This is a genomic window from Vibrio sp. 779(2023), from assembly GCF_033344285.1.
GTDB classification, from domain to species: Bacteria; Pseudomonadota; Gammaproteobacteria; order Enterobacterales; family Vibrionaceae; genus Vibrio; species Vibrio alginolyticus.
The window spans coordinates 57,672-115,342 of sequence record NZ_JAWPOM010000006.1 but is presented as its reverse complement, the minus strand read 5'-3'; the positions used below and the strand labels follow the sequence as shown (position 1 = coordinate 115,342).

Here is a 57,671-nt window from a genome sequence, read left to right as displayed (position 1 = left end):
GATTTTGGAACACGCCTACATAGTTCAGTGGAGCACCGCTCATGGTTAAGCGCGCACCTTCAAGGTCGACCGCACGCTTCGACTTCTCGACAAAAATCAGGCCACCAAATACTGCGCCTGCTTGATATGCTTTTGCTGCGTCATCTGGATGCGTTAAGCCACACACTTTATTTTCGCCTAACGTCACTTTACGTACAGCAAGTTCTAGGTTGTCTTCCGCCATCAGTGAACTACCAATCAAGAAGCCGTCTGCGTATTCCGCTAAATCACGAACTTGTTGATGCGTATAAATGCCAGATTCTGAGATTACTGTTGCGTTAGGAGCCAGTTCGCGAATGGTCGGTGCCAGTTCTTTAGTACGATTCAAATCAGTACTTAGGTCGCGAAGGTTACGGTTATTAATGCCGATAACGCGTGCGCCAAGCTTAACGGCACGATGAAGCTCTTCTTCGTTGCTGACTTCGGTCAAGATACCCATGTTCAGGCTGTGCGCTGCTTCCTCTAGCGCTTTGTACTCTTCGTCATTCAGGACAGAAAGCATCAGTAGCACGGCATCAGCACTGTAATGACGCGCTAGGTAAACTTGGTAGGTATCTACCATGAAGTCTTTGCACAGAACCGGTTGTTTGACTTGGCCACGCACTTGAGGAAGAAAGTCAAAGTTACCTTGGAAGTACTTCTCGTCTGTTAGGACTGAAATCGCATCAGCATGGTTGTTGTAAACCGATGCAATGTAATCCAAGTCGAAGTGATCACGAATCAAACCTTTAGAAGGAGATGCCTTCTTACATTCGGTGATGAAGGCCGTCTTTTCGCCACTCAGAGCATCGTAGAAGCTGCGGTCCGATGGCAGTAAATCAGACTGAAATGTGCTTAGCGGCTGAGACACCTTACGGTCTGCTACCCACTGATATTTGTCGCGGACAATTTTCGCCAGTACTTCTGCCATTTCTGCTTCTTTCTTAGAAACGTGTTCAGACAGGTTGTCAGCTTGCTGAGTGTTGAAGTCAGTCATCTTCTGCAATTCCTTAAGCGTGTGCGGCAAGTTGTTGTACCAATTGGTACGCCTTGCCTGAATTCATTGCCGCAATCGCTTGTTGCGTGTTGGCTTTTAAATCTTCGTGGCCGAATAGACGCATTAGCAGAGCAACGTTCACCGCCACTGCGCCCAATTGTGCGTCTGTACCTTTACCCGTCAGAATATTGGTAATGATCGCTTTGTTTTCTTCAGGATCGCCACCTTTGATTGCTTCTAGTGGGTGCGCTTCTAGACCGAAGTCTGCAGGCGTTAATTTGTATTCTGTGATCTTACCGTCTTTGATTTCGGCAACGGTTGTTTCACCGTGAATTGCTACTTCGTCCAAACCACTGCCGTGTACTACAGCGGCGCGCTTCATACCCATTTGTAGCATGGTTTCTGCGATAGGACGAACCAGTTCTTCACTGTAAACGCCCATCAATTCGATGTTAGGACGAGCAGGGTTAATCAGTGGGCCAAGAATGTTAAAGATAGTGCGTGTTTTCATGGTTTGACGCACTGGCATCGCATGGCGCACACCACCGTGGTATTGAGGTGCAAATAGGAAAGCAACACCAATATCGTCTACCGCTTTGCGCGTATCTTCTGCGCTCATAGCTAGGTTGATACCAAATGAATCAAGAAGATCAGAAGAACCAGATTTGCTTGAAACGCTGCGGTTACCGTGTTTCGCTACTTTTAGACCACATGCTGCAGCAACAAACGCCGCAGTGGTTGAAATGTTGATGGTGTTGTGACCGTCACCACCAGTACCTACGATATCTGCGAAATCGTAATCTGGGCGAGGGAATGGGTTTGCATTTGCCAGCAGTGCTTTCGCCGCGCCTGCAATTTCGTCTGGCGTTTCGCCTTTGAGTTTTAGTGCAGTCAGTGCTGATGCCATCAAAATTGGGTCTAGTTCACCACGGATAATGATGTCGAATAGCTGTTGGCTCTCTTCCTGAGTAAGCGATTCTTGCTCGTACAGTTTGGTAATAATAGGGTTGATGATTGCTTCCATATTTCCTCTCCTAAATTTCTTATGTGCCAAGTGTTTTTTAAGCAGTGAGTGGGGTCGCTGAAGTTTGTTCTTCAAGTGCCCATTCAATGGCATTGGCCAACAGTGTTGCTCCGTAGGTCGTCATAATAGATTCCGGGTGGAACTGGAACCCGCAAACTTTATCTTCTTCATGTACAACAGACATTACCAAGTCATCCACTTCTGCTGTGATGGTTAGGCTCTCAGGAACCTTGGTCGCAACCAGCGAGTGGTAACGTGCAATTGCAAGTGGTGATGGTAGGTTTTGGTAAATCGCATGGTTTTGGTGCTCCATCATAGAGACCTTACCGTGAATGATTTCGCCTGCGCCAGCAACAGTACCGCCGTACGCTTCAACAATCGCTTGGTGACCAAGACAAATGCCGATCATCGGCACTTTGCCTTTCATACGTTGGATAAGCTCTGGCATTGAGCCTGCCTCTGAAGGTGCACCAGGACCTGGTGATAGCAGAACCACTGGGTTTTCAAGCTTATTTACCGCTTGTTCAATGGTTTCTGCTGGGATGTTGTTTCGGTAAATCTTGACCGAGTGACCTAACGAGCGGAACTGATCCACAAGGTTGTAGGTGAACGAGTCAAAGTTATCGATAAAAATGATATTAGCCATCTCTGAACCCTATTCCTTATTGTGACTTATGCGCTGCTTGGATAGCAGAGATTACCGCTTGTGCTTTGCCGCGCGTTTCGTCTGCTTCCGCTTGCGGATCAGAGTCGAACACCACGCCAGCACCAGCTTGAACTTGAGCAATGCCGTTCTCAACGTACGCTGAGCGGATCACGATACAGGTGTCGAGTGTGCCTTCACCAGTGAGGTAGCCAACAGCGCCGCCGTAGCTACCGCGTCGTGCGCCTTCTACATCGCGAATCAACTGCATGGCACGAATCTTAGGTGCACCGGTGAGCGTACCCATGTTCATACATGCTTGGTATGCGTGCAGCGCGTCTAGGTCTTCACGCAGTTGACCAACCACACGAGACACCAAGTGCATTACGTGGCTGTAGCGGTCGACTTTTAGAAGGTCTGCTACGTGGCGAGTACCAGCTTGAGCAATACGAGCGACGTCGTTACGTGCCAAGTCAACCAACATCATGTGTTCTGCGTTTTCTTTCATGTCGGTGCGCAGTTCAAGTTCGATGCGGCTATCTAGGTCGAAATCAATCTCGCCGTTAGGGCGCTTACCGCGGCGACGAGTGCCTGCGATTGGGTAGATTTCAATTTGGTTAGTGTCGGTTTCGTACTTAAGCGCGCTTTCTGGTGATGCGCCAAACAGAGTGAACAGCTCATCTTGCATGTAGAACATGTAAGGGCTTGGGTTACTTTGTTTCAATTCTTTATAAGCAGCCAGTGGAGAAGGACAAGGTAGAGTGAATCTACGAGACGGTACAACTTGGAATACATCGCCTTTCACTACGAACTCTTTTAAGTCGCGAACGGTTTGGCAGAAGTCTGCATCAGACACGCTAGGTTCTACCGTTACATCTGTTATTTGCTCTGCACTCGGCAACAGTTTTGGCGCTGCACATTGGGCGCTAATTTCTGCAATACGAGTCTCTAACGCTGTTTTCTCTGAACCATCAACAAACAACGTCGCTTGAAGCTGGCAAGATTCCGTTTGATGGTCGACAACAAGTAGTGTTTCCGCGACGTAGAAAACGTAATCTGGACACTGATTTGTTGCTTCGGCATTACCAAGCGGCTCAAAGTTTGCGACTAAGTCGTAGGCAAACAGACCACCAAGGAAAATTGCGTGTTTGTCTTGCTGTGAAATATCAAAACTATGCTGAACCAAACGCAGCGCATCGAAAGAAGAGGCTTCACGTAGGCGAGAGTCTTCATCTAACGTGTCGCATGGCTGGTTAAACTGCAAAGTTAGCGTTTCGCCATCGAACTTGCTCTCAACGTCACCACGGATGTTCTGGTTTAGGTGAGACAGTAGGTTTTTACCGTTATTGGTCAAGGCGTGCATGCTAACGGTATGGCCGAAGCAAACAATGCGAACCGCTGAATCTACGATCAGCAGGGATTTTAAATTTTGCTTTGAATCGATCTCAGCAGATTCCAGCAATAGGCTGTCAGTTTTGTTCTCACATAGTGTGTGGAACAAGCGAGTCGGGTCTTGAGTATAAGGGACGGAAGCCGTTAGCACTTCAAGCTGTCCAAGTTTCTTAATTTCAATGGCCTTGTTCACAAGACCTCCTTGTAGCTGTTTAAATCTTCCTGCCGTACATAGTCGCATAAAGCAAACGTTCTCCCAATCTAGAGTTGGCTATATTCGATTAATGTTTAGGCAGTTGAATGTGAAATGAGCAACAAAACAAAAAAGCCCGCTTAAGTAGCGGGCTTTACAACGTTTGGTTCTATAAACTAGAAGTATACGTTTGCCCACCAAGAACTAGTCCAAGTGCGCCACCAAGCAAGATCTGATGAGTTTGCCTTATTAAGACAAACCGCAACTTTCGCTTTTTGGTTTTGGTTAAATTCTTGTAACATGGTGAACCTTAAATTACGTACTTTGTATTTATGTACTAGTTAACTAGTGCGAGAGTAAAAAGTCAACCCCAAAACGGCATTAAAACGATAAAAATATGAGAATTGATTTACATAGTCACACCACTGCATCGGACGGTCGGTTAGAGCCTAAAGATTTAGTGGAAAGGGCGCTGAGTTTTGATATCGAGGTTTTGGCGATCACTGATCACGATACGGTTGACGGTTTGGCGTTAGCTAAGCAATACGTTCAAGATAATAATTTGCCGATAAAAATCATCAATGGCATTGAGATATCGACCGTCTGGCAAAACAAAGACATTCATATTGTCGGCCTGAATATCGATCCGGAAAATGAACAATTATCTGCCCTCATAGAACAGCAGAAGCAGCATCGCATAACACGATCTGAGTTAATTGCAGAGCGACTACAAAAAGCAACTCGAGTAGGTGTGCTTGAAGAGGTAAGGCAAATCGCCGGTGATGCTCCAGTGACAAGAGCGCATTTCGCGAAATGGTTGGTAGATAATGGTTATGCAAAAACCATGCAAATGGTGTTTAAAAAATACCTAACGCGTAATAACCCAGGTTATGTACCACCGAATTGGTGTTCGATGAAGGATGCGGTTGATGCTATCCATGCGGCTGGTGGAATGGCGGTATTAGCGCATCCTGGTAGATATAAGTTGACAGCGAAGTGGATTAAGCGTCTTCTAGCAGCGTTTGTCGAAGCGGGTGGTGATGCGATGGAAGTTGCACAGCCACAGCAAGCGCAACAAGAAAGGCGCAACTTGGCTGATTATGCTATACAATACAAACTATTAGCCTCTCAAGGCAGTGATTTTCACTACCCATCACCTTGGATGGAGCTAGGAAGGAACCTATGGTTGCCTGCTGGCGTCGAACCAGTTTGGAAAGATTGGGGAATAGATCCTTCGTTGAATAATACTCAGTAATACGAAGTCGAGAACCCATAAAAATATAGAGCCGAGAGGCTCGATAATGAGGAATTACAATGAGCCAGTTTTTTTACGTTCACCCAGAAAACCCACAGGCTCGCTTGATTAATCAAGCAGTAGCAATCATTCGTAACGGCGGCGTTGTGGTTTACCCTACTGATTCAGGGTACGCACTTGGCTGTCAGTTGGAGAACAAACAGGCACTGGAACGAATCTGTCAGATTCGTCGTCTGGATGATAAGCATAACTTTACTTTACTGTGTCGTGATTTGTCGGAGCTTTCTCTCTATGCGCGAGTGGATAACTCTGCATTCCGACTGCTGAAAAATAACACACCAGGTCCTTACACCTTCATCTTCAAAGGCACAAAAGAGGTGCCGCGTCGTTTGATGAATGCAAAACGTAAGACCATCGGTATCCGTGTTCCAGACAATCAAATTGCCTTGGACTTGTTGGAAGCATTAGGTGAGCCGATGATGTCTACGTCGTTGATTCTACCTGGCTGTGACGTAACAGAATCTGATCCAGAGGATATTCGCGATAAACTAGAACATGCGGTTGATGTGATTCTTAATGGCGGTTACCTAGGTGAACAACCTACGACTGTAATTGACTTTAGCGAAGGTGAACCTGTTGTGGTTCGTTTGGGATCTGGTGACCCTGCACCATTCGAATAGTAGACGCACACCACCGTCAAACAAAATAGGAGGCATCGCGCCTCCTATTTTTGTTATCATATCGAATATCTCATTGAACTTAACTGATTGAGGTTAAGCGAAATCGAAAATGTCGATACCATTTTGTTCTGCATAGTTGATGTATGCAGAGCTCACACCGTTTAGTGTCACTTCAACATTGTATTCATCACTTGAGAATACTGCCCAGCCACATTCATTGTAAGATAAAGTCAGATCATCCGCTGAATCCAAGAACGTATCTCGAATGCCATCGTTATCAGTGTCTCGGCCCATATCAAAGACAAGTTTGTCATGGAAAATATTAAAATCGACAATGTCGGCTTTAACATCAATATCGTTGGAAGACACTGGCTGATCAGGTACACCAATAGCCAGGCGGTTTGTAAGCACGAAGGTGTCGTCTCCACAGCCACCGCTCAGTACTGATTCACCATCACCAACAACGAGCGTGTCGTTACCCCAGCCACCACTCAAGTAGTTGTTGCCTGAATAATCAAAAATTGTGTCGTCGCCGCAGCCACCAAAGAGTTTGTCGTTTCCTAATCCGCCGGATAGGAAATCGTTTCCAAAGCCGCCAGAAACAAAGTCGTTACCTCGGCCACCAAGCAAGGTATCATCTCCCCAGCCACCGAAGACAATATCATTACCTCCGTATCCTACAAACTTATCATCACCACAGAAGCCGAAGAAAATATCGGTTGTTTCAGAGCCTTTTGTGCCTGTCATATCGTCATCTTGAGATGTCCCAAAAATCCAATTTAGGTCGAGATTTAGCATAGACATTGTTCTATTCCTTTTTGTCTGATTTATGCCAATCGCCGAGAGTGCAGAGCGAACCTAGAGAGTCAGAGTACACGATAGCATTAGTGTTATTTTTGATGTGAACTAATGACTTAAAGACAATTTTTGTCTTGTTACCCACGACCTTGCTTTGCTATGAGCGCTCATTGTCTGCGGTGATTGGTATTACTTAGCAGCAAACAGGGACGGCTTATTTTTCGTTGCTTTCTAGCAATACGAACAGTAAACACACCCCAAGTGGTTATTGTTGTAACCCTGACAATTTTATCAGGTACCGCGTGGTTAAAGTGGTTCAGGAAGACCGATATTAGTGGGATTCTCGTTGAGCAATGCCTGCTTTAAGTAGTAAAAAAGTTGCAGAATAGGACTAATATTTCGGTCATTTTTGAAGTGAATTTTGGTGTGGAGAATGGCGCCGATTTAGCTTACATTAACTAAGAAAGTTACGTATAATGTCCGACCGAAAAATCCCACTGAAATGGGTAAATAGCAAAATACAGACCAATCCTGGTCTAGACGTCTGTGAAGACGACACATAGGTAGATAAATGAGCGAAAAGTTACAAAAAGTATTAGCACGTGCTGGTCACGGTTCTCGTCGTGAGATTGAATCGTTAATTAAATCTGGTCGCGTTAGCGTGAACGGTGTAGTCGCTAAGCTTGGTGAAAGACTTGAAGACGAGAGCAGCGTAGTTCGTATCGATGGTCACATTGTCTCTGCAAAGATTCAAGAAGAAGTGATTTGTCGTGTACTTGCGTACTACAAACCTGAGGGTGAACTGTGTACTCGTCACGATCCAGAAGGTCGTCGTACTGTTTTTGATCGTCTGCCAAAAATTCGTGGCTCTCGTTGGATTTCAGTTGGTCGTCTGGATGCGAACACTTCTGGTCTTCTACTTTTCACAACGGATGGTGAACTGGCGAACCGCTTAATGCACCCAAGCCGCCAAGTTGAACGTGAATACCTAGTACGTGTGTTCGGTGAAGTAACTGAACAGAAAGTTCGTAATCTAGTAAAAGGTGTTGAACTGGAAGACGGTTTAGCTCGCTTTGAAGATGTTGTTTACGCAGGTGGTGAAGGCATGAACCACACGTTTTACGTTGTTATCAACGAAGGTCGTAACCGCGAAGTTCGTCGACTATGGGAATCGCAAGAGTGTACCGTTAGCCGTCTGAAACGTGTTCGTTACGGCGACATCTTCTTAGACAAGAAACTGCCTCGTGGCGGTTGGATGGAGCTTGACCTGAAAGAAGTAAACTACTTGCGTGAGCTTGTAGAGCTTCGTCCAGAGAAAGAAACCATGCTTGATCTGAACAAAGACAACACGTCACGCAAACGTGAGCGTGCACGCAGCCAAAAAATTCGTCGCGCAGTTAAGCGCCATGAAGAGCGTGTTAACACGCCAAAAGGCCGCAGCAACAACCCTTCTCGTCGTAAGCCGAAGAAGACTGCTGGTGACCAAGGCGCACGCAACAAGCATCGTTAATCGATAGCAAAACATCAGAAAGGCTTGCCAATTCGGCAAGCCTTTTTCTTATCTGTTACATAACAAAAGGGTCTAAAGCCTATATAGAGCGGGGTGCTTTGTATAAACAAATATCTCAGCTAGACGAAAACAACAGATAAAAAAATACCAGCACTAGGCTGGTATCTTTGTTCATGATGAAGAAACGTTAATCGCGTTTCCAAAGCATATGGCAGAACTTATGTTCAGGGTCTCGGCTGATTAGCATACGAGCAAATACGTCATCAAGAACGTCATTTTCCTCATTTACTAGGCCGATACGAACCTCTGCATACACTTCTTTGTCGATCTCGAAGCCAACATGTTCAACCCAGTCATCACTGGTTTCAACAAGTTCTGCGGCACCACGATCTTCAAATTGCGCAGTAAACAGAATCACGTCAGCAGGCTCTAGGTTATCTGGAGCCATCTCAAGGAAAATGTCGTACGCTGCGTCGATGACGTCGTCGTAAGAAATCAAATCAGACATGCTTATGCTCGGCTCATGTATTTACGTTCAGCTGTGTTAATGATAACTCGGTCACCAGTTGCAATGTACTCAGGAACCTGGATGACAAGACCTGAAGCGAAGCGTGCTGGTTTAGTACGAGCAGATGCAGAAGCACCTTTGATTGAAGGGTCAGTTTCTTCAATCACTAGCTCAACAGAAGATGGTAGTTCAATACCCACTGCAGCACCGTTAACAAGGATAATGTGGATACCTTGTGTATCTTCGTTGATGAACAGCATGTCGTCTTCAACTTCATTGTGCTTGAATGTGTATTGTGAGTAGTCTTCGTTATCCATGAAGATGTGCTCATCGCCGTCAGCGTATGAGTACACAACTGCACGTTTGTTCATTTCTACCGTTTCAACAACGTCATCAGACTTGTAACGCTCATCTACACGTGCGCCCGTGTTTAGATCTGTACAACGCATTTTGTAGATTTTAGCGCCGCCACGACCGCCTGGAGTCGTTACTTCGATGTCTTTAACTAGAAGAGTTTTACCATTAGACTCGATTGCGAAGCCTTTTTTGATTTCACTTGCCTTTGGCATTGTATATTCCTATTCATACTTATTAAGCAAAACTCGGTGATTATAGCGCTAAGTTAGCCGCCTAGCATTAAAATTCATTGCAGAAATTTGTTGTTACTCCCATGACTAAACACCTGAATGGACTTGATTCAGTGAGTCGGCTAAGAGAACATATAGTCCAACTTCTTGAACCATCTGAGAACACGTTTTAAGTCATGTCTCTGCCTGTTATCGATCCTAAACAACCATTTCAACCAGAGTTTGCGCCTTTAATTAGGGAAGTCATCGCTTGTCTCAAAGGTGGACTGGGGCAAAACTTACACAGCGTTTATGTATACGGTAGTGTTGCTCGTAAAACAGCGATCGTTGGGAGGTCGAACTTAGACCTGGTTGTCGTTACTCAATCATCCTTTGAGCACAATCGCGCGACTTTGCTCAACACAATTAAGTGGCGTGCGCAGCAGAGTTACCCTCACGTGAATGGTGTATCGGTCCGTACAGCCTTAGTGAGCGAAGTAGCTAATTTAGACAGTATTTTCACTTGGGGTTTTATGCTTAAGCATTGCTGTGTCTGTGTTTATGGTGATGATCTAGCAGACTGTTTTGGTGATTACGTCCCAAGTTGGGAAATTGCTAAGCACTGGAATATGGATGTGGAAGATTGGATTACGGTGTATCGCAAAAAAATCGTACAAGCGAAGACGATAGAAGAGCAGGTGGCCGCCCAGCGAGTGATTGCTAAAAAGTTACTAAGAGCGTCATACTCTTTGGTGATGTATCGAGATAAACGTTGGTTTGATGACCCTATACAATGTGGCAAGGTATTCTTAACTTATCATCCTGAAAAGCAGCTTGAGATCGAGCGGCTAGAAATTTTACTTTCTGGCCGGGGTATTCCCAAGCGTTCTGTTATCGGGCTAATTGATGCGTTTGGTGATTGGTTAGTCAAACAGTACCAGAAAACAGAGTTTCGTATCGGCTAAAACAACCCCATTTGTGGCGCTGAAAGCCTGTCAAAATCCGTCCCAATGAAAGGGAGAATCGCATCTGCAACGGGTTTGAGTTGTTTATCAATGTAATGTTGATAATCAATCGGGCTATTGAGGTACTCATAAGGTTCAGGACCGTTCACGGTAATAATGTATTCAATTCGTCCTTTGTTTTGATACTGTAATGGGCGGCCAAGCTTGGCATTTATCTCATCCGCTAAACGAGCTGCACGCACTTGTGGCGGGACGTTCTTCTGATACTCATGCAGTTTTCTGCGCAGTCGCTTTTGATACACCAACTGTTCATCAAATTCACCGTTGTTAGTTTTCTCAACCATCTCTCGGACATAGTCGCTTGGATCTTCACCATGGAAAATCATGCTATAGAGTGTATTTTGAAATTTCTGTGCTAACGAGGTCCAGTCAGTACGGGCACTTTCTAACCCTTTAAATACAATCCTTTCTTGCTCTCCTTCACCGATTAAACCCGCATAGCGCTTTTTCGAGCCAGTTTCTGCGCCACGAATCGTTGGCATAAGGAATCTGCGATAATGGGTTTCATACTCGATTTCCAACATAGATGTTAGGTTGTACTCAGAACGCAGGTGTTCTTTCCACCAAGAGTTGATGTAATCAACTAATTGATTTCCAACAGCGTCAGCTTCTACTTGACTGTATGGTCGATTCAACGACACGAATGTGGAATCCGTATCGCCGTAAATCACTTGATATCCTTGCTCCTCAATCAGCACCTTAGTTTGCTTCATGATTTCATGTCCGCGCATGGTAATACTAGAAGCTAACCGAGTATCAAAGAAACGACATCCCGATGAGCCCAGTACGCCATAAAAGGAGTTCATGATGATTTTGATTGCCTGAGAAAAAGCTTTTTCATTGTTCTTCTTTGCAACATCACGTGCTGCCCAAAGCTTTTCAATCATTTCTGGTAAAAAGTGTTTCGTACGATGGAACTGCCCACCGCGAAAGCCAGGAACAGCCTCATTATCTTCTTTTCCAATATCGAGTAATAGCCCCTCAACCAAACCCATAGGATCAATCAAGAAAGAGCGAATAATCGATGGATATAGACTCTTAAAATCCAATACTAAAACAGAATCATATAGGTTAGGGATGGAATCCATCACGTAACCTCCGGGGCTGGCAATCCAATTTTCAGGGTGTAGGTTCGGAGCAACGTAGCCTGCTCGGTGTATCTGAGGCATGTATAGGTTTGTGAATGCTGCAACCGAACCGCCGACACGATCCAGTTCGACACCAGTGAGACGAGAGCGCTCTATTGCAAAGTCAAGCAGGTGAGTGTGATTGAAAATCTTATTCACTAACACGCAGTCTTGTAAATTATATTTAGCCAGCGATGGTTTGTCGGAGCGGTACATACGATTGATCTCATCCATGCGGTCATGCACGTTGTGGATTTCTTTACCTTCCCCCAAGAGTTCTTGAGATACAGACTCTAATGACCAAGACCGAAAGTGGTAAGTCGCCGTTTTTAGCGTATCGATACCATCCATCACAACTCGCCCGGGAATGGAGATAAACCCTTGTTGGCTTTGAGATGAACTTCTAAAAAAGCTGGCTTGGTCTGCTCTGCCAAGCATTAGCTTCATGTTGTGCCATTCTGCTCGTTTGTGTAGCAGACGAAAGTCAAAATCAATGACATTCCAACCGACAATGACATCGGGGTCGAATTTTTTAAACCAATCGATGAGTGCTTCTAGAAGCGCCTTTTCATCCTGGACCCATTGTATCGGTGTCTCCGAAGGTTCTGGTTCTCCGATCATGATAACGCGGGAATCCATGACGCTGTCTAATCCGATTGAGTAAAGAATGCCTTTCTCAGAGCATTCTAGATCTAACGAGACAACGTTTAACTTCGGCTCATATTGCCCCGCACGGCATTTTGCGCTCTGGACGCGTTGGTAGCCATTGGTGTGAGTCACATTGCCTGTAAACTCGATACTGCCTTTGATAAAACGCTCCATTAGGTAGCGATCGGCGAGGCGAATATCACTTTCATACGTAGTGATATCTTTTTGAGCGAATGTGTCTTTGAGTGCGAGAGCGTCTCTGGTTACATTGGTATAGCAGGCAGCAAGAGGCGTATGTTCAAACGTTTTGAGATCCAAAAGGCGGATGTCGACGAATATGTTTTTTTCTCGTGCGAGTGTCTTTGCTTGCTCTGAGTGTTTCTGAGCGATGAAAAATACTGGCTTCTCACCATTAATAAGTAACTGAGTAGGACCTGCTTCTGTCGAAAGCCACAGCTCGATTTGAGTTTGACCTTTGATGTCTCGTGCCTGTCGAGTTAGCAGGAAGCCTTGTTGAATATTCAAATGTGAGAAACCTTAGAAAACTTGAAGAACGTTAGTTTAACACTAAGAACTGTGAAAATAACCAGTAAAGAAAGCGTCTCAAATTTTTGCTGGAATTAGTGATTACAAGTTAGTCTTTGGTGCAAGAGGGACAGTGTCATTTTAAGTTATAGCGTGTTTCTCTGGGCAATATGAAACCTAGTTACTTGATTTATTGTACTTAATGTTGTTAATTGTCTTTTCTTAGATTTCGGTTCTGCTCATCACGCTCTAAAATAATAGAGTGGTTTATGAATAAGTTCTTGCTAAAGTTTGCGTTTCAGCACATATTCATAGAAAGCAATTTTTTGTCGATTACGTTAGTATATAGGCAGTCATACTGATATCCACATTTAACAAATAATGGTTATGTGGGTGCAGAACCAATACAAAGTGTGGAGATACAAGTTTGATAAATGTTTTCCTTGTAGATGATCACGAGCTGGTTCGCACAGGGATACGACGTATTATTGAAGACGTCCGTGGAATGAACGTAGCAGGAGAAGCTGACAGCGGTGAAGATGCAGTAAAATGGTGTCGCAGTAATCATGCTGACGTCGTTTTAATGGACATGAACATGCCAGGAATTGGCGGCTTGGAAGCCACTAAAAAAATTCTTCGCGTGAATCCTGATGTGAAAATCATCGTACTTACCGTTCATACAGAAAACCCGTTTCCAACCAAGGTGATGCAGGCAGGTGCGTCTGGTTATTTAACCAAAGGTGCTGGCCCTGACGAAATGGTGAATGCGATTCGTGTAGTTAATAGTGGTCAGCGTTACATCTCACCAGAGATTGCGCAGCAGATGGCATTGAGTCAATTTTCTCCAGCCTCTGAGAACCCTTTTAAAGACTTATCCGAACGTGAATTGCAGATCATGCTTATGATCACCAAAGGCCAAAAGGTAACGGATATTTCTGAGCAACTTAATTTAAGTCCAAAGACAGTCAACAGCTATCGCTACCGACTCTTTAGTAAATTGGACATTAATGGTGACGTTGAGTTAACGCACTTAGCGATTCGCCACGGAATGCTGGACACCGAGACCCTTTAGCGTGAATCCTCCTTTCGATTCGGCTTCCTTTCTCAAGACAGTAACTCATCAGCCCGGCGTTTACAGAATGTACAACGCCGAAGCTGTTGTAATCTACGTAGGTAAAGCCAAAGACCTTAAAAAGCGCCTTTCAAGCTACTTTCGGAAAAAAGTAGACAGTGAGAAAACTCGCGCGCTTGTCAGTAATATCGCCAAAATAGACGTCACGGTGACTCACACTGAGACAGAAGCGCTGATCTTAGAGCATAACTACATCAAGCAGTATTTGCCGAAATACAATGTGTTGCTGCGAGATGATAAGTCTTACCCTTATATCTTTATTAGCGGTCATAAGCACCCACGGCTTTCTATCCACCGTGGCGCCAAGAAGCGCAAAGGTGAATATTTTGGCCCCTACCCAGATTCTGGTGCAGTAAGAGAAACATTGCATTTGCTGCAAAAGATATTTCCTGTGCGCCAGTGTGAAGACACTGTCTATTCCAACCGAACGCGCCCATGTTTGATGTACCAAATTGGTCGTTGTGCAGGACCATGCGTTAATACCATCATTTCTGATGAAGAATATGCAGAGTTGGTTGGCTTTGTGCGCATGTTTTTGCAAGGCAAAGATCAGCAAGTACTCAAACAACTGATCGAGAAAATGGAAGTTGCCAGTCAGCAATTGCGCTTTGAAGATGCCGCTAAATTTCGCGATCAAATCCAAGCGATTAGGCGTGTTCAAGAGCAGCAGTACGTCTCAGAAGACAGCATGGATGATATGGATGTACTCGGGTTTGCTCAGGAGAATGGTATCGCGTGTATCCATATCCTGATGATACGCCAAGGCAAAGTGCTTGGTAGCCGTAGCCATTTTCCGAAAATCCCACAAAATACAAGCCAGCAGGAAGTGTTCGATAGTTTTCTGACTCAATACTATTTGAGCCATAACGAAGCACGTACAATTCCTTCTCGTATTATTTTGAATCAAGAGTTGGCAGAAGATATTGCGCCAATACAGAAAGCGTTAAGTGAAGTGGCAGGCCGTAAGGTTCATTTTCATACGTCGCCAACTGGCTCTCGAGCAAGGTATCTCAAGCTTTCGAACACGAATGCACTAACGGCGATTACCACCAAAATCAATCACAAAATGACGATTAATCAACGTTTTCATGCGCTTCGCGAAACATTGAATTTGGAGTCTATAGCTCGAATGGAATGTTTTGATATCTCTCATACGATGGGGGAAAGCACGATTGCGTCATGTGTTGTGTTCAACAACGAAGGCCCCGTAAAGCAAGAGTATCGTCGCTACAACATTACTGGGATTACCGGTGGTGATGATTACGCAGCAATGGGACAAGCGTTGGAGCGCCGTTATTCGAAGCAATTGGACGTAGAGAAAATTCCCGACATCATCTTTATCGATGGCGGTAAAGGTCAGTTAAATCGTGCGCATGACATCATTTCGCAGTACTGGGGGGATTGGCCAAAGCGTCCTATCATGATTGGTATTGCAAAAGGCGTTACTCGCAAACCAGGTTTAGAAACGCTGATTACAGTCGATGGGGAGGAGTTTCATTTACCAAGCGATGCTCCTGCGCTGCACCTTATCCAACATATTCGTGATGAAAGCCATAACCATGCTATAGCGGGGCACCGTGCTAAGCGAGGTAAAACCAGACGTACGAGTGCACTCGAAGGGATTGAGGGAATCGGCCCTAAACGACGTCAGGCGTTACTCAAGTACATGGGTGGGTTACAAGAACTTAAACGTGCAAGTGTCGAAGAAATCGCCAAAGTACCGGGAATAAGTCACTCTTTAGCAGAAATTATTTTCCAAGCATTGAAACAATAAGGAAAATCGCGCAACATTAAGCCGCAATGTGTAAGAGAATAATAAAATGCGTTTGAATATCCCGAACATTCTGTCTCTTCTTAGACTGTTCCTAATCCCTGTTTTTGTGGTTGTCTTTTATCTACCTTATTCATGGGCACCGTTTGCAGCAGCAATGGTGTTTTGGGTAGCGGGTTTTACTGACTGGCTTGACGGCATGTTGGCCCGTAAACTTGGCCAAACTTCTCGTTTTGGCGCGTTTATTGATCCTGTCGCTGATAAAGTGCTAGTGGCAACGGCATTGATTCTAATCACGGAACATTATCATTCAATTTGGGTGACCATTCCTGCGGTAACGATGATTGCGCGAGAAATCATTATCTCAGCATTGCGAGAATGGATGGCTGAAATCGGTAAGCGAGCGAGTGTTGCGGTATCTTGGGTTGGCAAAGTAAAAACTGTTTCGCAAATGTTCGCCTTATGGGTGTTGATATGGCGTTACGATGAATGGATGGTTTGGCTAGGCTTTGCGGCCTTGTATGTGGCAACTTTCTTGACATATTGGTCAATGATTCAATATTTAGCTGCTGCGAAAGACGATCTGTTGAATGAAGAGCACCATTAAATTCTGATGTTAGAAAGCAGGCTTAGTAGCCTGCTTTTTTGTATCTAAGGCAATCTACAGCATTTTTTGCTTCTCTCGCTTTTCAATGCTTGTTAACGGCCATGCTTGCAATTTGTATCTGGGGCTTTTGCTTCGATAGAGTTCCATTTGTGATCTAAGTCTTGTTTTTGTCCTTGGAGAGTCTTAGAGAGGCGAGTCTTCTGATTATTAATACTTCAATGCACGCAACGCACGGCCAGCAGTGTAAGGCGTAGCCAAAGTTTTATGATAAACAAGTGTATTTAAGCGATTTTTAGTATTAAAACTAAGCAATCTATCGTCTTTCGCACAAATTCTAGTCAAACGATTTAAAAAAATAAAAATAGTGTTGACTCGATCGCTCGAATCCGTAGAATGCATCCCGTACCCAAGAGAGCACGGCTCGAAAGGGTGGTGAAAAAGCTTAGCTTTATTCACAAATGAGGCGCCTTGGCAGAGTGGCTATGCAGCGGATTGCAAATCCGTGGACCTCGGTTCGACTCCGGGAGGCGCCTCCATTATTCTTTTGAGAGCGAATGGCTTTCGAGAAAAAATGCGACACTAGCTCAGTTGGTAGAGCGCAACCTTGCCAAGGTTGAGGTCACGAGTTCGAACCTCGTGTGTCGCTCCAAATTTTATTGATATGGCATTTAGCGGTATCAGATGGTGTTTTACTTTTCTGTAAAGGCATCACAAAGAATATTTGTGTGCCCTGGTGGTGGAATTGGTAGACACAAGGGATTTAAAATCCCTCGACGTTCGCGTTGTGCCGGTTCAAGTCCGGCCCGGGGCACCATCTCATATTAAATGCGACACTAGCTCAGTTGGTAGAGCGCAACCTTGCCAAGGTTGAGGTCACGAGTTCGAACCTCGTGTGTCGCTCCAGATTTAAGGCCTAACATGAAAATGTTAGGCCTTTTTCGTATTTTTTGAAAATCTCAAACTTCTTTTCTGTCACAGACTTCGTTAAGTAACGAACCCTTTGTCTCATTGACTCAAGTGATTGTTAATTCTGCCATTGCAAAACATCTTAGCTATTCCTACTAGTCTATGTTTAAACCATCACTTGTGGGGAATAACCACTCTTACTCCAGGCAAAGCTGTGACGAGAATGCTATCTTTTTAAATGTTCCGGATATAGAAAGGAATGTTTTACGATTAAGCAGCACAACCTTAAACCTCTGTTAGATGAGGTGATGATATCTCAAGAATATTTGTTTAAATAACAGCTGTTTGAGAGAAGCAGAAAAGCTTAGCTCATGAATATGAACATGCGAGTTTCGATGGGGTATGTTTTGTTGTGATTTACATCACTGTTACTAATATGAAAAATCGTTGCCAGAAGATTTTATTTTGTGATAAATTCGCGCGCAATCTCGGAGCGTAATTAACAACGTTTGATCTCTGGGGGATACGCGTAGTGACCATTCAAGCTGATTGTGACACTGCGTAGGGTAGGTATCGGCAAAGCCTTTTGTCGATAGACGGGATACTAATGCTGTAAACGCGGCATATTAATGGGAAACCCAACATTGAAACCTTTGAATAAACACACACTAATCAGCTTCATACTGCCGAAATGTCCTGTTTTACAAAACGGGTGCATTACAGAACCTTGATTAATCCCTTTTACATATAAAGTCGCGAGTATCGTGGCGGATGATCTGTATTTGTCATTTATGCACTGACAAATGCGGAGGGGTATTCACACCTCCTGTAATTTCATTCTAATGATTATTAATACAGGATATAGAATTATTATAATTCAAGGGATTATGTAGTATGAGCACTGCCTTTGAAGTCGATAGCAATATCGCAAACATTTTTTCGTCTCAGGTTCCTATCGTTGAGGGAACGTATGACTTAACGCCAGATCAAGTATTGATTGATCAGGCTGAGCATGAATCTGAAGTACGTTCTTATCCACGTCGTTTGCCGATCGCAATTAAACAAGCCTTTGGGTGCTTGGTTGAAGATACGCGTGGACAGATCTTTCTAGACTGCCTTGCGGGGGCTGGCACTCTAGCTTTGGGGTATAACCATCCTGAAATAAACCAAGCTCTGAAAGAGCAATTAGATTCAGGACTGCCATATCAGACGCTAGATATTGCAACATCAGCAAAAACGACGTTTATTCAATCTGTTAAGTCTTTTCTTCCTCAAGAGTTAAGCGAGAACAGCGTTATCCAATTTTGTGGCCCGTCTGGAGCTGATGCGGTTGAAGCTGCTATCAAGCTCGCGAAACAGACTACCGGTCGCAACACTATGTTTGCCTTCCGTGGCGCATACCATGGTATGACTAATGGTACGATGGGGATGATGGGTAACTTAGGCACCAAAGCTCGTCGAACTGGTTTGATGTCGGATGTGCACTTTATGCCTTTCCCATACAACCTGCGTTGTCCTTTTGGGCTTGGCGGTGATGAAGGTGCAAAAGCAAGTATTCGCTATATCGATCGTCTTTTAAACGATGATGAGTCAGGCATTATGAAGCCTGCCGCGATTATCGTGGAGCCAGTGCAAGGTGAGGGTGGTGTTGTTCCTGCGCCAGCATTCTGGCTACGAGAGTTACGTCGTATTTGTGATGAACACGGTATCTTACTGATCTTCGATGAGATCCAGTGTGGTGTTGGTAAAACTGGCTACAATTTCGCGTTCGAAGAGTCGGGCATTGTTCCAGATATTCTGTGTTTATCAAAAGCAATTGGTGGTGGCTTACCAATGTCGCTATTGGTTATCAACAAGCAACATGATACATGGAAGCCGGGCGAGCACACAGGTACATTTCGTGGTAACCAGCTAGCTATGGTCTCTGGTGCGAAAGCATTAGAAATTATCCAGCGTGATAATCTTGTTGAGCATGCCAATATTGCGGGTCAGTACTTGCGCTACGGCCTTGAAAGTATTCAAAAGCGTGTGAACTGTATCGCAGAGGTTCGTGGCAAAGGTTTGATGCTAGGCGTGGAGATTAAAAATCCAGACGGTGAGCTCAATAAATTTGGTGAACCTCAAGCGGATAGTGAACTCACACTTTCTATTCAACGTGCAGCACTTGAGCGTGGCTTGATCGTTGAGAAAGGTGGACGCGAAGGCGCAGTAATTCGTTTCCTTCCTCCTCTTATCATCTCGTTTGAACAAATCGACTTTGCTTTACGTGTATTTGAAGACGCGATTTTAGCCGCAGGCGGTAGTCACATCGAAACTCAGCCACAAGATGAATGGAAGAAGCATTTCATCCACACTGGAGAGATGGGCAGCAATGAATTTGCTTCGGTGATGAATCACACCACTACGGTAATGAAGTCAGTGTTTGAACAAGTGACTGCACCGTATTCAGGTATGGATCCAAAAGCATTGGAAGCAGCGATTCACGACGTTGATCTTGATAATGGAAATGCGCCTCTTAAAACCGTTATCGACGATGCTGCTGAGCTGGTCGCGAAAAACGCAATTTTTACTCAACATCCAGATTGTATTGCTCACCTACATACTCCACCGTTGATGCCAGCGATTGCGGCAGAGGCAATGATTGCGGCTTTGAACCAGTCGATGGACTCATGGGATCAAGCTTCATCAGCGACTTATGTTGAACAGAAAGTTGTGAACTGGCTATGCGATAAATATGAGTTAGGTGAAAAAGCGGACGGTATCTTCACGAGCGGCGGTACGCAAAGTAACCAAATGGGTTTGATGCTTGCGCGAGATTGGATTGCTGACAAACTCAGTGCACACTCAATTCAAAAGCTTGGCCTTCCTGAATACGCAGACAAGCTACGTATTGTATGTTCGAAAAAATCCCACTTCACGGTTCAAAAATCAGCCTCTTGGATGGGATTGGGTGAAAAAGCGGTCATGACCGTCGATGCTAATGCCGATGGAACGATGGATGTCACTAAATTAGACGAAGTTCTCAATCAGGCCAAAGCAGAAGGTTTGATCCCATTTGCCATTGTTGGTACAGCGGGTACAACGGACCACGGTGCTATTGATGACTTAGACTTTATCGCCGATATCGCAGCGAAACATGACATGTGGATGCACGTTGACGGTGCATACGGTGGAGCTCTGATTCTAAGTAGCCAAAAAACATGTCTGAAAGGTTGTGAGCGTGCACATTCCATCAGCGTAGACTTCCATAAGCTGTTTTACCAAACCATCAGTTGTGGTGCGCTATTGGTAAATGACAAGTCTAACTTTAAATTCCTGCTTCACCATGCAGACTACTTGAACCGCGAACACGACGAACTACCGAACTTGGTGGATAAGTCTATTGCGACAACTAAGCGTTTTGATGCGCTCAAAGTGTTTATGACGATGCAAAGCGTAGGGCCAAAAGCCCTAGGCGATATGTATGATCATTTGCTTGAACAGACGCTTGAAGTGGCGGACATGATTCGAGATAACAAACACTTTGAGTTGTTGGCTGAACCATCACTATCTACGGTTCTGTTCCGCGCGACACATGAATCAGCGGATCTTGATGAACTGAACAAAACGTTGCGCTTAGAAGCGTTAACACGCGGTATCGCGGTATTGGGTGAAACCATTGTCGACGATAAAACTGCATTGAAATTTACGATTTTGAACCCGTGTCTGACGACGGCGGACTTTGAATCTTTGCTCTCAAAAATCAATACGCTAGCGGCAGAGCTAGTTTAACAAAGGTAACGGAAAACTATGGCAATTCTACAGATTGGTGCAGGCGGCGTTGGCTGGGTAGTTGCACATAAAGCAGCACAAAACAACGACGTTCTGGGTGATATCACAATCGCATCACGTACCGTAGGTAAGTGTGAGAAAATCATCGAATCGATTCAGAAGAAAAACAATCTGAAAGATTCAACTAAGAAATTAGAAGCGCGAGCGGTAAACGCGGACGACGTAGATTCTTTAGTTGCTTTAATTAAAGAAGTACAACCTGACTTAGTGATCAACGCAGGTCCTCCTTGGGTGAACATGTCTATTATGGAAGCATGTTACCAAGCTAAAGTGTCATACCTTGATACATCTGTTGCGGTTGATTTGTGCTCTGAAGGCCAACAAGTACCTCAAGCTTACGATTGGCAGTGGGGTTACCGTGAGAAGTTTGAAGAAGCGGGCATTACAGGTATTCTTGGTGCTGGTTTCGATCCGGGCGTAGTATCGGTGTTTGCCGCATACGCAGTGAAGCATCTGTTCGATGAAATCGATACTATCGACGTAATGGATGTAAACGCAGGCGACCACGGTAAGAAGTTCGCAACTAACTTTGATCCAGAAACGAACATGCTTGAGATTCAAGGCGATTCGTTCTACTGGGAAAGCGGCGAGTGGAAACAAGTACCTTGTCACTCACGTATGCTTGAGTTTGAATTCCCGAATTGTGGTTCACACAAAGTGTACTCAATGGCGCATGACGAAGTTCGATCTATGCAAGAGTTCATCCCGGCGAAACGCATCGAATTCTGGATGGGCTTTGGTGACCGTTACCTAAACTACTTCAATGTGATGCGCGACATCGGCCTACTCAGCCCAGATCCACTAACGCTTCACGACGGTACGGTTGTTCAACCTTTGCACGTGCTAAAAGCACTACTACCAGATCCAACATCACTCGCGCCAGGCTACACTGGCCTAACGTGTATCGGTACTTGGGTTCAAGGTAAGAAAGATGGTAAAGAGCGCAGTGTATTTATTTACAACAACGCTGATCACGAAGTCGCATACGAAGATGTTGAACACCAAGCTATCTCATACACCACTGGCGTACCAGCGATCACTGCGGCTTTGCAGTTCTTCCGTGGCAAATGGGCAGACAAAGGCGTGTTCAACATGGAGCAGCTAGATCCAGACCCATTCCTAGAAACCATGCCATCTATTGGTCTAGATTGGCATGTTCAAGAACTGGAGCCAGGACAACCTGTTATCCATAAATTGAAGTAAGAATTTAGCGACTCTTATTTGTACGTTTAAGCCGATGCACTTGCGTCGGCTTTGTTCGATTTTATAGTGTCTTTGCTAAGGCGAAGGGACGTAAGGTATCAAAATGCAACAAAACGAACTAAAAACGCCATACTTCATGATCAATGAAGACAAGCTGATTGAGAACCTAGAGAAAGCAAAACAGCTAAAAGACATCTCTGGTGTGAAGCTTGTATTAGCACTGAAGTGCTTCTCAACATGGGGTGTATTCGACATCATCAAGCCTTACCTAGACGGAACAACAAGTTCTGGCCCGTTTGAAGTGAAGCTTGGCTACGAAACGTTCGGTGGTGAGACACACGCATACAGTGTGGGTTACAGCGAAGATGACGTTCGCGATGTGGCGGACATCTGTGACAAGATGATCTTTAACTCTCAGTCACAGCTAGCGGCTTATCGTCATATTGTCGAAGGTAAAGCATCGATTGGCTTGCGCCTAAACCCAGGTGTGAGCTATGCAGGGCAAGACTTAGCAAACCCAGCGCGTCAATTCTCTCGTCTTGGGGTTCAGGCTGATCACATCAAACCGGAAATTTTTGATGGTATTGATGGCGTAATGTTCCACATGAACTGTGAGAACAAAGACGTGGATGCGTTTATCGGCTTACTCGATGCTATTTCAGATCAGTTTGGCGAGTACCTAGATAAGCTGGACTGGGTGAGCATGGGCGGCGGGGTATTCTTCACATGGCCGGGTTATGACATCGAAAAGCTTGGCCTAGCGCTGAAAGCGTTTGCTGAAAAACACGGCGTGCAAATGTACCTAGAACCGGGCGAAGCGATCATTACCAAGACGACTGACCTAGTGGTCACTGTGGTTGATATCGTTGAGAACGTAAAGAAAACCGCGATTGTGGATTCAGCAACAGAAGCACACCGTCTTGATACGTTGATTTACGACGAGCCTGCATCGATTCTAGAAGCGTCTGAAAATGGTGAACATGAGTATGTGATCGGCTCGTGTTCATGCCTTGCGGGTGACCAGTTCTGCGTGGCGAACTTTGAACAGCCGCTAGAAATTGGACAACGTCTGCATATTCTTGATAGTGCGGGTTACACCATGGTGAAATTGAACTGGTTTAACGGTCTACGTATGCCGTCGGTCTACTGTGAACGCTCGAATGGTGACATTCAAAAACTGAATGAATTTGACTACTCTGATTTCAAACGTTCACTATCTCAGTGGTCAGTGAAATAAGACGTATCGCGCCATAAGCACCAAAAGAGCAGCTTAATCGCTGCTCTTTTTATTGGGGAAACGATAACAGTACGTGATTAACTCTCCACAATCACACGAGTGTCTTCACTCAGAGATTCTAACTCATTGGCTATGTCTTCAATTTCTAGCTCGCTAGGCAGTTTTATCGCCATTTTAGCGCTGAATAAGCTAGAGCTTACCCCTCCGCCTCCAGCAATGAATACACGCTGACAATCCATATCTAAAATTGAGATACCTTGATTATCGAGAACGTGAGTAATTTCATTCACAATACCCGCTCTATCGTTGGCATCTAAACGAAGTTGGAAGATAGTGTCTTCACGATATGAATGAGGCTCAGAGTCGACGAACCTAACAACAAGAGTCTGACAAGAAGAGAACGCCTGTTTAACGATGTCGGCATTTTCTCTTGGAAGCTCTACTTTGATGACACCTGCAACTTGGTCTTCGATAAAGTTTACTTTGCTGATCAGCCATTTCCCGCCGTTTTCGTGTGTGATTGCAGCGAGCTCTTTAATCGTGGCGGGTGACGCTTGTCCGACAAAATTAACAATAAATACGGTGTTCATAATGTCCCCTCCTGGAATCAAGGTTTGGACGCAGTACGAATAAACGTGCTACTTAAGTTATTGGAATAAATCCTTTTATTTAGTGTAGGTGCTAAGGACGGGTAATGTTTGATGAAAGTCAATTTTTAACACTAATTCGTGATGGAAATAATTAAAACAATGTTCAGAGCACAAAAAAGCAGCCATCGTAAGGCTGCTTTTTACCGAGTATCAACTTAGGATTAGAAGGTTACTTTTAACTCGACACCATAAAATTGACTGTCGTAGTTTGCGCCTGCGTCCATGGCGAATTTTGCAATATCTTGGTTTCCAAACCAAGGTGATGAATTGAATTGTAGTTCTGCACTACCGCCCCATGCATCAGTTACCCAATAATGAATATGTCCAACAGGGTTTAAGAAGAAGAGCGAAACATCACCTGCGGTTTCAGAGCCCATAACTTCGCCACCGTTGGCAATAATGTTTTGCTCAGCCGTTAACATCATTTCACCAACAACAGCACCAAAGAACGGTGTGATAAAAATATCCTGCCAAGATGGTACTTCTGCGAACGCCTCTACGCCATACTCCCAAAAGAACGTCGACATAGTTGCGGAGTACAAAAACGACTGAAATTCATTATAGCCAGCGTGACGTGCTGCCGTGTAGTAAACGCCGCCAAAATATGGGTGCATGATGTAGTTGAGGACATGTTCATCGCGATCCCAAACGGGGCCGTCAGAGACATTATCTTTCCACTTTTGCCCCAACTTACTCATGTCCCGGTCTTCTTCGTCCCATTTGGTGATACTTTCTGGAAGAAAAGTCATCATGCCTACGGTCGCGATACTGAGACCTAGAATGGTGTAGGTTTGACCCATCAGATAATCCCAGTCTTTATCTTGAGGGATGATGAGATGTTTAGGCTGAAGCCCTGCGTCAAGGTTTAGCGAATCATCATTATTCTGTTCATACATAACACCGCGATTTTGAGCCTCGAAGGTGTACAGAGTCGTCGTTTCGCAGTAACCTGACAAACAATCAGGTGTGTAAGAAAACTCTGTATGACGGCTTAGGTCATAGTGACTTGCGTGCGCAAGCGCTGACGAAGCCAAGCAAAGGCCTGTTAGAGTCGTCTTGAACATGGATGATTTTGACACAAAGGTCTCCGAGTTAATGGTGTATGTTCGGGCTCGTAATTATCCCTCAAAACATCAATCATTTAAACACTTGACCCTTATTTAGTCCCAACAAACCTCGGCGATATTTGTCCAAATAAAAAGAAAAATAAGCGCTATAACGAAAATAGGATTGTGCTTACGTTCAGGAGTCAGTTGTGAAAATAGCAATGCTTAGTACTGGTGAGGAAGTCCTCCACGGTGATATTGTTGATACTAATGCGGCATGGTTGTCTAGCCTGTTTTATCAACATGGATTTGGCTTAACAAAGCGCTCAACGGTTGGTGATAGCCTATCGAGTTTGGTTGAAGAGTTTTTAATGCTCAGCTTTAACAACGATGTGGTTATTGTTAATGGTGGTTTAGGCCCTACAACGGATGACATGAGTGCTGCCGCCGCCGCGAGAGCCGCCGATTGTAAACTGGTGCTATTCAAAGAGTGGTTGCAGCATCTAGAAAGTTTGTATGCTCGACGTGGCATCCCTATGCCGGACAGTAATTTAAAGCAAGCAATGCTGCCAGAAACGGCAGAGATATTGGACAACCCGATAGGCACTGCTTGCGGTTTCAAAATGCTGATTAATGATGCCATTTTTTATTTCACACCGGGTGTACCAAGTGAATTTAAGCTCATGGCAGAGACGCAAATTCTTCCCGATCTGAGAAGAGTGTTTCCCGATGTTCAAGGTTCATGTTGTAGTCGAATCTACACGTTTGGTCTATCTGAATCCGGTATTTCAGATAAGCTAGATCAGCTAAAACTTCCTCAAGGCTATGAGCTAGGGTATCGCTCTTACTTGCCTTTTATTGAAGTGAAACTTTTTGGTCCTTCAGATCAGATTGAACAGCGTTTGAAACTAGTACAGATAATTAATAAACACCTTGAGAGTAATACCGTTAGTATTGACTTACCTATGGTTGAAAATGTCGGCCAGTTGTTGGTCGATAAAGGACTAACGGTGTCGACCTCCGAAAAAAGTAGCGGAGGATACTTAACGTACTGGCTAAACGGCGATGAAAACGCTGAAAAGCAACTAGGGCATGGTTGGATACTACCGAGCCTGACTCAAGCGATGGCCAACAGCGGAGATCCATTAGCAGAGACGTTTGCTCTGGCTGGCGCTACGCGAGATAAGTGTGGGACGGATTTATCACTCGTTACTGGCCATATTGAAGAGGGTGTTTTTTCCGTCGCTTTATCGACACCGTCAGGCGAGTGGGGAGCATTATATAAACTCTCGAAAAAGTATCAGCGCAATGATCAAGTTAAAGTGATCAGCACGGCAGCACTAGACTTGTTGCGTCGCTACCTAGAACGTAAACCGATGTTTGTGCATTATGCATTTTTAGAGAAAGTTAAAGAGATGCACCTCCCGAGCAGTGCTTTATAACCAAAGCTCTATACAGTAGTCTGAGAGACAAAACACAGAGACAAAAAAGCCAAGGTGATTACCTTGGCTTTTGCATTTTATACCGTCGAGTCAACGTTATGCGCGCTGCTTTTCTTTCATCGCGTAGTTAACGCCGCTAAGTGACAAATCTGATTTTGCTTTACAGATACAAGGTAATATTTCATCACTTTGTGTGTAAGCCATGGCAAAACCAACATACTCCACTTCACCAGACTCCAATTTGCAGCGACAGGCGCCGCAGTGCCCATCACGGCAGTTGTATTCTGGTAATAGGCCAGCTTGCTCCATTGTTTCCAAAATCGTATTGGAAGGGTTGGATTCAATGCTGATCAGTTTGTTGATTTTGAGTGTTGCCATTACAGCTCGAATCCTTCGAAGTCATCTGCGCGAACTTCATTGTCAATTTGACCCACAAGGTAAGAAGAGATTTCTGCTTCTTGAGGCGCAACTTGAACGTTATCTGAAGACAACCAAGCGTTAATCCATGGAATTGGGTTAGTTGTTGCTTCTGGATACGCTGCTGGTAGACCTACCGCTTGCATACGAATATTTGTGATGTATTCAACGTATTGGCTTAGGATGTCTTTGTTTAGACCGATCATAGAGCCATCTTTGAATAGATACTCTGCCCACTCTTTTTCTTGCTCAGCCGCTTCTTTGAATAGGTCAAAACAGTCCTGTTTTGCCTCTTCTGCGATTTGCATGAAAGTGAAGTCATCTTGACCGTTACGTAGCAGGTTGATCATGTGCTGCGTGCCATTTAAGTGAAGTGCTTCGTCACGAGCGATCAGCTTGATGATTTTCGCGTTACCTTCCATTAGTTCGCGTTCTGCGAAAGCGAAAGAACATGCGAAACTTACGTAAAAACGAATAGCTTCTAATGCGTTAACAGACATCAGACAGATGTACAGCTTCTTCTTAAGATCGTACAGACTAACCTTAACCGTTTCACCGTTAAGGACATGCTCACCTTCACCATAGCGATGGTAATCATTCGTCGCTTGAATCAAATCGTCGTAGTAGTGCGCGATGTCTTTTGCACGCTTCAGAATGTGCTCGTTCTCAACGATATCATCAAACACTACAGCAGGGTCGTTCACGATGTTACGAATAATGTGTGTGTAAGAACGAGAGTGAATCGTTTCAGAGAAAGACCAAGTCTCAATCCAAGTCTCTAGTTCTGGTAGAGACACAAGCGGCAGCAGTGCCACGTTAGGGCTGCGGCCTTGGATAGAGTCAAGAAGCGTTTGGTACTTCAAGTTAGAGATGAAGATGTGCTTCTCGTGATCTGGCAGTTTGTTGTAATCGATACGGTCGCTAGATACGTCTACTTCTTCTGGACGCCAGAAGAAAGAAAGTTGTTTCTCGATAAGTTTTTCGAAAATCTCAAACTTTTGTTGGTCGTAACGTGCAACGTTTACTGATTGACCTAGGAACATTGGTTCCTTCAATTGGTCATTCTTTTTTTGGTTAAAAGTACTGTAAGCCATAATGCCTCAATTCCTTTTAAACCTCCCCGTAAGGGGGAGGTTATCGATAGTCTGTCTTTACGGGTTCGCTAGGTACGGGAAGATTAAATCTTACAACCGCCGCCAGCACAATCGTCATCTTGTGGTTGAACAGCGTCTTTCTGTTCATCTTTCGCGCCATCACGAGTGTTGTGGTAGTAAAGCGTTTTCACACCAAACTTATACGCTGTTAGCAGGTCTTGAAGTAGTTTCTTCATTGGAACCTTGCCAGTCTCGTAACGTGACGGGTCGTAGTTAGTATTAGCAGAGATAGCTTGGTCAACAAACTTCTGCATAATACCCACAAGGTGTAGATAACCGTCGTTCGAACCGATATTCCAAAGCAGTTCATAGCTGTCTTTAAGTTCTGTGAACTCTGGTACAACTTGCTTCAGGATACCGTCTTTCGAAGCTTTTACTGAAACGTAACCACGTGGTGGCTCAATACCGTTAGTTGCGTTTGAAATCTGAGAAGAAGTCTCAGAAGGCATTAGTGCAGTCAGTGTTGAGTTACGTAGGCCGTGCTCCATAATTTCTTTACGTAGGCTGTCCCAGTCGTAGTGCAGCGCTTCGTCACAAATTAGATCGATATCTTTCTTATACGTATCAATCGGCAGTAAGCCTTTCGCGTAGTTCGTCTCGTCGAATGAAGGACACTTACCTTGCTCTTTCGCCAGTGCTACAGATGCTTTCAATAGGTAGTACTGCATTGCTTCGAACGTACGGTGAGTTAGGCCGTTCGCGCTACCGTCAGAGTATTTCACGCCATTCTTCGCTAAGTAGTAAGCAAAGTTAATCACACCAACACCTAGCGTACGACGGTTCATAGTCGATTTGTATGCCGCTGGTAGAGGGTAATCTTGGTAATCAAGCAGTGCATCTAACGCACGAACAACAAGATCGGATAGCTCTTCGAAATCATCTAGAGACTTGATAGCACCTAAGTTGAATGCAGAAAGCGTACACAGTGCGATCTCGCCTGAGTCATCTTCAACGTTAGTTAATGGTTTCGTTGGCAGTGCGATTTCTAAACATAGGTTCGACTGACGAACTGGAGCGACTTCAGAATCAAATGGGCTGTGAGTATTACAATGGTCCACGTTCTGGATGTAGATACGACCCGTTGATGCACGCTCTTGCATTAGCAGAGTGAACATTTCAATCGCTTTAACCGTTTCTTTCTTGATTGAAGGATCGTTCTCGTACTTCACGTATAGACGCTCAAACTCTTCTTGGTTTTCGAAGAATGCGTCGTACAGACCAGGTACATCAGATGGTGAGAATAGCGTAATATTGCCGCCTTCAACTAAACGTTGGTACATCAGTTTGTTTAACTGAACACCGTAGTCCATGTGACGAACACGGTTTTCTTCAACACCACGGTTGTTCTTAAGTACCATTAGTGAGCGTGCTTCACCGTGCCACATTGGGTAGAACACAGTAGCTGCGCCACCACGTACACCACCTTGTGAACAACATTTTACTGCTGTTTGGAAGTACTTGTAGAACGGAATACAACCAGTGTGGAATGCTTCACCACCGCGAATCTCTGAGCCTAATGCACGGATACGACCTGCGTTGATACCAATACCAGCGCGCTGAGATACATAACGAACAATTGAGCTTGCTGTTGCGTTAATAGAATCAAGACTATCGCCACACTCGATCAGAACACATGAGCTGAACTGGCGAGTAGGGGTACGCACGCCAGACATAATTGGCGTAGGTAGAGAAATCTTAAATGTCGATGTCGCATCGTAGAAACGTTTGATGTAATCAAGACGCGTCGCTTTTGGATATTTCGCAAATAAGCACGCTGCTACAAGGATGTATAAGAACTGAGCACTTTCGTAAATTTGGCCCGTAACACGGTTCTGTACGAAGTACTTACCCTCTAGCTGCTTAACTGCCGCGTATGAGAAGTTTAGGTCGCGTTTATGGTCGAGGTACGCATCAAGTTCGTCGAGTTCTGCTTTTGTGTAGTCTTCTAGAATATGTTGATCGTACTTACCCATATCGACGAGGCGAGACACGTGATCATAAAGCGTTGGTGGCTCGTATTGGCCATACGCTTTTTTACGCAGATGGAATACCGCTAGGCGAGCAGCTAGGTATTGGTAATCCGGAGTCTCTTCAGAGATCAGGTCTGCCGCAGACTTGATGATTGTCTCGTGAATATCTGTCGTTGTGATGCCGTCGTAAAACTGGATGTGAGCGCGAAGTTCTACTTGAGAAACCGAAACATTATCTAGACCTTCTGCAGCCCAAGTGATAACGCGGTGGATTTTATCCAGATCGATACTTTCTTTACGGCCATCACGCTTGGTGACGGTAAGTTGTTGGTTCATTCTGCTTTATTTCCCTAAGAAAACTGATAAAAGCCGTATTTTTGTTTGTTTATGTGCAATATGAGTAAAGCTTGCGGCGGCTTTGTGATCAAAGTCTATCTATATATTGTCGCTTAAACACAACATATAGGGGTTCATTTGTTTGCGGGTTACAAGATAGTGCTATTACACTGATTTATCAAGGTACAGGTTTGGGATGACTTGTGGATAACTGACAAAATGAAAAAAATCAGTAAGTGAACACTAACCGATGAGAAAAGGGCAGACTTGAATGGTTAAAAGTACGGTTTCGAGATCGGTTTAGAAATAACCGCATGCAAAAATATTTTCCTTGATCTTTGGCCGTTTTTATCTACGAAAAATGGCTTGGTCAAAATGGAATCTAGAGCACGAATTTTAGCCATAAAAAGACAAAAAAAGCGGCAACTTTGTGCTACCGCTTCCGATTCATTTTCTTTAAAAAATGTCAATCACAAAACTCATTTTTTAACTTAATAGCGTTCAGTATTTTTTAGTATGAACGATGTAGTTTACATCTACATTACGACCGAGTTTGTAGCTATCATTTAGAGGGTTGTAATGAAGCCCAGTAATGCCCATTTCCGTCAGGTCAGTTTGGTCTATCATCTTCATCATTTCGGCTGGCTTGATAAACTTATCGTGCTCATGAGTGCCTTCAGGAACAATCTTAAGAAGCTTCTCAGCACCGACAATAGCAAATAAGTACGACTTAATGTTTCGGTTCAAAGTTGAGAAAAACACGTGACCACCGGGTTTGACTAGCGCAGCACAAGAGCGGATAACGGAGAGAGGATCTGGAACGTGTTCAAGCATCTCCATACAAGTCACGACATCGTAAGTTCCTGCGTTTTCTATAGCGTGGTCTTCTATTGTGCTCTGAATGTAGGTCAGTTGAGTGCCTGTTTCTAATGCATGTAGTCGCGCGACTTCTAATGGTTCTTTACCCATATCAAGCCCCGTCACAATAGCGCCTTCTTTTGCCATGCTTTCAGCAAGAATGCCACCACCACAGCCGACATCAAGTGTTCGCTTGCCAAACAAGCCATTTGCTTTTTCAAGTACATAGTTCAAACGAAGTGGGTTAATTTGATGAAGCGGCTTAAACTCGCCTTCTAAATCCCACCATCGAGAAGCCATGTCCTCGAATTTCTTAATTTCACTTGGGTCGACGTTTTGTGCTTTAGTCATAATTGGTTTTATTGCATTCAATCTGAGTCCTTTAGAGGGCGCCAGTATACTCCAACGTTTTACACCCAAACAACCTCGATGTGCTTAGTTAAGGGACAATGACAGAGTTCACTGGCGCGGCAATCGAGACAGGTGCCTGTAATTTGTAAAGCGCTAACTATTGTTTTTGGTTCATCCTTGAACTGGTGCCAGTGATAATAACTCTAAAACCTGCATTTTCGCGTTGTGTGGTTAAAGGAATTTACCTCGCTTTTCCGCGTAAAGGGTCCGATTTTGCTCAATATTGACCGAAATGTAACCACTAATCAGAAAGATATGGGATGAGTGTGCAAATTCTCGACATTTGATTCATAACCAAGCTCACAACCTGATAAAAGGAGAGGGAAAGTGATGCCGAAGTGATGAATTGTGTGTTATATTTTTGCACCTTACACGTATCGTAATTACGATCAGATAATAGAGGGATAATGGCTCTATGAGCGATTTAGCTAAAGAGATCACGCCCGTAAACATTGAAGATGAGCTTAGAGGTTCATACCTAGACTATGCGATGTCAGTCATCGTGGGTCGTGCTCTTCCAGATGTGCGTGATGGCCTAAAACCAGTACACCGCCGCGTTTTATTCGCGATGAACGTACTAGGCAACGATTGGAACAAACCATATAAAAAATCAGCCCGTGTTGTCGGCGACGTAATCGGTAAATATCACCCACATGGTGATATTGCTGTGTACGACACAATCGTACGTATGGCTCAGCCGTTCTCGCTTCGTTACATGCTGGTCGATGGTCAAGGTAACTTTGGCTCGATCGATGGCGACTCTGCTGCGGCAATGCGTTACACCGAAGTTCGAATGGCAAAAATTGCCCATGAACTATTGGCTGACCTAGACAAAGAAACCGTAGACTACGTACCAAACTACGACGGTACTGAGCAGATCCCAGCGGTTCTTCCAACTAAAATTCCAAACCTATTGGTTAACGGTGCTTCTGGTATCGCAGTAGGTATGGCAACCAACATCCCGCCTCATAACCTTGGCGAAGTGATTGATGGCTGTCTTGCATACATCAATAATGAAGAAATCACTATTGATGAACTAATGGATTACATTCCTGGTCCTGATTTCCCAACGGCGGCGCTTATCAGCGGTCGTAAAGGCATTGTAGACGCGTACAAAACAGGTCGTGGCAAAATCTACATGCGTTCGAAAGCGGACATCGAAGTGGAGAAGAATGGTAAAGAGACCATTATCGTCACTGAAATTCCTTACCAGGTGAACAAAGCTCGCTTGATCGAAAAGATCGCTGAGCTAGTTAAAGATAAGAAAGTAGAAGGCATCAGTGCACTGCGCGACGAGTCAGATAAAGACGGTATGCGCATTGTTATTGAGTGTAAGCGCGATGCTGTGGGCGAAGTAGTTCTAAACAACCTTTACGCTCAGACTCAGCTGCAAACCACTTTCGGTATCAACATGGTGGCCCTAAACAATGGCCAGCCACAGCTATTCAACCTAAAAGATATGCTGAAGTGCTTCGTTGATCACCGTCGTGAAGTTGTGACACGTCGTACTATCTTCGAACTGCGTAAAGCGCGTGAACGTGCTCATATCCTTGAAGGTTTAGCTCTAGCGCTTGCTAACATTGATGAAATCATTGAGCTTATCCGTAAGGCACCTACACCGGCTGAAGCAAAAGCGGGTCTTATCGCTCGTGGTTGGGATTTAGGCAACGTTTCAGCAATGCTAGAGCGTGCTGGTACAGATGCTGCGCGCCCTGAATGGCTAGAGCCTGAATATGGTATTCGTGATGGTCAGTACTTCCTGACTGAGCAACAAGCACAAGCTATCCTAGATCTACGTTTACATAAACTAACAGGTCTAGAACACGAGAAGATTCTTGGCGAATACAAAACACTTCTAGAAGAAATCGCTGAACTCATGCATATCCTTGCGAGCACTGAGCGTTTGATGGAAGTGATCCGTGAAGAACTTGAAGCGGTTCGTGACGGCTTTGGTGACGCTCGTCGTACAGAAATCACAGCTGCGAGCCATGATATTGACATGGAAGAGCTGATCGCACGTGAAGACGTTGTGGTTACTCTATCTCACGGTGGTTACGTTAAGTACCAAGTACTGAGCGACTACGAGTCACAGCGCCGTGGTGGTAAAGGTAAGAGTGCGACTAAGATGAAAGATGAAGACCATATCGAGCGTCTTCTAGTGGCGAATACCCACGATAACATCTTGTGTTTCTCTACTCGTGGTAAGACATACCGCCTGAAAGTTTACCAATTGCCTCTAGCGAGCCGTACTGCGCGTGGTAAGCCAATTGTGAACATCCTTCCATTAGAAGAAGGTGAGCGCATTACCGCGATTCTACGTGTTGATGAATTCTCTGAAGACAAATTCATCTTCATGGCAACAGGTGACGGTACGGTTAAGAAAACGCCGTTGAACCAGTTTGCAAACGTACGTTCAAACGGCCTAATCGCTGTGAACCTACGTGAAGACGATTCGTTAATCGGTGTGGATATCACTAACGGCGAAAACGAAATCATGCTGTTCTCTAAAGCGGGGAAAGTGGTTCGCTTTAAAGAAGCAGAAGAGATTCCAGTACTTGATGAAAATGGTAAACCAGTTCTTGATGAGAATGGTCAGCCAGAGATCAAGTTTAAAGGTGTTCGTCCTATGGGTCGTACCGCCTCTGGTGTTCGTGGTATGAAACTGGCTGAAAATGACCAAGTTGTATCACTTATTGTTCCTTCGCACGAAGGCGACATCCTAACGGTTACAGAAAACGGTTATGGTAAACGTACAGCACTTAGCGAGTACCCGACAAAAGGTCGTGGCACTCAAGGTGTAGTTTCTATCAAAGTTTCTGAGCGAAATGGCCCGGTAGTTGGTGCTATCCAGGTTGTTGAAGGTGATGAAATGATGATGATCACCGACGCTGGCACGTTAGTACGTACTCGTGTGGGTGAAGTTAGCCAGGTTGGTCGTAACACACAAGGTGTAACGCTTATCCGTACTGCGGAAGATGAATCAGTTGTTGGTTTGCAACGTATTGAAGAAGTTGATGATGAAGAGCTGCCTACTGATGAAGATGCAGAAGCGTTAGAGTCAACAGGCGAAAATACGCAGCAAGACGCTTCAGAAGCTCCAGCTGCTGATGATGCAGAGGAAGGTAACGAAGAGTAATCTTACATCGTTATCCTGATATGAAAAGCCGAGCCTTAGTTGCTCGGCTTTTTTGTATCTGTATCAACGCATTTAAAGTAAGAAATGCGTACACTGACGTTATCTTTGTTTATGGGACGTGTTATGTCTGTTTGGTTTTTCGCTGCCATCACTCTAATGGGGTTGTTTATCGTACTCTTATCACTGAGTGCATCAAAAGTTAAACCTGCTCAATGGTTTGGTTTTTGCCTGTTAGTACTTGTCGTGACGAGTGCCAGTTTCTTATTGCTGCATCAAACTCCGCCTAAACCAATACAAGCGGAAATGTCACGAATGATGACTGCTCGTGACATCATGAAAGAGATTCAAGACCAGTTGCGTGAAGACCCGAACAACGCTGAATTGTGGTTCCAACTCGGGCAGGGCTACCTGCTAGAGGGGGAATTTGATGGCGCGCTGATTTGTTTTGATTACGCGATCCAACTGACTGAGCCAGTCAGTGCCACGCAACTTGCCGCAAAAGCGACGACCTTGTACTACATTCACCAGCAATCAATGACGCAAGAAGTTAGCTTGCTTTTGGAGCAAGCTTTGCAGATAGAACCGCACAATGAAGCCGCTTTGTCTTTGATCGCAAATGATCATTTTCTGTCATTCCGATTTCAGGAAGCGATTGATGCCTGGGTACTATTATTAGATTCTAATGATCCAAATTTAGATAGGGTGCAAATCATTAACTCTATTAACAAAGCAAAAGAGCTGTTGTAAGCGTACAATTTAACAAGCAATAGAGGGAAAGGTGGGCAACGAATGAAAAATAAAGCACTAAGCATATTGGTTTTGCTGTGCGGCTCTGTGCTGGCGGGTTGTAGCTCTTCCGATCATTCTGGCTCTTCCTCTACGGTTTATTATTCATCGGGTTACTACGACCCGTGGTGGTACGATCATGACGACTACTGGATTTATTACTATCCGGGCTGTTGCGATAACGACGATGAATACAAAGAGAAACTGGAAGAGTGGTGGAATGGTTTAGATGAAGACCAACAGCAATCCATCAAAGACAAAATCGAAGATTGGAAAGACGACGATATGTCCGCCAATATCGATAACATGAAACGCCAACTTGACGATCATTGGCAATCACTGCCTGACGAGCAAAAGCAAGAGATTCGAACCCAATGGGAGAATCGTCCGGAGCATATTGAACCAGCGACTTTACAAGGCAAGGCGGTGAAAGAAAAGGTTCAACAAAGAAAAGCATTACCGGAAACGAAGATCCAGCGTCCAGTTGCTCGTCCAAATGTGCAGATACCTAAAGCACGTCCAAATATTCAACCTAGACCTAGGCTTCCTCGTCGCTAGTACATTCGATTTTTGTCTCTCGATAGAATCAGGATGAAGAGATAAAGATAATAAAGAAAGAAAAGGGGCGTTCAGTACGCCCCTTGTTGTATCTATAAGTTAACCGTTGCCAGTTAGACTAATACGTGGCTTCGCGTTCAGCTGCTGCTTTATCCCACTCTGGCGCTACTGTTTCTAGGAAGTGTTTCTTGTCTGCGTTCATCTTATCCATATCCATGCCTAGTGCTTGTTGTGCTTTCGCTTTGGTCGAGATATCTGGAATTTGAACAGGGTCAGTAATGCCTTTGGTTGCCAGTAAACGAACCAATTTGGTACGGGCGTCAGCAGCGCGGTCAACTGCAGTACCTAGTACTTCAAGTGCTACCTCAGGAGCATGCATGTGAACACCGTGAGAAGCAATCGCGTAGTCCCAACGCCATTGTGCATGGCGAATATCTTGTAGGATAGGTTCCATCTCTGCTTCTGTTGCACCTGCTTTCCACGCTGCGCCTGCTTCAAAGTGTGCCGCTACGATTTGCTTCTCGGCGGTTAGCTTCATGTTCAGTACTTGCGCTTTGCGAGTCGAGACGATGCCTTGTAGCTGCTCTTTAGTTTGGGTATGGCATTGCGCACAGGTGTCTTCAAAACGATCAAATGGGTTACCCACTTTGTGGTCTGTGTACACCGTACCGTCTTCTTTGGTCACTTTAGGCATGTGGCAGTCCACACACACCACTTTGTTTTTACCATGAATACCCGCTCTCCAAGTTTCGAAACCTGGATGTTGCGCTTTTAGCATCGGCGCTTTAGATACGGCATGCGTCCAATCTTTGAAATTCAACGCGTCGTAGTATTTCTCCATGTCATTAACGGTGGTGCCCATATCCCATGGGAATTTAACCGCTTTAGTTGGGCCGGTGAAGTAGTATTCAACGTGACATTGAGCGCAGACCGATGCTTGCTTATCTAGGCGAGACTGTCCATCAAAGTTTTTACCAATAGTATCAAAAGCACGCTCGACGTATGGGCGAGTCAGTGCTAGCGCAGGTTCGCCTTTCTTGAAGGCTTCAGAGCCTGTGTTGTGGCAATCGGAACAACCGATAGGGTTGACGATTTCTGAGCCTAAGCGTGCCCATTTACCTTCGAAATAACCGTCTTCACCACGTTCATCAATCACGCGAGCAACGTCTGGGCTTTTACAGCTCCAGCACGCCATCGGCATAGGGCCGGATTTTTCATCAGTCGGTGCGCCGGTACGTAAGGTTTGACGAACATCATCAATTGCGTAAAAGTGACCGCGCGCTTTGTTGTAGTCTTTCGCGAAGCCATAACCAGCCCACAGGATAACCATGTTTGGGTCTTCACTTAGAGCATCTTCAATGTGCTCACTTTCGGATGTTGCTTTCCAAGAATGGTATTGATCAGGGTGGTTCTGTTCAAAGACATCGTTACGAGGATCGATGAGGCCTTTTTCTTCTGCCGCCAACGGAGCGCCGACCAAAAATAATTGGCTGGCGAATAAGGTCGCAACCGCAATAGGTGCGCTCATCCAGTGTTTTATGCTCACAGTGTTATCTCCATATTCGTTTTTATTAGCAGCGTTGTGAGGAGCTATTCCAAATAAGAACTGGAGATCTACGATTAATAATATTGCTTAATTGGATAGATGAAATAGTGAGTGAATCTTGTCTTGTTTTAGATCAATTTACACCAGTGATCTCAGTCATGTTTGAATTTATATACCTCTAAAGTGGTAGTTATTAAGTCGTTGTTCTACAATGCTTTGGGTTCTTAACCTTTTTAAAAATAGGGTGATTTGGTTCGCTTTTTGAGCAGGTGTTTCTACCCCTTATGAATAATAGAGGTATTATAAATATAGGTTTAGTGTTGTGGCTTTCCGAAATAAGAATTGATGTCATTTGAAGATCTAAAAAATATCTTCAGAGGAAATTAATTGTCGCTCAAATAAATAATTGAGAATAGTTATCAATTATTATCGAGCTAAGGAAAGAACAATATGGGCAATATAAAATTGACCATAGAGACAATGCTGAAACTTCTCTTCATCTTTGCCATCTATGGTTTCTCCATCGCCGCCCACGCGACTTCTTCAGAGCCGATTGAAGGTGCTCAAGCTGAGCGTCATCAAGTCGAGTTGATCCGTGACCGAGACTACAAGTGTCTTCAATGTCATAAGGACGCCAAAGAGACTCTGAATCTATCGCATGATTCGCAAGCGTTATTGAGTCAAGGTAAGCAACTCAATTGCACTAACTGCCATAGCAACATCGGCCCTGATCACCGTGAAGGCGCGCCTGATGTGATTAAGTTTTCTGCCGCGCAATCGAAAGAGGTACACGACAAAGTGTTCCTTGATCCAAGCATGATTCTTAAAGCCAACAGCCGATGTGTGGATTGCCATGCACCGACACAACTGAGAGAAAGCCACTGGACGCACGATGTGCACGCCAAAAACCTCACTTGTTCAAATTGCCACGATGTACACGCAGCGAAAACCAAAGCGTTGTCGTACGACAGAAAACAACTGATCAAGCAGTGTGTGGATTGTCACTCTGAATTTGCCGTCGAACCTGAACTTACCAAAGAAGAGGAGAGATAGCATGAAATGTTCGAGAAGAAACTTTTTAGCCGGCAGCGGCGCGTTGATTTTAACTACAGGCGTTGCAGGCACTTCCGTTGTTAGCTCCTCTCTCTATGCCAGCAACAGTGAACAAGCGAAACGCATGGGTATGGTTCATGATGAAAATGCCTGTATTGGCTGTACCGCTTGTACCGATGCTTGTCGCGAAGTAAATAAAGTCCCTGAAGGCGTAACGCGACTTAAAATTCATCGCAGTGAACCGATTGGCGAATTTCCAGATGTGGAATACCAGTTTACTCGCGAATCCTGTCAGCACTGTGATAACCCACCATGTGTGTACGTTTGTCCAACAGGCGCTGCATACAAAGATGAAGCGACCGGCATCGTGGATGTGCACAAAGAGAAATGTGTCGGATGTGGTTATTGCCTTGCCGCTTGCCCTTACCAAGTGCGCTTCTTTAATCCAGTCGATCACTCTGCGGATAAATGTAACTTCTGCCGTGATACCAACCTAGCGCAAGGTAAGCAGCCAGCTTGCGTGGAATCTTGCCCAACAAAAGCACTCATCTTTGGTGATTTGAATGACCCAACTAGCGAGGTGAGCAAAGCTATCGAAAGCCATGTTGTCTATCGCGATAAATCGCATTTAGGTACGCAACCTAAACTGTACAAAATTCCGCATAGCAAAGGGGAGGTGTCATCATGAACGGCTTCGAAAGTGCATTCCACTTTGACTCGTTAGTCTGGGATTGGATCATCGCGATTTACTTATTCCTTGCTGGGATGTCAGCGGGTGCGGTGATGATTTCAATCTATTTAAAACGCAAAGTGATTGAAGGTGATCCCGCAAAAAACGGCATCATGAAAGCGATGGCTTGGCTCGCACCATTTGGCATCATTGCTGGGTTGGTAATTTTGATTTTCCATTTAACCAAGCCTTTAGAGTTTTGGAAGATCATGATCTACTACAACCCAACGTCTGTGATGTCGATGGGCGTGATCTTGTTCCAAGTGTACATGATCGTGTTGTTTGTTTGGATTGGCGTTATCTTCCGCCATCAAATCATCAGCTTCTGTGAAGGGAAGTTACCAAGCAAACTGCTGGATTTTGCCGATGGCATTTTGATTAAGGCGGGGAAAGCCAACAACGCCATTGAATTGTTCTTGGGCTTCTTAGCCGTCGTACTTGCAGCGTACACTGGCTTTCTATTGTCTGCGTTGAAGACTTATCCAATGCTAAACAATCCAGTACTGCCAATCTTGTTCCTGTTCTCTAGTTTGTCCTCGGGCGCAGCGGCATGCTTGATGTTCGGCATCTTGGTGTTTAAAGAGTCGACCAGCAGCCCAAGTGTATCTTGGGTGCACGGATTTGAACGCCCAGTAGTGTTGTTTGAGTTGTTTGTCTTAGTGACCTTCTTTACTGGATTGATCTTCAGCGGTGGTCAGAACGAAGTCGCGGCTTGGAATGCAATTTCGAGTGGATTCTGGGCTCAATGGTTCTGGGTTGGGGTAGTGTTCATCGGCATGATTACGCCTTTGACTCTCAATTGGTTGACGCCTTCTGAAGTGCGCCACAAAGGCAGTTACGTTTTTGTGGTCACGACGTTGAGCTTGGTTGGCGTACTTATGCTGCGTACTTTCATTCTCTATGCCGGTCAAATGACCGTAGTGTAAGGGGGATAAATGGAAGCTGAGCTAGGGTTCTTCTTACTGATATTGGTGGCTGTAACATCGACTTGTGCATCGTTGCTGCATTGGCTACGTCGTGCTATGGGTAAGAAGGCGACATTGCCGCATCAAGTCGCGATGTCCCACATCATTAGCTTAGCTTCCATCATTTGTTTAGCACTTCTGATCGTCTGCTTCGTGCAAGACAACTTCACGTTGGAATATGTTGTTACGCATTCCAACAGTCAACTTCCCGTGGCGTTCAAAATTGCTGCCGCTTGGGGTGGGCACCAAGGCTCCATGTTGTTTTGGGTCGTCACCTTGAGTTTATGGGCGTCGTTTATTGCATTTAAGTCACCGCTCAACGCCCAATATACTTGTGACTGTTTAGGAATCATGAACGTTCTTATTGCGACATTTGCTTGGTTCACGTTAATGACCTCTAACCCGTTCGAGTATGCCCAAGTATTGGCGTCGGAAGGACGAGATCTAAACCCAATGTTGCAAGATGTTGGGCTTATCATTCATCCACCATTGCTTTATCTCGGTTATGTCGGTTACGCAGCAATATTAGCTTTTGCATTAGCAGCGCTATTGGGTAAACAACCGATGAGCGATTGGTATGTGGTTGCTCGAAGCGCAGCGTTTTTTGCATGGGGAACGCTCACGTTGGGTATCTTGGTGGGATCATGGTGGGCGTACAATGAGCTAGGGTGGGGCGGCTGGTGGTTTTGGGACCCTGTGGAGAACGCTTCTCTACTCCCTTGGCTTACTGGTACTGCTTTGTTGCACAGCGGTGTTGTCGCAACACGTAACAGAGGCGCAATTTGGAGCACCTATGCACTGGCGTTTGCTGCGTTCAACCTAAGCATTTTAGGGACATTCGTGGTGCGCTCTGGCGTGCTGACTTCAGTGCACGCTTTTGCGGTGGACCCAACTAAAGGTTTGGTGCTGCTTGGTGTATTGAGCTTGCTTGTCATCATCACTTTTGGCGTATTGATTTTGCGAGGAGAACAACTCCCTCGCTTCAAACTTCAATCTCTAGCGAGCCGAGCTTACACTGCTTACATCGCAAAAGGGCTGCTGGTTATTGCGACTGCTATCGTTTTTCTTGGCACTTTTTATCCGATGGTTTATCAACTGCTCGGTTTAGGAAACATTTCAGTTGGCGCACCTTATTTTAATAGTCTGATCTTCCCATTAAGCATACTGGCTCTGATTGCCCTAGCTTTCATGCCGCTGCTGAAATGGACAAAAGGCACAGTGCCGAGTGTAAGCGCTGATATTGCGATCAGTATTGCGTTATCTCTTGTCTCTGGGATCGGGTTTATCTTCTTAGTGCACGCACTGCATTTCGAAGTATTGCTAACCATAACGTTGGCTACTTGGGTGATTGTGGCGCATCTCGTTATGCTGTTTCGTTGTTCCAATAAGCGCAAACTCATGCCAATCGTGATGGCACATATCGGTTTTGCGCTGGCGGTGAGTGGAGCTGTATTCAACAGTCACTACTCATATGAACACAATTTACGTGTCGAACCCGGCAGTTCTCAACAAAGGGCGGGGATCACTATCGATTATCATGGTATCGAATGGCTGGTGGGGCCAAACTACACCGCTGAACAAGGACAGATCACCTTGCACTTGGAAGATGGCCGCATGTTCAATTTCAACCCGCAAAAGCGCCATTACCCTGTGCGAGTGATGAATATGACCGAGCCTGCGATTCGTTCACTATGGCATGGCGATTATTACGTGACATTGGGTGACAAAGTCGACACTCATGCTTATGCGATTAAAGTTCAGTACCGAGCAGGTATTTGGTGGATATGGTCTGGTGGGTTATTAGCTGTGTTTGGTGCGCTGTTAACCGGCCTAAAGAAAAAGAGAGAGGCTATCAATGCGATCGAGAAATACGCTTAAACTCGCAGGTCTCGTTTTGGCTGTTGCCGTGTTTACTGTAGTAACTGCGATGGCCTTGTCTGAGCGACCGCATGTTGAATTGTCCCCACAACGAAATTTAGAGACACCTAATTTTCGCTCTACTTCTCTGATCTCTGATGACATGGTTTCTGAGCAGCTGTTCAAAAGCGACGGATATAAATTATTGAATGTTTGGGCATCTTGGTGTGGGGTATGCAAGCGAGAGCATGAAAAGTTATTGCAGTTAGCAGAACTTGGTGTGCCTATTATTGGGCTGAATTATAGAGATCAAAAACAAGCCGCTCGTGAATATTTGAGCTCTAAACGAAATCCATATATTGAAGTAATTAGTGACCCTAATGGAAAGCTCGCTGTGGAGCTAGGTGTTATCGGAACGCCGGAAACTTACTTGATTGATCCAAATGGTCGTATATTGATCAAATATCGTGGAGAGCTAACGGCAGATAAATGGAACGATATATTTTCAGGATACTTGAATGTTTCGATTTAATAATCTTCTCCTCACTTTAATCCTATTTATACTATTTTCTCCTTTCACGATAAGTGCGGATTTAGAACAGAATGTTGATCTGTTTGAGTTTCATTCTGTTGAAGTGCAACAGCGTGCAACCTCGCTAGCCAAGACATTACGCTGCCCGCAGTGTCAAAACCAAAACCTTGTCGAGTCTAATGCACAGGCGGCCAAAGACCTGAGGTTGAAAGTGTATACGATGGCCAATGAAGGCAGCTCAGATCAAGAAATAAAGGACTATCTAGTTGCTCGTTATGGGAATATTGTTCTGTATCAACCACCATTAAATTATTCCACGGCGCTGTTGTGGATCTTTCCTGTGCTATTTTTGATCTTTTTTGTCTTATATTCGATCCGAATGGTGAAGCGTAATTAATGTGACCGTTATTCCACTATTAAAAATAAATTGTGCACTTAACAAGCAGAATGTTATCATTTTTCCGAATTTATGAAGTTTCCAGTATAAAGAAAATAAAAATTTTGAGCTGGATAAGTAATAAAAGAACGAAATAGGTGCACGCAGTGGATTCAGTTATATTACAACTTAAAAAAGACTTCTATTCGCAGATTCGTGCATTGCAATCACCGAACCTGCCTCAAGCTACTTCAACGCTCGCCGTGTTGACCGACGAGGAAATCCAAGAACTCGAAGCAGTTTGGATTGAACTCGCCGTTTGGAAGCGCAGTCAGACCCATTAAAAGATAGACCAAACGACCTTCTTGAAACCCCAGACAAAATTTGTCTGGGGTTTTTTATTGTAGTTTTTTTAAATTGTTATAATATAACAATTGTTCAGTTGGAGAGTGGTTCTCTTTTGCTGTCTTGAGTGGATAACTGCCCTCAATTGTGATCTCTATATTGCAAAATGCGGTATCAGTCCCCATAGTTGAAGAGCAACGAGTAAATCCCATGAATGCAATAACGAAAACGCATCAAGCGCATCAAGCAATAAATCGAGTGAGTATAGATATGGCGGAAGTACGTGCCAGAGTAGATTTTAAAGTCGGGGCAAAAAGTAACATTGATGCCGAAATTCTGTCTTTCCATGGTCTGAAGACAGACAAAGAGCATGTTGCTATTATCTTTAAACAAGCGGACCAAACTCAGGACATGCCTTTAGTTCGTATGCACTCTGAGTGTTTGACAGGCGATGTGTTCCACTCTTCACGCTGTGACTGTGGTGAGCAACTAGAAGAGACGATCAATCGCATGGGCGAGTCCGGTGGTATCATCTTGTATCTCCGTCAGGAAGGTCGTGGTATTGGCTTGTACAATAAGATCGATGCATACCGCTTACAAAGCCAGGGCATGAACACGTACGAAGCTAACAACCATTTGGGCTTTGATGATGACCTGCGTGATTTCACAGAAGCAGCACAAATGCTAGAAGCTTTAGGCGTGAATAAGATCCGCCTCGTGACGAACAACCCTAAGAAAATTCGTGAGTTATCTGAGTACGGAATTGAAATTGGCGAGGTTGTCAATACCTCTGCACATATCAAAGATGGCAACGAAAATTATCTGAAGGCAAAAGTCTCTCACGGAAAACATGACCTAAAGGTTTAATCCTAAAGATAAAACTGACAATAAAGCCTGTGAAAAACCTCATTTTTATGAGGTTTTTTTGTATCTGGAGTTGCAAATAAATTGTAAATTTGTATTATCTCGAGACTAAAGTGCAAATAAGAATAATTAGCACTACCAATACGATAATTGAAAAGCTCAACAAGGATGCTTCAGATGAATGCAAAAAAAGTTTTAGTCCAATCTATTGCTGCATCACTCCTCATTGCCAGTGGTTCTACCGTTGCTGCCACAGTAACTAAACAACAAGTAGTCGAACATTACGCGGACGTTGCCCATGCTGTGTTTGCTGATTCAGTAACAACAGCGAAGGCGCTTGACGTAAAAATCGACGAATTTCTAAAATCACCATCAGCGAAAAAGCTTGAAGAAGTAAAACAAGCTTGGCTAGATTCTCGCGTGCCTTACCAACAGTCTGAAGTTTTCCGTTTTGGTAACGCGATTGTTGACGATTGGGAAGGTCAGCTGAACGCATGGCCACTTGATGAAGGTTTGATTGACTACGTAGCGGCTGATTACCAATACGAATTGGGTAACGAGGGCGCTGCTGCCAACATCATCGCGAACACTAGCCTACAGATCGGTGCTTCTAAACTGGACGTTTCAAAAATCACTCCAGAATTGCTAGCGGATCTAAACGAAGTAGGCGGTTCTGAGGCAAACGTTGCATCAGGTTACCACGCGATTGAATTCTTGCTTTGGGGTCAAGACCTAAACGGCACTAACGCGGGTGCAGGTCAACGTGCTTACACTGATTTCGTTGTCGGTTCTGAGTGTACGAATGGTCATTGTGATCGTCGTGGTGAGTACCTAAAAGCGGCCGCTGATCTACTGGTTCAAGACCTTGAGTGGATGGAAAAGCAGTGGTCCGCAGAAGTGAAAGGCAACTACCGTGAAGAGCTACTAAATGAATCTGCTGAGAATGGTCTACGTAAGATGCTATTCGGCATGGGTTCTCTTTCTCTAGGTGAGCTAGCGGGTGAGCGCATGAAGGTGGCACTAGAGGCAAACTCGACTGAAGACGAACACGATTGTTTCTCAGACAACACGCACAACTCTCACTACTACAATGAGCAAGGCATCTACAACGTTTACACAGGTACATACAAAGGTGTAAACGGCAAAGCGCTATCTGGTCCAAGTATCGCTGACCTTGTTGCTCAAAAAGACAAGAAAGCCGCGACCGAAATTCAAAAGCAGTTTGATACAACACGTAGCCAAGTTGGTGAGCTAGTGACTTCTGCAGAGAAGAACAACCAGCACTTTGACCAACTTATTGCAGCGGGTAACGCACAAGGCAACGCGCTAGTAAACGACACCATCATGTCGTTGGTAGCACAAACCGGTGCGATTGAGCGTGCGGCAAGCATTGTCGGCATCGACAGCCTAAGCCCTGATACTGCTGACCACGAGTTTTAATAAGAAAACCATAATAAATAAGGGCTCTTTGTGAGCCCTTTTGACGTTTGAGCTCGTTGTTATCACCCTTGTTGTCTATGTAGAGCAATGATATGAAGCCATACCTAATTTCTGCGCTAGCCGCGATCCTTTCTTCTTCTGCCATGGCTTATGATGTTAAGTCTGGTGGCAAAACCAGTGTTAAAAAAGACGGCGCGAATGCCTATTCTCTTCCTGCTGCTAACTTGCCAATGAGCAAACGCCTCGATTTTAGCGTCGGTAACAGCTTTTTCCGCAACCCTTGGGTACAAGCGCCAGCGTCAACAGACGCTCGTGATGGCTTAGGCCCGCTTTTTAACACCAATGGTTGTCAGAATTGTCACATCAAAGACGGTCGTGGTCATCCGCCAGAGAAAGATGATTTACATGCCGTGTCTATGTTAGTGCGCTTAAGCATTCCTGCGATGACGCCAGAACAAAAGAAAGCTTACATCAAAGATGGCGGCATACCTGAGCCGACTTATGGTGGCCAGCTTCAAGATTTCGCCCTGCAAGATCAAACGCCAGAAGGCAAAATCGAAATCACTTACACCGATGTCCCAGTGAAATTTAAAGACGGTACGACGGTGACGCTAAGAAAACCTCATTTGAACATTACCGATCTGGGTTACGGCGATATGCACCCTGATACCGAGTTCTCAGCACGCGTGGCACCGCCAATGATCGGCCTTGGTTTGTTAGAGAGTATTCCCGACGAAACGCTACTTGCTTGGGCTGATGAACAAGATGCCGACAAAGACGGTATCTCAGGCAAAGTCAATAAGGTGTGGGATATTGAGAAGGACGACTTCTCGATTGGTCGTTTTGGCTGGAAAGCAGGACAACCGACGCTAATGCAGCAAAATGCGGCGGCGTTCAATGGTGATGTGGGTCTTACGAGCCATTTATTCCCGAACGAAAACTGCACCTCGAAACAAAGTATTTGTGACGACATGCCAAATGGCGGTAAACCAGAAGTGAGTGAAAATATTCTCGACTTCGTTGAGTTTTACAGCCAGCACTTAGCAGTACCTATTCGCCGTAATATCAATGATCCTAATGTGAAGCTTGGTCAGCAAATCTTTGCTGCGTCTGGCTGTGAAAGCTGCCATAAGACCAGTGTTAAAACGGCCAAGCGACCAGAGTTACCAGCGCTTTCTGAGCAGCTTATCCACCCATACACAGACATGCTTCTGCATGACATGGGTGAAGGCTTAGCCGATAACCGTCCGGAATACTTAGCAAACGGCCGTGAATGGCGAACGGCACCGCTATGGGGTATTGGTTATACCGAAGAAGTAAACGGACACACTTACTTCTTACATGATGGCCGCGCTCGTAACCTGATGGAAGCGGTGTTGTGGCACGGCGGCGAAGCTGAAACGGCGAAACAAAACGTTTTGGCACTGAACAAAAAAGAACGTGACGCATTGATTGCGTTTCTGAACTCTCTATAAGGAAGCAACCATGAAAAAAACACTGTTAGTGAGTGCGATTGCTGCAACGTTAAGTTTGGTTGGTTGCCAATCGACCGTCGGTTCGAGCTCAGCCAAGCCTGAGAGTACAAGCCATATTTCTCAAAGCGTGTACGAGGTCGAGTTTCAATCAGCGCAGACGTTTTTAGCGCAAACCACAGAACTTGAACAACGCTTCGCGGATTACTGCGCATCAGAGTCGAAAGATGATGCACAAGTAAAACAGCAATGGCATCAAACTATGCTTGCGTGGATGGCGTTACAAGGTCAAGAACGTGGCCCTGCTATGGCGTTGGAGCAAAGCTGGAATGTTCAGTTTTGGCCAGATAAAAAGAACACCACTGGTCGTAAGATGTCTGTACTGACGAAATCTGATCAAGCTTGGAGTGCAGAAGATATTTCCACCCAAAGTGTCACCGTGCAAGGTTTAGGGGCACTGGAATGGCTGCTTTACGATAAAGCGTCGACCTTATCTAGCAACAACAATACTTGTGCGACAGGCGTTTCGATTGCAGAAAACCTCGATAACAAAGCGCAGATCATTGCGGATTCTTGGGCAGAGAATCCTTGGAAATCGCTAGAGATGACGGAATGGGAATCTGAGTACATTTCACTGCTCTCTAATCAGCTTGAATACAGCATGAAGAAGTTGAGTCGACCGCTAGCGAAGATTGGCAAGCCTCGCCCGTATTTCTCAGAATCGTGGCGTTCAGAGACCTCGCTTTCAAACTTAAAAGCCAACCTTCAAGGGATGGAAGCGTTGTACTTTGCTAACGGGAATGGTCTAGATGCGCTACTAAGAGAGCAAGGCCATGAAGATCTCGCAGACCGTGTTGTTCATCAGTTTGAAATGGCGTTAGAAACTTGGCCAGAAGATAAGAGCTTGTTTGCTGCACTACAAACAAAAGAAGGCTATCGCATGGTGCTCGCTCAGTACAATAAGCTAGAGCAATTGAAGTACCTGATTCACGAAGAAGTGGCGATCGAGCTTGGCGTGGTTATAGGATTTAATGCAACCGATGGTGACTGATCAAACCCGCCGAAACTTACTGAAAGCCGCTCTATTCGGGGCGGCTACACCTATGATGCCATTTGGTTGTGCTTCAACAAGCTCACGTGAGCCTGCGTTGATCGGCTGCTCTATCATTGGCCGAGATAAATATGCAGCGGTGGTAGCGGATGAGCATGGTATGCCGCTATCTTCATTGCCGATTCCTGAGCGTGGTCACGGTGTAGCAACCAACCAACAAGGCCACGCCGTAGTTTTTGGTCGTCGACCAGGTACTTTCTTCATGGTATTTGATTATCGCTCAGGGCAGATGATCAAACTGCAACTAGCAAAGCCAAATCGCCATTTCTATGGGCATGGCGTTTACTCCCATGACGGCACATTGCTATTTGCCACAGAAGGGGAGAGGGGGACAAGTCGCGGGATCATTGGTGTTTATGATGTGCAGAAGCAATATCAAAAAATCGATGAGTTAACAGGTTTTGGCCTTGGCCCGCATGAAGTGATCATGATGCCTGACGGCGCACTAGCGATTGGCGTCGGTGGCGTACACACCAACGGCCGTGAACCACTGAACCTTGAAACGATGAAACCGAGCTTAAGTTATCTTTCACAAGATGGTGCGTTGCTGGATCAGGTTTCTTTACCGGATCACAAGTTGAGTATTCGCCACTTAGCCCATGATGGTGCGGAAACCGTGCTTTGTGGGCAGCAATATCGTGGTGAGCCGGATGAGTATCCAGCCTTGATCGCCATGCACACGCGTGGTGGTGAAATGCAAGATCTTCAAGCTGAGCCTGAAGAGTGGGCGCGTTTCAATCACTACGTTGCGAGTATTGCAGCAACCGATGAATGGATCTTAGCCACTTCGCCTCCGGGCAGTTGTTATGGTATATGGTCTAAATCTACGGGCAAATTGGTCGAGCTAAGTGCGTTACCAGATGCCTCTGGTGTTGTGGTCTATGGCGATGAGTTCCGAGTCAGCTCTGGGGCGGGAAAAGTGGTAGAGCAAAGACCAGAGGAGTCAAAAAGTACCTTCGCAAGCGGAGTGCAATGGGACAACCATTGGTCGAGAATTATCTAGAAAGATCATTGAGTAATTACTTATAGAGAGTTTTGTTGTCGTTTTCGGCATCAGATTCTTAATTTTAAACCTGCAAGCTGTGAGATATTTGCCATACTTTTTATTATGGCAAGTAGCGCAAGGATCATTTCAGTGTTTGCTAGGGTTTTAATCATGACGGCACTTCTGGTGCCGTTTTGCAGCTTTTCCACCGTCGTTTCTCTCGAAGCTTCAGCGCAAGTCGAGCAAGAGGGAGCGGTACAAAAGCTGTCTGTAGAAAAAATGATCCATTATCCAGAGGTGATTGATCAACTGTATCAAAGCACCAATTACCGTTTGAACTGGGAAAATGAAAGTGATATTGAGCAGTTTCTTTTTCAAGTAAACCTGGTTGCACTTGCGGATGTCACCGATGAATTCGAAAATCAACTTCACCGGATAAACCAAGTAAGGTGGCAGGGAGATAATCTCGACTTCGATTTAGTGATGACAGATTCACTCTTGATGTACCTTAGTTATCTTGAGCAACTCCCCGAAGAAGGGATTAATTGGCTATTTACAGACAAAGCCCATGTTACGTTACCCGCTCCTAGCATCGATACTTTATCGGTTTTGAGTAATGAGATTACGGTTGGCAAACTTGGTCAGTTTTTGGCAAGTCTCCGGTCTCCATTACAAACAGATGATGCTTTCTACTCCGCCTATTCTTCGCTATCGGAACATTCTCAGTACCAATATCCTGCCTATCAACAAACTGGGCTAGCACGTGTTGGCGATATATTAGAAAACAGACCCCTATTGATTGAGCGAATGGAGATCGTAGGCGTAGATGTTTCTTACTTGGATTTAGTCACTGAAGAATATGACGAACAATTAGAGCTTGCGATAAAAGAGTTCCAGCGTATTCATGGTTTGAAAGAAGATGGCGTTATCGGCCCGAATACCATTCGATGGATCAACTTTTCTCCTCAAGAGCGATTGCATCTGCTGGCGTTGAATTCTGAGCGTTCAAGAATTTGGTCGAAAGAAAGGGATAATGTTGTCTTTGTTAACGTGCCTGGATACGAAGTCACGTATTGGCATGACGGTCAACCCTTGTTTGAGTCTAAAGTTGTGGTAGGGAGAGCATCAAGAAAAACGCCCATCATGTCGGTAGCACTGGATTCAGTTATTCTCAACCCAACTTGGAACGTGCCTTGGACTATCATGGTTAAAGACATTATTCCTAAAGTAAAACGTAATCCGATGTATTTGATTAACCATAACATTCAAATCATTCGGTCTTGGACTTCGAACGAAATTATTGACCCTACAACCATCAATTGGGCAACGGTGAATCCGAGAACATTTCCTTATCGTATGCGACAGGCGTCGGGCTTACAAAATGCACTGGGATTGTACAAGTTCAATATGCCTAACCCACAAGCTATTTATTTGCATGACACGCCAAGTAAGAACTTGTTTGAACAGGACAGACGCGCATTCAGCTCAGGATGTGTTCGTGTAGAACATGCAGACCAGTTAGCAGAACTTCTGTTCAAAACTCAGGGGTTGGAAGAACGTTTAGCGAAAAAGCGAGAAAGTTCTCGTCGGTCTAACACGTCAGTTCCTTTGGGAGAGCGCATTCAAGTACACATCATTTATCAAACAGCATGGTTGGAAGAGGGAACGCTTTACTACCGTGATGATATCTATAAGTACGATCACCGCAGTTGAAATCTTTAAGGAAAATTTACAAAACGAAGAATTCTCTTTTCGTTCAATAATTAAGCAATAATTACTGCATCTGAAAATCAAGATGGAGCGTTTTATGCATTTGACGTGACAAATGTGTTTGGTTAATGTCCACGACTTGTCTAGTTGTTGAGCACTGTATTTTGAAATGGTAAGTCGTAACTTTTCCCGCCGAGATTTCCTTAAAATGACCGCTGGTGGTGTGGTGTTGGCGTCTGCCATGCCATCATTTTCTTGGGCTTCACTCCCTGACGAGCCACGTGCGCTGGCGATGAACAATCTTAATACTGGAGAGATCCTCGAAACATGCTATTTCGATGGAAAACGATACATTAATGATGAACTTCAAAGGCTGAATGAGTTTTGTCGAGACCATCGACGAAATGAGGTTCATCCCATGGATAGACGCTTGTTCGATCAAATAAGTCAAATTCAAAAGTTAATTGGTACAGAAGCAGAGGTGATCGTCATTTCAGGTTACCGTTCTCCTGCCACTAACGCCTCGCTGCGCAACGGGTCTTCTCGTGTAGCGAAAAAGAGCATGCACATGGAAGGGAAGGCCATTGATTTTCGTTTAGACGGCGTGAAGCTTTCAACGGTTCGTGATGCTGCATTAAGCCTAAAAGCCGGTGGCGTGGGTTATTATCCAGGTAGTAACTTTGTTCATATCGATACGGGAGCTGTTCGTTCCTGGTAGTGCTAGTTGAGACAAGGTTTCTAGTCTCAGAACGTCGTCGATTACCCACAGTTCAAAGCTTGAAGTCGCTAGGCCTTAGTGTCATAGTTGCGGCAGTTTTCACGCAAATTTATTCGGTATAGGTTATCTATGGCTCTGAAATACCAAGTTGTTCCAGTAACATCTTTCTCTCAAAACTGTTCTATTGTCTGGTGTGACGAAACCATGAAAGGTATTGTGGTTGACCCCGGCGGCGATGAAAAGCAGCTCGCTATGCTTATCAAAGAGCTGGGTGTTGACGTGGTAAACCTAGTGCTAACACACGGTCACTTGGACCACGTAGGTGGCACGGAGCCGCTGTCTGCACTGCTTGGCGGTACAGAGATTGTTGGCCCTCACAAGGCAGATAACTTCTGGTTGCAAGGTTTGGAAGGTCAGAGCCAAATGTTTGGTTTCCCGCTGACAGAAGCGTTTGAACCGCACCAATGGCTAAATGAGGGTGACACTGTCACTTTCGGTAATCAAGTGCTGAATGTATTCCACACACCTGGTCATACACCTGGTCACGTTGTGCTTTACAGCGAAGAAGCGCGTTTAGCGTTTGTGGGTGACGTTTTGTTTAACGGTAGCATTGGTCGAACTGACTTCCCACAAGGTGATTTCAACACGCTGATTAGCTCAATCAAAGAGAAGCTATGGCCTCTTGGCAACGATGTTACTTTCGTACCAGGTCATGGTCCACAGTCTACATTTGGTCACGAGCGCAAAACTAACCCGTTCGTTGCTGACGAAATGCCTCTTTACTAAGGCGTCTCTGAATTAAGCATCTGGCTCGGCGGCCGCTAGGTAACGTCGAGCCAATCCCACAAACTCTTCCGCTTCTCTATCCAAATCACTGGCTGAGATAAACACGTCGTAGCCATAAAATCGTCTTTGATATTTCATTCTATTCGCTAGCATCGCTTGTAGGCCCTCATAGTGCATCCCTTCTTTATTGATGTAAGGAGCGGGGTCTAACACCATGTCTTCAAACTTTGTTTCGCAATTATTTTGTCTTGCTCCCAAATAAAGCAGGGCTCTTTGCCCAAGCAAGATTTCTGTCGCGATACGTGGACAAATGGCGTTGAGATAAGGTGAGTAATGCTTCAATCGAATCCCTATCCAAGGAAGGGGTTGGTGCCAGCCTTCTTGTTCGTATGTGCAAATGCCGATGGAGTCGATGTCTTTCCAGCGCACCACCCAGCCGCCTTTAAAAAGGTGTTGCTGAAAGTGAGAAGCTGTCAGCGTAAAAGTGACTTGGCTTTTCTTAATCATCAAGATGGCGAAACCAACGATTGCAGACATCAAAATGACCGACAACATGGCTTGCTTCCATCCCGGAGAAATGGCAACCAAAAACAAAGTGATGAGTGTAACGAGCAACAAAAGTATTCTGTTGATAGGGGAGTCGGGTTTGAAATGTGAATTTGTTAGGTGCAGCGTTTCCATGCTTATAACCTCATCGAATACTTGTCCAAAAATAAGTGGGTAGCTTTATGTGCATTGATTTGCATTTAAAATAAAACAAACCTCTGTTTTTATACCCAGTATTCAATAAATCCGTTCATAAAATATCTGATTAAATAGTAGACGTTCTATGCTTTGAGCGCATTTTTCATCGCGTTTCGCCGCTAAAACCTACAAATTGCTTGTGAATTTTGGTATAAAACGCGCTTCAAATTTTCATCCCTGCTGAGATGCAGTGAACTGGAGAAATATTCAATGAGACTTGCTCATAAGCGTAAAGTGCAGATGAAACTGCAAAAACGCATTAAAGCGACAGTAGCAAACTTAGCTGCAGCACCTAAAGCAGTGAAGCCTGTTGCGGAAAAAGCAGTAGCACCTTCTGTTGCTGAAAAAGCTGTTGCGGAGAAAGTAGTAGCTGATAAAAAAGTAGCTGCAGTGAAAACAGTTGATGTTGCCCTTACTCCTAAGCAACAACAAGTATTAGACATCGTTATGGCGAATGCTGAAGGTATTAACCCTAAAGGCATCGGTCTAGCTGCAGGTCAAGAAGATACTAAAGCGGCATCATGGGCTACTGGCGCACTAAAGAAGCTTCTTGAAGAAAACCTAGTTCAAAAAGAGCAGTTAGCAGGTAACAAAGTTATCTACAAAGCAGTTTAATTACCGCTACCGTTCTAGATTGAATACCTCGGCCGATGCCGAGGTATTTTTTTATCTTGGTATTGGAAATAATGCATTAAGTACTGACTTTAACACTACCAATAAGTGGTTTGTCACATTTTCTTAAATACTATGTAAATTTTTTGGCAGAAAAATACGTACGTATTGTCTTTTATTTTCATTCATAGATAAAAATATAATTTACTGATTTTGCTATTAACAGTCTTTTGTCATGACGATTATCCTACGTACTTGTACGTAATACCTTAGGCTAATGCCTTATTGATGAATTACTCGCTTCCGTGTTCATGCCCATTTCGCATTAGACAACATTGTTACATCTTTTATACCGAATACAGCCAATCCTAATGAAATGGATGACAACAATAACCTTGGTGATAAAGGACGTGAACGATGAGTCTAATCCAAAAATCTTTAAAACGAGTGCTCAAAACAACCGCTGTCGCTGCCGCGATGGCACTCGCAGCGACTTCTGTAAACGCTGCTGAAAAAGTCTATCGTTTAAAGCTTGCTGAAACTTGGGGGCCTAATTTCCCAATTTTTGGTGATACCACAAAAAACATGGCCAAAATGGCGGAAGAGATGTCCAACGGACGTTTGCAAATCCGCATTGATTCCGCAAACAAGCATAAAGCGCCTTTTGGGGTGTTTGATATGGTTAAGTCGGGTCAGTATGACATGGGTCACTCAGCGTCTTATTACTGGAAGGGTAAGGTTCCAAACACACTTTACTTCACTTCTATGCCCTTCGGTATGTTGCCAACTGAGCAGTATGCATGGTTTTACTACGGCGGTGGTATGGAGCTGATGGAAAAAGTGTACTCTCCACATAACTTGATGTCTTTCCCTGGCGGTAATACCGATACTCAGATGGGCGGGTGGTTCCAAAAAGAGATCAAGTCCGTCGAGGACTTACAGGGTTTGAAAATGCGTATCCCAGGGTTTGCTGGTGAGATTTTGGCTGAGTTAGGTGCCAAGCCAACGAATATCGCCCCTGGTGAGCTATATACTTCTCTAGAGCGTCGCACAATTGATGCCTTGGAATGGGTTGGTCCATCGCTGGATCTACGTATGGGCTTCCACAAAATCGCGCCTTACTACTACACAGGTTGGCATGAGCCAGCGACTGAGCTTCAGTTCCTCGTTAACAAGCGTACCTGGAATCGTCTACCTGATGATCTAAAAGCGATTTTACAAGTAGCCATGAAAACGGCCGCTTACGATATGTACACGCAATCGAAACACGAAAGCGGCAAAAACTGGGCATCTATTAAGTCTGAATACCCAAATGTTGAAGTAAAAGATTTCCCACCTGAAGTCGTAGCTGCGTTGCGAGAAGCAAACGATCGTTTGTTGAAAGAACATGCAGAAAAAGATGCTTTGGCGAAAGAGATTCAAGAGTCGCAAGCGAACTATATGAATCAAGTTCGACCATGGTCAGATATTTCGCACCGAGCGTACTTAAACAGTCAAGCTCAACAATAACGTTATGAAGCAGGCGATGCCGAGAGGTTTAGCCTGCTATCGAAGCCCAAGAAAACTTCATAATGAATGCTCCGCACCATAGCGGAGCGCATCTAAACGTTCCACGGAGTTCGGAATGAGAAGTCTTATTTATATTGAGCGATTATTTAACCGCTTTAGCGATTTTCTCGGATGGTTATCCAGCATCCTGTTTATTTTGTTGTTAGCAAACGTTGTGTACGACGTTGTCATGCGTTACGTGTTTAATGATGTGTCTATCGCATTCCAAGAAATGGAATGGCATCTATTCTCTGCCGTGTTCTTGCTTGGTGTGCCTTACGCAATTAAGTCCGGTGGCCATGTTCGCGTCGACATTTTTTATGAACGCTTATCTTACAAAGCACAATCCATCATCGACATCATAGGCACACTATTTTTCTTATTCCCTTTTTGCCTACTGGTAGCTTGGTTTGGTATTGATTTCGCCAAGGAAAGTTACGCGTTAGGCGAGACGTCTGGTGACCCAGGTGGCTTACCATATCGTTGGATTATCAAAGCGATGATTCCGCTGTCATTTTTCTTTATGGCGGTGAGTGGTATTGGATTGTTACTTCATTCAATCAACAAAATTGTCAACCCTCATCTCATCTATGCCGGTAATAACGGTAAGTCGTAAAAGGAAGTCATTATGATCGGTATAGTGATGTTTTTTGTTGCGCTCTTTGCGCTTCTATTGGGATTTCCCGTTGCCTTTACTTTTGGTGGTATCGCGCTGATTTTTGGTGTTTGGGCTGAAGGCATCGAGATGTTTGCTTTTATGCCATATCGAATTCAGTCCATTATGGAAAATACGGTGCTAATGGCCGTACCGCTGTTCGTTTTTATGGGGCTAGTGCTACAGAAAACCAAGCTTGCTGAACAGCTACTAGAATCAATGGGGCGTTTGTTCGGTGGCGTTCGCGGTGGTATCGCTATTTCTACCGTGTTAGTTGGCGCATTGCTTGCAGCTTCAACGGGTGTGGTAGGCGCATCAGTTGTTGCGATGGGCTTAATATCTCTTCCTGTGATGCTCAAGTACAATTACGACAAAGGTTTAGCGTGTGGGACTATTTGTGCGTCTGGCACGTTGGGCCAAATTATCCCACCTTCTATCGTGTTGATCTTGTTGGGTGATGTACTTGGCGTACCGGTAGGGGACCTATTTCAAGCTGCGATCTGGCCCGGTATTACACTTGTTGGCGCCTATGTGATCTACATTCTCATCTACGCGAAGTTGAACCCTCAAGCCGCACAGGCGATAGAGCGTGATGAGTCGATCAGTCGTAAACAAGAAGTGCTCACCGCACTGAAAGCTGTATTGCCACCTTTAGCATTGATCATCGTGGTATTGGGCTCCATCTTTGCAGGGATTGCAACACCAACAGAGTCAGCGGCACTGGGCGGTGCAGGTGCGATTATTTTATCGCTATTGTATAAACAGTTTAGTTGGTCGATGATTTATGATGCATCAAAAGAGACAGTTAAGGTAACCGCAATGGTCTTTGCGATCTTACTTGGTGCGACCGCCTTCTCAATGGCATTTACCTACACCGGTGGTGATTATTTAGTTGAAGAGTGGATGTTAGAACTGCCGGGTGAAAAGTGGGGGTTCCTTATTATTACCATGGTGGTGATTCTGATTTTAGGTTTCTTTATCGACTTCGTTGAAATCTGTTTTATCATCGTGCCAATTATTGCGCCAGTCGCTGAATTGATGGGCATTAATATGACGTGGTTTGCGATTCTTATTGCGATGAACTTGCAGACGTCGTTCCTCACACCGCCATTTGGCTTTAGTTTGTTCTATCTAAAAGGTGTCGCTCCAGCAGGGGTTACTACGCGAGATATCTACAAAGGTGTGATGCCGTTCATCGCGATTCAGATTGTTGTGTTGGCGTCTTTGCTGTTTTTCCCAGGTTTTTACGGTATGAGTTAATC

At 44.8% G+C, this 57,671-nt stretch carries 50 protein-coding genes, 4 tRNA genes and 1 other annotated feature (1 of these 55 only partly in view); of the genes, 37 read left to right on the top strand and 17 right to left on the bottom strand.

All coding sequences use genetic code 11. The features are described 5' to 3' along the window. The 5 genes from trpCF to R8O70_RS10120 form a co-directional block, all read right to left on the bottom strand. On the bottom strand, positions 1-1,015 hold the 5' portion of the coding sequence (gene trpCF / locus R8O70_RS10140) for a bifunctional indole-3-glycerol-phosphate synthase TrpC/phosphoribosylanthranilate isomerase TrpF (protein ID WP_171346203.1). 425 nt of this gene lie to the left of the window's left edge; the window shows 1,015 of its 1,440 coding nt (coding positions 1-1,015); it begins with the start codon at positions 1,013-1,015; the stop codon falls past the left edge of the window. 13 nt (positions 1,016-1,028) lie between these two features. Further along, positions 1,029-2,039, bottom strand: coding sequence for an anthranilate phosphoribosyltransferase (gene trpD / locus R8O70_RS10135; RefSeq protein ID WP_258624377.1), 1,011 nt, complete (start codon positions 2,037-2,039; stop codon positions 1,029-1,031). A gap of 37 nt (positions 2,040-2,076) precedes the next feature. Then, positions 2,077-2,685, bottom strand: coding sequence for an aminodeoxychorismate/anthranilate synthase component II (locus tag R8O70_RS10130; RefSeq protein WP_258624376.1), 609 nt, complete (start codon positions 2,683-2,685; stop codon positions 2,077-2,079). A gap of 16 nt (positions 2,686-2,701) precedes the next feature. Beyond that, positions 2,702-4,267: an anthranilate synthase component 1 gene (locus tag R8O70_RS10125; RefSeq protein WP_033905669.1), complete on the bottom strand. Its 1,566-nt coding sequence runs from the start codon at positions 4,265-4,267 to the stop codon at positions 2,702-2,704. 126 nt (positions 4,268-4,393) lie between these two features. Continuing rightward, positions 4,394-4,497: a sequence feature (Trp leader region), on the bottom strand. Next, the gene (locus tag R8O70_RS10120; RefSeq protein WP_005376787.1) at positions 4,444-4,569 is read right to left on the bottom strand and encodes a trp operon leader peptide; all 126 of its coding nucleotides are present in this window, start codon (positions 4,567-4,569) and stop codon (positions 4,444-4,446) included. (Overlaps the previous feature by 54 nt.) Positions 4,570-4,664: 95 nt before the next feature. Here R8O70_RS10120 and rnm point away from each other — a divergent pair, with 95 nt between their 5' ends. Both rnm and R8O70_RS10110 read left to right on the top strand, forming a co-directional pair. Further along, complete coding sequence (gene rnm, locus R8O70_RS10115) at positions 4,665-5,522, top strand: RNase RNM (RefSeq protein ID WP_005386777.1); 858 nt, start codon at positions 4,665-4,667, stop codon at positions 5,520-5,522. Positions 5,523-5,581: 59 nt separating this feature from the next. Then, positions 5,582-6,202 (top strand): L-threonylcarbamoyladenylate synthase, encoded by a 621-nt coding sequence (locus R8O70_RS10110; protein ID WP_318184167.1) that lies wholly within the window; start codon positions 5,582-5,584, stop codon positions 6,200-6,202. Positions 6,203-6,295: 93 nt separating this feature from the next. On the opposite strand, the gene R8O70_RS10105 is transcribed toward R8O70_RS10110, so the two are convergent. Further along, positions 6,296-7,006, bottom strand: a complete 711-nt coding sequence (locus R8O70_RS10105; RefSeq protein ID WP_005376796.1) for a calcium-binding protein — start codon at positions 7,004-7,006, stop codon at positions 6,296-6,298. 565 nt (positions 7,007-7,571) lie between these two features. Between R8O70_RS10105 and rluB the strand changes: the two genes are divergently transcribed. Further along, the gene (rluB, locus tag R8O70_RS10100; protein WP_005376798.1) at positions 7,572-8,510 is read left to right on the top strand and encodes a 23S rRNA pseudouridine(2605) synthase RluB; all 939 of its coding nucleotides are present in this window, start codon (positions 7,572-7,574) and stop codon (positions 8,508-8,510) included. A 187-nt stretch (positions 8,511-8,697) separates the two neighbouring features. On the opposite strand, the gene R8O70_RS10095 is transcribed toward rluB, so the two are convergent. Next, a complete protein-coding gene (locus R8O70_RS10095) occupies positions 8,698-9,018 on the bottom strand; it encodes an HI1450 family dsDNA-mimic protein (protein WP_074191537.1) in 321 nt (106 codons plus the stop codon). 2 nt (positions 9,019-9,020) lie between these two features. Further along, the gene (yeiP, locus tag R8O70_RS10090; protein WP_005376801.1) at positions 9,021-9,587 is read right to left on the bottom strand and encodes an elongation factor P-like protein YeiP; all 567 of its coding nucleotides are present in this window, start codon (positions 9,585-9,587) and stop codon (positions 9,021-9,023) included. A gap of 194 nt (positions 9,588-9,781) precedes the next feature. Between yeiP and R8O70_RS10085 the strand changes: the two genes are divergently transcribed. Next, positions 9,782-10,549, top strand: a complete 768-nt coding sequence (locus R8O70_RS10085; protein ID WP_053306582.1) for a nucleotidyltransferase — start codon at positions 9,782-9,784, stop codon at positions 10,547-10,549. Here the strand turns inward: R8O70_RS10085 and R8O70_RS10080 are convergent. Continuing rightward, complete coding sequence (locus tag R8O70_RS10080; protein WP_258624374.1) at positions 10,546-12,909, bottom strand: DNA polymerase II; 2,364 nt, start codon at positions 12,907-12,909, stop codon at positions 10,546-10,548. The two genes, R8O70_RS10085 and R8O70_RS10080, sit on opposite strands and share 4 nt — an antisense overlap. 427 nt (positions 12,910-13,336) lie before the next feature. Between R8O70_RS10080 and uvrY the strand changes: the two genes are divergently transcribed. From uvrY to nspC, 10 genes are all read left to right on the top strand, one after another. Then, positions 13,337-13,981 (top strand): UvrY/SirA/GacA family response regulator transcription factor, encoded by a 645-nt coding sequence (uvrY, locus tag R8O70_RS10075; protein WP_005386783.1) that lies wholly within the window; start codon positions 13,337-13,339, stop codon positions 13,979-13,981. Between the two features lies 1 nt (position 13,982). Further along, positions 13,983-15,815, top strand: a complete 1,833-nt coding sequence (gene uvrC, locus R8O70_RS10070) for an excinuclease ABC subunit UvrC (RefSeq protein WP_082240156.1) — start codon at positions 13,983-13,985, stop codon at positions 15,813-15,815. Positions 15,816-15,861: 46 nt separating this feature from the next. Beyond that, entirely contained in the window at positions 15,862-16,419 is a 558-nt protein-coding gene (gene pgsA / locus R8O70_RS10065; RefSeq protein ID WP_005394805.1) for a CDP-diacylglycerol--glycerol-3-phosphate 3-phosphatidyltransferase, read from the top strand. Positions 16,420-16,881: 462 nt separating this feature from the next. Continuing rightward, positions 16,882-16,955 (top strand) — tRNA-Cys (locus R8O70_RS10060). A 37-nt stretch (positions 16,956-16,992) separates the two neighbouring features. After that, positions 16,993-17,068: transfer RNA gene (locus tag R8O70_RS10055), tRNA-Gly, on the top strand. Between the two features lie 78 nt (positions 17,069-17,146). Further along, positions 17,147-17,233, top strand: a tRNA-Leu gene (locus tag R8O70_RS10050). A 13-nt stretch (positions 17,234-17,246) separates the two neighbouring features. Continuing rightward, positions 17,247-17,322 (top strand) — tRNA-Gly (locus tag R8O70_RS10045). An 897-nt stretch (positions 17,323-18,219) separates the two neighbouring features. Continuing rightward, a complete protein-coding gene (locus tag R8O70_RS10040) occupies positions 18,220-21,096 on the top strand; it encodes a pyridoxal phosphate-dependent class III aminotransferase (protein WP_318184166.1) in 2,877 nt (958 codons plus the stop codon). Between the two features lie 18 nt (positions 21,097-21,114). Continuing rightward, positions 21,115-22,359 carry a carboxynorspermidine synthase gene (locus R8O70_RS10035; RefSeq protein ID WP_132936799.1) on the top strand — a complete coding sequence of 415 codons (1,245 nt, stop codon included), beginning with the start codon at positions 21,115-21,117 and terminating at the stop codon, positions 22,357-22,359. 103 nt (positions 22,360-22,462) lie between these two features. Next, entirely contained in the window at positions 22,463-23,596 is a 1,134-nt protein-coding gene (gene nspC, locus R8O70_RS10030; protein WP_054577687.1) for a carboxynorspermidine decarboxylase, read from the top strand. Positions 23,597-23,673: 77 nt separating this feature from the next. Here nspC and R8O70_RS10025 read toward each other — a convergent pair whose 3' ends face one another. Together R8O70_RS10025 and R8O70_RS10020 are read right to left on the bottom strand one after the other, a co-directional pair. Next, complete coding sequence (locus tag R8O70_RS10025; protein WP_005376814.1) at positions 23,674-24,186, bottom strand: glycine cleavage system protein R; 513 nt, start codon at positions 24,184-24,186, stop codon at positions 23,674-23,676. A gap of 221 nt (positions 24,187-24,407) precedes the next feature. Then, positions 24,408-25,310 carry a DUF3943 domain-containing protein gene (locus R8O70_RS10020; RefSeq protein ID WP_318184182.1) on the bottom strand — a complete coding sequence of 301 codons (903 nt, stop codon included), beginning with the start codon at positions 25,308-25,310 and terminating at the stop codon, positions 24,408-24,410. Between the two features lie 191 nt (positions 25,311-25,501). Here R8O70_RS10020 and R8O70_RS10015 point away from each other — a divergent pair, with 191 nt between their 5' ends. Beyond that, positions 25,502-26,734, top strand: coding sequence for a CinA family nicotinamide mononucleotide deamidase-related protein (locus R8O70_RS10015; protein WP_318184165.1), 1,233 nt, complete (start codon positions 25,502-25,504; stop codon positions 26,732-26,734). A 96-nt stretch (positions 26,735-26,830) separates the two neighbouring features. On the opposite strand, the gene yfaE is transcribed toward R8O70_RS10015, so the two are convergent. The 4 genes from yfaE to ubiG form a co-directional block, all read right to left on the bottom strand. Further along, complete coding sequence (gene yfaE, locus R8O70_RS10010) at positions 26,831-27,112, bottom strand: class I ribonucleotide reductase maintenance protein YfaE (RefSeq protein WP_005376817.1); 282 nt, start codon at positions 27,110-27,112, stop codon at positions 26,831-26,833. Beyond that, the gene (nrdB, locus tag R8O70_RS10005) at positions 27,112-28,245 is read right to left on the bottom strand and encodes a class Ia ribonucleoside-diphosphate reductase subunit beta (RefSeq protein ID WP_005376818.1); all 1,134 of its coding nucleotides are present in this window, start codon (positions 28,243-28,245) and stop codon (positions 27,112-27,114) included. Before nrdB ends, yfaE begins: the two co-directional genes overlap by 1 nt. An 83-nt stretch (positions 28,246-28,328) precedes the next feature. Next, positions 28,329-30,611 carry a class 1a ribonucleoside-diphosphate reductase subunit alpha gene (nrdA, locus tag R8O70_RS10000; RefSeq protein WP_005376819.1) on the bottom strand — a complete coding sequence of 761 codons (2,283 nt, stop codon included), beginning with the start codon at positions 30,609-30,611 and terminating at the stop codon, positions 28,329-28,331. Between the two features lie 501 nt (positions 30,612-31,112). Then, positions 31,113-31,820: a bifunctional 2-polyprenyl-6-hydroxyphenol methylase/3-demethylubiquinol 3-O-methyltransferase UbiG gene (gene ubiG, locus R8O70_RS09995; protein ID WP_017636129.1), complete on the bottom strand. Its 708-nt coding sequence runs from the start codon at positions 31,818-31,820 to the stop codon at positions 31,113-31,115. Positions 31,821-32,295: 475 nt separating this feature from the next. Between ubiG and gyrA the strand changes: the two genes are divergently transcribed. From gyrA to R8O70_RS09980, 3 genes are all read left to right on the top strand, one after another. Then, the gene (gene gyrA, locus R8O70_RS09990) at positions 32,296-35,016 is read left to right on the top strand and encodes a DNA topoisomerase (ATP-hydrolyzing) subunit A (RefSeq protein WP_206959889.1); all 2,721 of its coding nucleotides are present in this window, start codon (positions 32,296-32,298) and stop codon (positions 35,014-35,016) included. 123 nt (positions 35,017-35,139) lie between these two features. Next, positions 35,140-35,763 carry a tetratricopeptide repeat protein gene (locus tag R8O70_RS09985; RefSeq protein ID WP_054701274.1) on the top strand — a complete coding sequence of 208 codons (624 nt, stop codon included), beginning with the start codon at positions 35,140-35,142 and terminating at the stop codon, positions 35,761-35,763. Positions 35,764-35,805: 42 nt separating this feature from the next. After that, positions 35,806-36,360, top strand: coding sequence for a hypothetical protein (locus R8O70_RS09980; protein ID WP_017636126.1), 555 nt, complete (start codon positions 35,806-35,808; stop codon positions 36,358-36,360). 118 nt (positions 36,361-36,478) lie between these two features. On the opposite strand, the gene nrfA is transcribed toward R8O70_RS09980, so the two are convergent. Continuing rightward, on the bottom strand, positions 36,479-37,906 hold the full coding sequence (nrfA, locus tag R8O70_RS09975) for an ammonia-forming nitrite reductase cytochrome c552 subunit (RefSeq protein ID WP_085569792.1): 1,428 nt from the start codon (positions 37,904-37,906) through the stop codon (positions 36,479-36,481). Between the two features lie 450 nt (positions 37,907-38,356). On the opposite strand from nrfA, the gene nrfB reads away from it, so the two are divergent. From nrfB to R8O70_RS09900, 15 genes are all read left to right on the top strand, one after another. Then, positions 38,357-38,959, top strand: a complete 603-nt coding sequence (gene nrfB, locus R8O70_RS09970; RefSeq protein ID WP_054701239.1) for a cytochrome c nitrite reductase pentaheme subunit — start codon at positions 38,357-38,359, stop codon at positions 38,957-38,959. A gap of 1 nt (position 38,960) precedes the next feature. Further along, on the top strand, positions 38,961-39,647 hold the full coding sequence (nrfC, locus tag R8O70_RS09965; protein ID WP_017636123.1) for a cytochrome c nitrite reductase Fe-S protein: 687 nt from the start codon (positions 38,961-38,963) through the stop codon (positions 39,645-39,647). Beyond that, positions 39,644-40,615: a cytochrome c nitrite reductase subunit NrfD gene (nrfD, locus tag R8O70_RS09960; protein ID WP_258624369.1), complete on the top strand. Its 972-nt coding sequence runs from the start codon at positions 39,644-39,646 to the stop codon at positions 40,613-40,615. The genes nrfC and nrfD overlap by 4 nt, the downstream gene beginning before the upstream one ends. Before the next feature lie 9 nt (positions 40,616-40,624). Then, a complete protein-coding gene (locus R8O70_RS09955; RefSeq protein WP_064368589.1) occupies positions 40,625-42,532 on the top strand; it encodes a heme lyase CcmF/NrfE family subunit in 1,908 nt (635 codons plus the stop codon). Further along, positions 42,510-43,043: a DsbE family thiol:disulfide interchange protein gene (locus tag R8O70_RS09950; protein ID WP_064368588.1), complete on the top strand. Its 534-nt coding sequence runs from the start codon at positions 42,510-42,512 to the stop codon at positions 43,041-43,043. Before R8O70_RS09955 ends, R8O70_RS09950 begins: the two co-directional genes overlap by 23 nt. Continuing rightward, positions 43,030-43,440, top strand: a complete 411-nt coding sequence (gene nrfF, locus R8O70_RS09945; protein ID WP_017636119.1) for a heme lyase NrfEFG subunit NrfF — start codon at positions 43,030-43,032, stop codon at positions 43,438-43,440. Before R8O70_RS09950 ends, nrfF begins: the two co-directional genes overlap by 14 nt. Before the next feature lie 146 nt (positions 43,441-43,586). Next, positions 43,587-43,763: a hypothetical protein gene (locus tag R8O70_RS09940; protein WP_064369100.1), complete on the top strand. Its 177-nt coding sequence runs from the start codon at positions 43,587-43,589 to the stop codon at positions 43,761-43,763. A gap of 271 nt (positions 43,764-44,034) precedes the next feature. Beyond that, complete coding sequence (locus R8O70_RS09935) at positions 44,035-44,631, top strand: GTP cyclohydrolase II (protein WP_025767283.1); 597 nt, start codon at positions 44,035-44,037, stop codon at positions 44,629-44,631. 174 nt (positions 44,632-44,805) lie between these two features. After that, a complete protein-coding gene (locus R8O70_RS09930) occupies positions 44,806-46,068 on the top strand; it encodes an imelysin family protein (protein WP_213969738.1) in 1,263 nt (420 codons plus the stop codon). A gap of 92 nt (positions 46,069-46,160) precedes the next feature. Continuing rightward, the gene (locus R8O70_RS09925) at positions 46,161-47,543 is read left to right on the top strand and encodes a di-heme oxidoredictase family protein (RefSeq protein ID WP_206957882.1); all 1,383 of its coding nucleotides are present in this window, start codon (positions 46,161-46,163) and stop codon (positions 47,541-47,543) included. A 10-nt stretch (positions 47,544-47,553) separates the two neighbouring features. Further along, positions 47,554-48,591: an imelysin family protein gene (locus tag R8O70_RS09920; protein WP_005386819.1), complete on the top strand. Its 1,038-nt coding sequence runs from the start codon at positions 47,554-47,556 to the stop codon at positions 48,589-48,591. Further along, the gene (locus R8O70_RS09915) at positions 48,572-49,654 is read left to right on the top strand and encodes a DUF1513 domain-containing protein (protein ID WP_017820460.1); all 1,083 of its coding nucleotides are present in this window, start codon (positions 48,572-48,574) and stop codon (positions 49,652-49,654) included. The genes R8O70_RS09920 and R8O70_RS09915 overlap by 20 nt, the downstream gene beginning before the upstream one ends. Before the next feature lie 153 nt (positions 49,655-49,807). Continuing rightward, a complete protein-coding gene (locus R8O70_RS09910) occupies positions 49,808-51,349 on the top strand; it encodes a L,D-transpeptidase family protein (RefSeq protein ID WP_005376852.1) in 1,542 nt (513 codons plus the stop codon). A gap of 166 nt (positions 51,350-51,515) precedes the next feature. Continuing rightward, complete coding sequence (locus R8O70_RS09905; protein WP_213969737.1) at positions 51,516-52,064, top strand: DUF882 domain-containing protein; 549 nt, start codon at positions 51,516-51,518, stop codon at positions 52,062-52,064. A 129-nt stretch (positions 52,065-52,193) separates the two neighbouring features. Next, positions 52,194-52,850: an MBL fold metallo-hydrolase gene (locus R8O70_RS09900; protein WP_005376855.1), complete on the top strand. Its 657-nt coding sequence runs from the start codon at positions 52,194-52,196 to the stop codon at positions 52,848-52,850. Positions 52,851-52,862: 12 nt separating this feature from the next. Here the strand turns inward: R8O70_RS09900 and R8O70_RS09895 are convergent, their stop codons facing one another. After that, a complete protein-coding gene (locus R8O70_RS09895; RefSeq protein WP_318184163.1) occupies positions 52,863-53,531 on the bottom strand; it encodes a DUF2982 domain-containing protein in 669 nt (222 codons plus the stop codon). 273 nt (positions 53,532-53,804) lie between these two features. On the opposite strand from R8O70_RS09895, the gene R8O70_RS09890 reads away from it, so the two are divergent. The 4 genes from R8O70_RS09890 (at position 53,805) to R8O70_RS09875 (ending at position 57,669) form a co-directional block, all read left to right on the top strand. Beyond that, positions 53,805-54,209 (top strand): hypothetical protein, encoded by a 405-nt coding sequence (locus tag R8O70_RS09890; RefSeq protein ID WP_005376863.1) that lies wholly within the window; start codon positions 53,805-53,807, stop codon positions 54,207-54,209. 414 nt (positions 54,210-54,623) lie between these two features. Beyond that, on the top strand, positions 54,624-55,715 hold the full coding sequence (locus tag R8O70_RS09885; protein ID WP_017636112.1) for a TRAP transporter substrate-binding protein: 1,092 nt from the start codon (positions 54,624-54,626) through the stop codon (positions 55,713-55,715). Between the two features lie 115 nt (positions 55,716-55,830). Further along, positions 55,831-56,370, top strand: coding sequence for a TRAP transporter small permease subunit (locus R8O70_RS09880; protein WP_005376869.1), 540 nt, complete (start codon positions 55,831-55,833; stop codon positions 56,368-56,370). Between the two features lie 12 nt (positions 56,371-56,382). Then, positions 56,383-57,669 (top strand): TRAP transporter large permease, encoded by a 1,287-nt coding sequence (locus tag R8O70_RS09875; protein ID WP_005376871.1) that lies wholly within the window; start codon positions 56,383-56,385, stop codon positions 57,667-57,669. The last annotated feature ends 2 nt before the right edge of the window (positions 57,670-57,671 follow it).

Bases quoted from the DNA above. Each gene is read 5' to 3' on its own strand.
- trpD (WP_258624377.1), bottom strand. From the start codon at position 2,039: ATGGAAGCAATCATCAACCCTATTATTACCAAACTGTACGAGCAAGAA.
- R8O70_RS10130 (WP_258624376.1), bottom strand. From the start codon at position 2,685: ATGGCTAATATCATTTTTATCGATAACTTTGACTCGTTCACCTACAAC.
- R8O70_RS10120 (WP_005376787.1), bottom strand. From the start codon at position 4,569: ATGTTACAAGAATTTAACCAAAACCAAAAAGCGAAAGTTGCGGTTTGT.
- rnm (WP_005386777.1), top strand. From the start codon at position 4,665: ATGAGAATTGATTTACATAGTCACACCACTGCATCGGACGGTCGGTTA.
- R8O70_RS10110 (WP_318184167.1), top strand. From the start codon at position 5,582: ATGAGCCAGTTTTTTTACGTTCACCCAGAAAACCCACAGGCTCGCTTG.
- R8O70_RS10105 (WP_005376796.1), bottom strand. From the start codon at position 7,006: ATGTCTATGCTAAATCTCGACCTAAATTGGATTTTTGGGACATCTCAA.
- rluB (WP_005376798.1), top strand. From the start codon at position 7,572: ATGAGCGAAAAGTTACAAAAAGTATTAGCACGTGCTGGTCACGGTTCT.
- R8O70_RS10095 (WP_074191537.1), bottom strand. From the start codon at position 9,018: ATGTCTGATTTGATTTCTTACGACGACGTCATCGACGCAGCGTACGAC.
- yeiP (WP_005376801.1), bottom strand. From the start codon at position 9,587: ATGCCAAAGGCAAGTGAAATCAAAAAAGGCTTCGCAATCGAGTCTAAT.
- R8O70_RS10085 (WP_053306582.1), top strand. From the start codon at position 9,782: ATGTCTCTGCCTGTTATCGATCCTAAACAACCATTTCAACCAGAGTTT.
- pgsA (WP_005394805.1), top strand. From the start codon at position 15,862: ATGCGTTTGAATATCCCGAACATTCTGTCTCTTCTTAGACTGTTCCTA.
- R8O70_RS10040 (WP_318184166.1), top strand. From the start codon at position 18,220: ATGAGCACTGCCTTTGAAGTCGATAGCAATATCGCAAACATTTTTTCG.
- R8O70_RS10035 (WP_132936799.1), top strand. From the start codon at position 21,115: ATGGCAATTCTACAGATTGGTGCAGGCGGCGTTGGCTGGGTAGTTGCA.
- nspC (WP_054577687.1), top strand. From the start codon at position 22,463: ATGCAACAAAACGAACTAAAAACGCCATACTTCATGATCAATGAAGAC.
- R8O70_RS10025 (WP_005376814.1), bottom strand. From the start codon at position 24,186: ATGAACACCGTATTTATTGTTAATTTTGTCGGACAAGCGTCACCCGCC.
- R8O70_RS10020 (WP_318184182.1), bottom strand. From the start codon at position 25,310: ATGTTCAAGACGACTCTAACAGGCCTTTGCTTGGCTTCGTCAGCGCTT.
- yfaE (WP_005376817.1), bottom strand. From the start codon at position 27,112: ATGGCAACACTCAAAATCAACAAACTGATCAGCATTGAATCCAACCCT.
- nrdB (WP_005376818.1), bottom strand. From the start codon at position 28,245: ATGGCTTACAGTACTTTTAACCAAAAAAAGAATGACCAATTGAAGGAA.
- nrdA (WP_005376819.1), bottom strand. From the start codon at position 30,611: ATGAACCAACAACTTACCGTCACCAAGCGTGATGGCCGTAAAGAAAGT.
- ubiG (WP_017636129.1), bottom strand. From the start codon at position 31,820: ATGACTAAAGCACAAAACGTCGACCCAAGTGAAATTAAGAAATTCGAG.
- gyrA (WP_206959889.1), top strand. From the start codon at position 32,296: ATGAGCGATTTAGCTAAAGAGATCACGCCCGTAAACATTGAAGATGAG.
- R8O70_RS09985 (WP_054701274.1), top strand. From the start codon at position 35,140: ATGTCTGTTTGGTTTTTCGCTGCCATCACTCTAATGGGGTTGTTTATC.
- R8O70_RS09980 (WP_017636126.1), top strand. From the start codon at position 35,806: ATGAAAAATAAAGCACTAAGCATATTGGTTTTGCTGTGCGGCTCTGTG.
- nrfB (WP_054701239.1), top strand. From the start codon at position 38,357: ATGGGCAATATAAAATTGACCATAGAGACAATGCTGAAACTTCTCTTC.
- nrfC (WP_017636123.1), top strand. From the start codon at position 38,961: ATGAAATGTTCGAGAAGAAACTTTTTAGCCGGCAGCGGCGCGTTGATT.
- nrfD (WP_258624369.1), top strand. From the start codon at position 39,644: ATGAACGGCTTCGAAAGTGCATTCCACTTTGACTCGTTAGTCTGGGAT.
- R8O70_RS09955 (WP_064368589.1), top strand. From the start codon at position 40,625: ATGGAAGCTGAGCTAGGGTTCTTCTTACTGATATTGGTGGCTGTAACA.
- R8O70_RS09950 (WP_064368588.1), top strand. From the start codon at position 42,510: ATGCGATCGAGAAATACGCTTAAACTCGCAGGTCTCGTTTTGGCTGTT.
- nrfF (WP_017636119.1), top strand. From the start codon at position 43,030: ATGTTTCGATTTAATAATCTTCTCCTCACTTTAATCCTATTTATACTA.
- R8O70_RS09935 (WP_025767283.1), top strand. From the start codon at position 44,035: ATGGCGGAAGTACGTGCCAGAGTAGATTTTAAAGTCGGGGCAAAAAGT.
- R8O70_RS09930 (WP_213969738.1), top strand. From the start codon at position 44,806: ATGAATGCAAAAAAAGTTTTAGTCCAATCTATTGCTGCATCACTCCTC.
- R8O70_RS09925 (WP_206957882.1), top strand. From the start codon at position 46,161: ATGAAGCCATACCTAATTTCTGCGCTAGCCGCGATCCTTTCTTCTTCT.
- R8O70_RS09920 (WP_005386819.1), top strand. From the start codon at position 47,554: ATGAAAAAAACACTGTTAGTGAGTGCGATTGCTGCAACGTTAAGTTTG.
- R8O70_RS09915 (WP_017820460.1), top strand. From the start codon at position 48,572: ATGCAACCGATGGTGACTGATCAAACCCGCCGAAACTTACTGAAAGCC.
- R8O70_RS09910 (WP_005376852.1), top strand. From the start codon at position 49,808: ATGACGGCACTTCTGGTGCCGTTTTGCAGCTTTTCCACCGTCGTTTCT.
- R8O70_RS09905 (WP_213969737.1), top strand. From the start codon at position 51,516: ATGGTAAGTCGTAACTTTTCCCGCCGAGATTTCCTTAAAATGACCGCT.
- R8O70_RS09900 (WP_005376855.1), top strand. From the start codon at position 52,194: ATGGCTCTGAAATACCAAGTTGTTCCAGTAACATCTTTCTCTCAAAAC.
- R8O70_RS09895 (WP_318184163.1), bottom strand. From the start codon at position 53,531: ATGGAAACGCTGCACCTAACAAATTCACATTTCAAACCCGACTCCCCT.
- R8O70_RS09890 (WP_005376863.1), top strand. From the start codon at position 53,805: ATGAGACTTGCTCATAAGCGTAAAGTGCAGATGAAACTGCAAAAACGC.
- R8O70_RS09885 (WP_017636112.1), top strand. From the start codon at position 54,624: ATGAGTCTAATCCAAAAATCTTTAAAACGAGTGCTCAAAACAACCGCT.
- R8O70_RS09880 (WP_005376869.1), top strand. From the start codon at position 55,831: ATGAGAAGTCTTATTTATATTGAGCGATTATTTAACCGCTTTAGCGAT.
- R8O70_RS09875 (WP_005376871.1), top strand. From the start codon at position 56,383: ATGATCGGTATAGTGATGTTTTTTGTTGCGCTCTTTGCGCTTCTATTG.